Source organism: Nocardioides proteolyticus, from assembly GCF_051280635.3.
Taxonomy (GTDB): Bacteria; Actinomycetota; Actinomycetes; order Propionibacteriales; family Nocardioidaceae; genus Nocardioides.
In genome coordinates, this window is record NZ_JBNBPO030000003.1 from 110,859 (window position 1) to 166,975 (window position 56,117).

The window sequence follows — 56,117 nt, forward strand, 5'->3', positions numbered from 1 at the left end:
TGCGCGGCGGGGGAAGGCTCTATGCTGACGTCTGGACCGGCGAGGGCGAACCGGACCTCGGGCTGCGTCCCCTCGCGCTGGAGCGCGTCGTCGAGGTGGTCGAACGGCACGGAGGTGCCGTGGTCTCGACCGAGCGACTGGGTCCGGGGGCCGACCGGCCCCGTGGCATCGGACGACTGGTGGCGGAGTGGGGATGACGAGCAAGCGGGAGCAGCTGGCCGAGCTGGAGCAGCGGGTCGCCGGACTCGAGTCCGAGATCGCCGAGCTGCGGCGCCATCACCTGCGCCTGGCGGAGATCGCCGACGTGGTGCAGGAGCTGCTGGTGCCGATGGCAAGCCGCGACGAGACCCGGATCGCCGAGGCCATCGAGAAGTTCCAGCAGAGCCTGTGAACCGTGCGTGATGGCTGACCGGGTCCTTCTCCACATCGGTCTCCCGAAGACCGCGACGACCTACCTGCAGACGATCCTGTGGGGATCGCGCGACCAGCTGCGCGCGGACGGCGTGCTGCTTCCCGGAACGGAGCGGCGGGACCACCTCTGGGCCAGCCGCGTCGTCCGCGAGGATCCCAACGTCGGCAGGCGCACCGAGCGCGAGCGGACGTCGTGGGACCGGCTGCGCGACGAGATCGGGCGCTGGCGCGGGACGGCGCTGATCAGCCACGAGTTCTTCGCCGCCGCCGACGCCGACCAGGCCCGCCGCATGGTGGAGCAGCTGGCGCCGGCCCGCGTCGAGCTGGTGGTCACTGCGCGTGAGCCGCTGGGCCTGTTCACCGCGTCCTGGCAGGAGAGCCTGAAGAACAAGGCCACCACGCCGATGGCTCGGTACTCCCGCAAGGTCTCCGACCGTCCGATGGACATCTGGAACTGGCGCACCCTCGACCTGAGGCTGGTGCTCGAGCGCTGGTCGCAGGCCGTGCCCCACGACCGCATCCACGTGCTGCCGCTCGACACCTCGGCGCCCCGGGAGGACATCTGGCACCGGTTCTCCGGGCTGCTGGGACTCAGCGAGGGCGCCTACGACCTGTCGCAGTCGTTCCCGAACGAGTCGATGGGCGTCGTGGAGGCCGAGACGCTCCGACGGGTCAACCGGCACCTCACGACCTTCAAGAAGGCGTTCGACAAGGGCGTCTACATCCGCACCTTCCTCGCCGACGAGCGGCTGGTGCCCCGCGGCGGTGAGAAGTTCTGGCCGGCGGCGGACCGGATCGAGGAGTGTCGCCTCCGTGGCGAGGAGGCGATCGAGTACCTCCGCCAGCACCCGGTCGACGTGGTCGGCGACCTGGAGCACCTCCGCGTGCCGGACCACGTCCCGCCGCGTCGTACGCCGGACTCGGTCACCGACGCCGAGGTCGCGGCCGTCGCCACCGAGCTCGTGGCCGTGCTGCTCGGCGACGTCCGCGAGCTGCGGACGGCGCGGGGCCGCCCGAAGGGGCAGGGCCCGGTCAGTCCCCGGAGCCCTCGATGGTCGCGCTGGCTGAGACGAACGGGTGGTCGCTGACGCGCTGGTGCTCGGACGAGAAGTCGTCCCAGTAGCTGGTCAGGGTGACGTCGGGCGTGGCGACGACCCAGTCGACCGGCCGCATCCGCGGCGGGGAGCCGCAGGTGCCGCCCCCGCCCTGCGCCGCGACCAGGCCCGTGCGCGGGATCACCTTGCAGTAGAAGTTGGCCCGGTCGTTCATGTCCCCGGTCACGAAGATCGGGACCTTCTGCGCCTTGAGGTTGTTGACGTAGGCGACCAGGGTGTCGAACGCCGCGTTGCGGCTGCTCGCGTAGCGACCGCCGTGGCCGGCGGAGGTGTGCATGTTGATGACGTAGAACTCGCGCCGGCTCTGCTTGTGGCGCAGTCGCAGCACCGTCTGGGGGCGGTTGCGGCTCATGAAGAACACCTGGAAGGTGTCGCCGGAGACGAACTCGAACTTCGCCGGGTTGTAGATGATCGAGTTGTCGGGATCGCCGCCGCCCGGCCAGGACGCGTAGCCGAGACCGCCGGCGATCGCGCTCAGCTGGCTCGACTTGACCTCCTGGAGCCCGACGATGTCGGCACCGTGCTTGCGGACGAGCCCGACCGTCTGCGGGCTGCGCCAGCCGGCGCCGGGCCAGCTCGCGCGCTGCCCGCCCGGCTCGGTGTGCTGCACCGCGAGCACGTTGAAGGTGGCGATCTTGAAGCTCGCCCACTTCTGCCGCACCTTGGTCACGCCGGCTTCGGCCGCGCGGCGGACCTCCTGCACGTCCTCGCCGACCGCGACCTCCTCGACCGGCTCGATCAGCTCGCCGTCGACCACCCGCTCCTCGCGGTCGTGCCGCGGCCGGGTCTGGTCGCTGGCTCCGGCCGGGTCGCTCGCCACCGAGGGAGTGGTCTCGCGCCCGGCGGTGTCGATGGCGGTGTCGGGGACGCCGCCGTCCCAGAGCGTCGCGACGCCGATCAGGATCGCCGCCAGGAGGACCACTGCGAGGACGGGCAGGAACTCCGCCCGACCTGAGTGTCGATGCCTCCGGGACTGATCGGGCATGGCCGGTATCGTACCCGAGGACCCGGCGCCCCACGGCTTTCCGGAGACCCTGACAGACCGCCGACGAACCGCGCCCGCGCCGCGCCGAGGAGGAACCGCCCGTGAGTGACGCGCGGTCCTTCCGTCCCGACATCCAGGGCCTCCGGGCGCTGGCCGTGGGTCTGGTCATCCTGGCCCACGCCGGCCTCCGCACCGCCGCCGGCGGGTACGTCGGGGTGGACGTCTTCTTCGTGATCTCCGGCTTCCTGATCGTCGGTCTGCTCGTGCGCGAGGCGGGTCGGACCAGGCGGATCTCGATCGTCGACTTCTACGCCCGACGGGCCCGGCGGGTGATCCCCGCCGCGACCGCGGTGCTGGTGGTCACGGCCGTCGCGTCCGCGTACGTGCTGCCGTACGTGCGCAGCCTCGAGGTGCTCAAGGACTCGGTGTGGGCGGCGTTCTTCGGCGCGAACATCCGCTTCGCGCTCGTGGAGACCGACTACTTCGCCGAGGGCGAGCCGCCGTCGCCCGTGCAGCACTACTGGTCGCTGTCCGTGGAGGAGCAGTTCTACGTCGTCATCCCGGTGCTGCTGCTGGTCGTCGCGGTCGCGCTGCGGCGCTGGGGCAACGCACTGCCCGACCGGGTGAACCGGCAGCTGCGCCGCGCGGTGGTGGCCGTGCTCGGAGCGGTCAGCCTGGCGTCCCTGGCCTACTCGGTGTGGGTCACCGCGGCCAACCCGACGGCGGCCTACTTCTCCACGCCGGCGCGCGCCTGGGAGCTGGGCGTCGGCGGCCTGCTCGGCGCGCTGCTCTGGGGCAGGCGTCCTGAGCTGCGCCGCTGGCTCGCCGAGCTGGCCGGAGTCGCGGGGCTGGCGCTCGTGGCGGTGGCGACCCTCACCTACAGCGCGGCCACCCCGATGCCGGGTACGGCGGCCCTGGTGCCGGTGGCCGGCGCCGGGCTGCTGCTGTTCGCCGGCGCCACGACGACCGGGCCGGCGACGTACTGGTTCCGGCTCTTCTCCCTGCGGCCGATCCGGGTGCTCGGCGACTGGTCCTACTCGCTCTACCTCTGGCACTTCCCGGTGCTCCTGCTCGCCCAGGCCCACTGGGAGGAGCCGCGCCTGAGCCGGCCCCACCTCGCCGTCGCCCTGCTGCTGATCCTCGGCCTGAGCGCGGCGTCGTACCACCTGGTGGAGGAGCCGTTCCGCCGCGGGGTCCGGTGGCGGCCACGGGTCCGGGCCATCGGGCTCTACCCGGTCAGCCTGGCCCTGGTCATCGCGGCGGCGGCCGGGTCCCAGGCGTGGGTGGACCACCAGATCGCCGAGCTCGAGAGCAACCCCGCCATCGCCGCGGGCGACTACGACCGGAGCGACCTGAGCAAGGACCCGGCGGTCGCGCTGGTGCAGGCCTCGGTGCTGGCCGCTCGGGAGGACCGCCCGGTGCCCGGGGGTCTCGAGCCCGACCTCGGGCACCTGCGGGAGTCGGTGGCCCCGCTGGGGGAGTGCGACTACCGCACCGGCACCACGAGACTGTGCCCCTTCGGCGACGCCGACGCGGAGCGATCCATCGTGGTGGTCGGTGACTCGCACGCGCGCGCCTGGGGTCCGGCGGTCAGCGCGATCGGCGAGCGGCACGGCTACGCCGTCTATCAGCTCGTCTACAGCGGCTGCCCGGCCAACGCGGTCACGCGTCCCGACCCCGAGGGGGGCGGGCAGTGGACCGAGTGCGAGCGGTTCAAGGAGTGGGCGTTGGCACGGGTCGCCGAGCTGCGCCCGGAGCTGGTCCTGGTCGCGAACAACGCCTATCGCGGGCGGCACATGGCCGACGGCCGCCAGGAGCGGGGGCTCGCCGACCACCTCCGCCGCCTGGACGAGGCCGGGGGCCGGGTCGTCATGCTCGGGAACGTGCCGAAGCTCGAGCGGTCGCCCGGGGTCTGCCTCTCCACGCGGGACAAGGACCTCGGCGACTGCCTGTTCGAGCCCCTGCGCCGCCACGTCAAGGACCAGCGCAGGTTCGCGGCGGTCGCCGAGAGCGTCGGCGTCGACTTCGTCGACGCGCAGCGGTGGTTCTGCCACGACGGCGTGTGCCCTCCGGTCATCGGCCGGCTCGTCCCGCTGCGCGACCGCGACCACATCAGCGTCGAGTACGCCACCCGCCTCGCCGACCCCTTGGCGCGCGCCCTCGGCATCGACTGATCACCCGATCCGGAACTCCTCAGCCACGGGGTCGCGAGGCCGACTTCTGCTATCGGGCCTGGGTCCTGCCGGAATGCCCGAAAATCACACCGTTGTAATTCCGCGAATTACAACGACGTAGTTATTCGGATCGACTTGTGGCATTCGAAAGTGACTGATGAGATTCGTGTGACTTGTGGTGTTTACAGCGTGTGAAGGGGCAGACATGAACCAGCCGGCGGAGCGGATCCCTCGCGGCGTACGACGGACCCGCCGGCTGCGCGCGACCGTGGCTGCGGCGGTGGCCGCCGGGGTCGGACTCGTCGTGGCCCCGGTGCCGAGCCCCGCCACCTCCGCCCCGGCGCCCAGCGCGGTCGCGGCCCGGTCGGAGTGCCCGGCGCAGCGGACCATGCGGATGACCGAGGCGAACATCAAGTCCGGCATGAGCGCGGCGAAGACCAGGCGCGACATCGCGAAGGTCTACGCGGTCAAGCCGGACTTCGTCGCCTTCAACGAGGTGCCCTACCGCTCCGACGACGAGCTGACTCCGGACGCCTACGACATCTGGCGCAGCCCGGGCCGCTACATCGGTGCCAACGCCGTCGCCTGGCACGCCGACCGCTGGACCCCGATCGCGCGCGGCACCATCTATGTCAGCAACGTCCCCGGCAAGGTGGCGGGGCAGACCAGCGAGTGGGGCATCCGCTACGCGAACTGGGCGACGCTGCGGTCGACCGACGGCTGCCAGGTGGTCTCGGTCGTCTCCTACCACGTGGCGCCGCGCAACGAGATCACCAAGAACCTGCTGCTGCCGTCCGTGCGGCGCCTCGGCGCGCTCACGAAGTACCTGGCCACCTCGGGTCCGGTGATCCTCGCCGGCGACATGAACGTGCACTACAACGGGGCCCGGTACCCGCGCGCGGAGCTGACCGCGGGAGGGATGACGCCGACGTTCGACATCACGGGCAAGAAGATGCCGACCCACGACGGCGGCGGGATCATCGACTACATCTTCGTCAACCGCGGAGAGCAGTTCGCCGTCACCAAGCAGGTCACCCACGAGCTGTACTCCGACCACGACCTGCTGATCGCCGACCTCGTCCTCGACCGGACCGTCGACGTGCCGGCGGTCTCGCCGTCGGTGATGCGCGGCCACGTGCTCAACGTGCCGGAGTCGCCGATCCGGCGCGCCCGGATCGAGGTGGTCCGGCAGTACATGCTCGCCATCCGCAACACGCCGCCAGGGGAGAAGGTCCGCTTCGCCACCGACGCGCTCAACGACTCCCGGATCCGCAACGAGCTGGCCGCCGCCTACCGGCGCGGCGCGCACGTCAACTTCGTCACCACCAACCCGCGTCCGACCCGCTACGAGCAGTCGCTGATCGACCTGCTCGGCAGCAGCAAGTCACGGGACTCGTGGGCCGTGGTGCGGCCGCAGGCGAAGTCCGACGAGCTGCGGCTCCCGCCGGCGTTCTTCCTCGCGACGGTCTCGGCCGGGAAGCGCTACGTCCGCATCGACGCCGACGAGCCGGCGAGGCCGGCCCGGATGGGGCTGCGCACCACGCGGGCGCAGATGTACACCCAGCTCAAGGAGTACGACGCCATGCGGCTGAAGTTCCAGCGCCTGGCGCGCTGACCAGGGAGCGGGCCGGGGCCTCGCCGAGCTCGGGTCACCCGTGCTGGGCGAGGCCCTTGCCGCGTGCGGCGTACCCGGGCGTCGGCGTGCCGCGTGACATCGCTCACGCGCACCGTCCGCCCGCCCGAGCGCGGGCGACTGCGAAACCTACTCGCGGGTAGAGTTCTGGCGGTTACGGACCAGCGAAAGGGAACCGATGTCGCGCCTTTGCCAGACCGATGGCCTCACCGAGGACCAGACCGAGATCCTCAAGGCCGTGCGGACCTTCGTGGACGAGCAGATCATCCCGGTGGCCCAGGAGCTCGAGCATGCCGACGAGTACCCGACCGACATCGTCGAGGGGCTCAAGGAGCTCGGCGTCTTCGGGCTGATGATCCCCGAGGAGTACGGCGGTCTCGGCGAGTCGCTGCTGACGTACGCGCTCTGCGTGGAGGAGATCGCCCGCGGCTGGATGAGCGTCTCCGGCGTGATCAACACCCACTTCATCGTGGCGTACATGCTGATGAAGCACGGCACCGAGGAGCAGAAGCAGAAGTACCTGCCGCGGATGGCGACCGGCGAGGTGCGCGGCGCGTTCTCGATGTCCGAGCCGGGCCTCGGCTCCGACGTCTCCGCCGTCTCCACCAAGGCGGTCAGGCAGGACGATGGCTCCTACGCGATCACCGGCCAGAAGATGTGGCTGACCAACGGCGGCTCCTCGAACCTCGTCGCCGTGCTGTGCAAGACCGACGAGGGCGCCGACAGCGTCTACAAGAACATGACCACCTTCCTGGTGGAGAAGGAGGCCGGCTTCGGCGAGGTCGCCCAGGGGATCACCATCCCCGGCAAGATCGCCAAGATGGGCTACAAGGGCGTGGACACCACCGAGATGGTGCTCGACGGCCACCGCGTCTCCGCCGACCAGGTGCTCGGCGGTGAGCCCGGCAACGGGTTCTTCCACATGATGGACGGCGTCGAGGTCGGCCGGGTCAACGTCGCGGCCCGCGCCTGCGGCATCGCCTGGCGCGCCTTCGAGCTCGGCATCGGCTACGCCCAGCAGCGGCAGACCTTCGGCAAGCCGATCGCCGAGCACCAGGCGATCCTGTTCCGGATCGCGGAGATGGCCACCAAGGTCGAGACCGCCCACAACATGATGGTCCGCGCCGCCCGCCTGAAGGACACCGGCCAGCGGATGGACGTCGAGGCCGGCATGGCGAAGATGCTCGCGTCCGAGTACTGCAACGAGGTCGTCGAGGCGTCCTTCCGCATCCACGGCGGGTACGGCTACTCCAAGGAGTACGAGATCGAGCGGCTGTACCGCGAGTCGGCGTTCATGCTCATCGGCGAGGGCACCAGCGACATCCAGAAGATGATCATCGGCCGCGCCCTCCTCAAGGACTACCGCGTCTGATTGACCGAGCGCGTCTTCGGCTCGCTGGCGGGCAGCAAGCTGCCGAGCGGTGCCTCTCGCCGCGCTGCCGGCCTGGTCTACCTGGCCGAGCGCGTCTTCGGCTCGCTGGCGGGCAGCAAGCTGCCGGGCGGTGCCTCTCGCCGCGCTGCCGGCCTGGCTTGACTGCGGACGGCTCCCGCCGGTGACGTGTCAGTAGGGTGCTCGGGTGATCGCGACCGTCAGCACCGTCAAGGACACGCTCGCCAACGTCCAGCGGTTCGTCAGGGGCAATCTCGCCGGCGGGGTCGACCACATGGTGGTGTTTCTCGACGCGCCCGACCCGGAGGTCGAGGCGTGGCTCGGCGGGCAGGAGCACGTGACGCACGTGATGGCCGACGACGCCTGGTGGGGTGGCCGGCGACCCGCCGAGCTCAACAACCGCCAGCGGATGCACGCCAACATCGCGAAGGCGCTGTTCACGGTGGTTCCCGGCGTGGACTGGATCTTCCACGTCGACGCCGACGAGATCTGCCAGATCGACCGCGAGGCGATCGCCGCGGTGCCGCGCGGCCGCGACGCCGTACGGCTCAAGCCGCTGGAGGCCGTCAGCCGCAAGCACTGGGACCACAGCCCCACCTGGTTCAAGCAGCTGCTCGACGAGCAGGAGCTGGTCCTGCTCGAGGTGCTGGGCGTGATCGAGAAGCCCTCCAACGGCCACCTCTTCCACGGGCACGTCGAGGGCAAGGCGGGGGTCCGGCCCTCCCTGGACCGCTGGCTGACCATCCACCGGATCGTCGACGAGAAGCGCGAGCCGGTGGCCCACCACGAGGCCGACGGACTGTCCGTCCTGCACTACGAGTCCTACTCGGGCGAGGACTTCGTCCGGAAGTGGAGCTCCATCCTCTCGGCCGGCCCCGACGTGAGCCTGCGCCCGGTCCGCCAGCGCACCGCCCAGGCCGTGCGCGCGCTGATCGGCAAGCCGTTGACCGAGGAGCTGCGGGAGCGCTACCTGATGCGGATCTTCGAGGCGACGACCGAGGACCGGTTCGACACGCTCCGCGAGCTGGGCCTGCTCGTCGAGGCGCACCCCGACCAGGGCACGCACCGGCCGCGGGCGCTCGCGCCTGACGCGCGCGACCGGCTCGAGGAGCTGCTCGGCGGGCTGGCCGGCCAGCCGAAGGGCGCCTTCAAGGTGTGCGGTCCCGCGGCCGAGGTGCAGGACGTGCTCTCACGCCTCGGAGCCGGTGGCCGGTCCCGCCTCCCGTGGCGGCAGAATCGTCGTCCATGACGACTGCGCAGCAGCCTGGGAGCGAGACCGACGGCGGCACGGCCGCTTCGAAGACGTGGGCGGGCAACTTCTTCGAGGACTTCACCGTGGGTCAGGTGATCGAGCACGCGACGCCGCGCACGGTGACCGAGGGCGACCGCGCGGTGTACGGGTCGCTGTACCCGACCCGGTTCGCGATCCCGTCCTCGTCGCAGTTCGCCGCGGAGGTGGGGCTCACGCCGCACCCGGTCGAGGAGCTGGTCGCCTTCCACATCGCCTTCGGCAAGACCGTGCCCGACGTCTCGCTCAACGCCGTCGCCAACCTCGGGTACGCCGAGTGCCGCTTCCACCAGCCGGTGACGCCCGGTGACACGCTGACCACGCGGTCGGAGGTGATCGGCCTCAAGCAGAACTCCAACGGCAGGACCGGCGTCGTCTACGTCCGCTCCTCGGCCAGCAACCAGCGCGGCGAGGTCGCCGTCGACTGGGCGCGATGGGTGATGGTGCACAAGCGCGACACCGACGCGCCGGCCCCGGAGCCCGTCGTGCCCGACCTGGCGCCGTACGTCGCGCCGGGCGACCTGGTCGTGCCGGCCGGCCTCGACTTCACCCGCTACGAGGTCGGCGCCGCGGGCGAGCCGCACCGGTTCGACGACTACGAGGTCGGCGAGCGGATCGACCACGTCGACGGGGTGACGCTCACCGAGTCCGAGCACCAGCAGGCCACCCGGCTGTGGCAGAACACCGCGAAGGTGCACTTCAACGCCGAGGTCAGGCCCGACGGGCGCAACCTCGTCTACGGCGGCCACATCATCTCCATGGCCCGCGCGCTCTCCTTCAACGGACTGGCGAACGCGCAGCTCATCGCCGCCATCAACGGCGGCACGCATGCCGCCCCCGCCTTCGCCGGCGACACCGTCTATGCGTGGAGCGAGGTCCTCGACAAGGCCGAGACGTCCGTGCCGAGCGTCGGCGCGCTGCGGTTGCGGCTGGTGGCGACGAAGGGGCGGGACGAGTCGATGACCCTCCGGGGCGACGACGGCAAGTACGCCGACGGCGTGCTGCTCGACCTCGACCTGTGGGCGCTGATCCCGCGCTGAGCCCGGCGACGGGTCGTCCTATCAGCCGGTGACCCGGACCCTGCTGATCGTGTAGGTCACCTCGTCGTCCACCGCGTCGGCGAGGTGGTCGAGCTCGACGACCGACGGATGGTCCTGGCCCTCCGGCCAGGTGACGTCCACTCGGTCGACCTCGGGGTCGTTGGCCTGGGCGATGATCTCGTTGATCGTCAGCCGGGCGAACTCGGGCGCCTCGTCGCCCTTCTCGACGCCGCGACCGCCCAGGCTCCGGGCCGCGACCACATCGCCGTCGCGGACCCGGACCCGCACCGGGCCGGCCTGGGGGCAGTAGCAGAGCACCTCGAGGCGGTAGACGTAGTCGTCGGGCTCGAACTCCGGGTAGTCACCCGGCCCTGTGCTCCCAGTGCCGCTCCCCTCGGTCGGGCCGTCGCCGGGCGACTCGGCGACCCGGTCCCCGCCGTCGCGCGCCCGCTGGTCGTCCTCGCCGGCACAGCCGGCCAGGACGCCGACCGCGGCGCTCGCCAGGAGGCCGGCCGCGGCTCGGCGCAGTCGCGGCCGTGGGCGGTGGCCGCCGGGTGGTGTGCGCATGGGACCCATGATGCCTGGGACGCCTCAGGGTCCCTCGCGGTTCCCGCCCGGCCCGTCCGGACGGGGCGAGATTCGAGCCGGGGAAAAAATGGAACATGTTCCAGTTCCGGCCGTGACTCGGGTCACATCCGGTCGTTGCCTCCTCAGAGGCCCGGCGGCGGGTCTCCCTGTGCTCCCTGGAGAGGCCCGGATGAACGTGAAGCAGGCGCGCCGGACGATCGGCGTGGTGGCGGCGGTCCTGGCGCTGACCGCATGTGGGTCGCGGCTCGACCCGGAGACGGTCGCCGACGTCAACGGTGTCGCCGGCGGCGGTCAGGGGGGTGTCACCGGCGATCCCCTCGCTGCCGACGGCGCCGGAGCCGACGGCGGCGCCGGTGGCTCGGCCGACGGTGGTGGGGCGGCCGGCGGTGACAGCGCCGGCGGCGCCGGCAGTGGTGACAGTGCCGGCGGCAGCGGCGGTGGCGGAGGCGCCGGTGGTCCGACGTCGGGCAGCGGGTCGGCCACCGGCGGGGTCAAGGCGGGCTCGTGCGCCGGGTTCAAGAACCAGACCGGGATCACCGACAAGACGATCACCCTCGCCAACATCGCCGACATCTCCGGCCCGGTGCCCGGGATCTTCGAGGCGGCGCAGCAGGCCACCCGCGCCTACGTGGAGTACTTCAACTCCCAGGGCGACATCTGCGGTCGCAAGCTGTCCGTGGTCAACCTCGACAGTCGCGCCGATGCGGGCGCCGACCAGTCCGCGACGGTCAAGGCCTGCCAGCAGGCCTTCGCCGGCGTCGGGTCGATGGGCGCCTTCGACTCCGGCGGCGCCGGCCCCGCGGAGAGCTGCGGGCTCCCGGACATCCGCGCGGCGATGACCACCCCGGAGCGCGCCGACTGCGGCACCTGCTTCGGGGTCTACTCGGTGCGCCCCAACCTGATCGCCGACTCCGGGCCGAAGTGGCTGAAGTCCAAGTTCCCCAGCGCCACCAAGAACGTCGGCCTGCTCTACATCAACGGCGGGGCCGCCACCATCAACGCCAAGAGCCAGGCGGCCGCCTGGGCGAAGATGGGGTGGGGGATGAAGTACGTCCAGGGCATCGACGTGGCCGAGTTCAACTTCGCGCCGTACGTCCAGCAGCTCAAGGACAAGGGCATCAAGATGGTCGTCTACCTCGGGCCCTACCAGAACACGGTGAAGCTCCAGCAGGCGATGCAGCAGCAGGGGTACAAGCCGGAGGTCTTCATGCAGGACCCCACCATCTACGACCAGCGCTACGTGCAGCAGGCCGGAAGCCTCGCCGAGGGGTCCTACGTCTACTCGACGATCGATCTCTTCGAGAACAAGGCCAACAAGGAGATGCAGCTCTACCTGTCGTGGCTGCAGCAGGTGAAGCCGGGCGCCATCCCGAACTTCTACGGGCTGTTCGCCTGGTCGGCTGCCCGGCTGTTCGTCGAGAAGGCCGTCCAGCTCGGCGGCAAGCTCGACCGCAAGGCGCTCGTGGCCGAGCTGCGCAAGGTCAACAACTGGACCGGCAACGGCGTGCACGCGGCGATGCGCGTGGGCACGGCCGAGACTCCGCCGTGCCAGAAGATCATCCAGTACAAGGGCGGCAAGTGGCAGCAGGTGTCGCCGGGCAGCTGGATGTGCGGCGGCGTCGTCAACTCAGGTGTCGGCGGCTGAGGCGTGACCCCAGTCACATGCCGTCGTTCACTCTGATAGAGGTCTCGTTGAGACCTGCTCGTGACCTGCTTTCCTTGGAGAGGTGACATGTCGGTGCAACGTGTCCGTCGCGTGCTAGGCGCCTCCGTGGTCGTGCTCGCCCTCACCGCCTGCGGCTCGCAGCTGAGCCCCGAGGAGGTCGTCGGTGCCTCGGGCACGACCGGCGCCAACGGCGAGATCGGCGTGCCCGGCGACCCGGCCGCCGGTGACGTGGGCGGCGGCGACGCCGCCGCCGACGGAGGCTCCGGGGACGCCGCCGACGGGGGAGTGGCCGGGTCGGGTGACGGCGGTTCCGCGGGCGGCGGCTCGGCCGGCTCAGGCGGCGGGTCGTCGAGCGGCAAGGGCTCGGCCACGGGCGGTGTGAAGGCCGGGTCGTGCGCCGGGTTCAAGAACCAGAAGGGCATCACCGACAAGGCCATCACGATCGCCAACGTGTCGGACATCTCCGGTCCGGTGCCGGGAATCTTCGAGTCGGCCCAGCAGGCGACCCGGGCCTACGTGGAGTACTTCAACTCCCAGAGCGACGTCTGCGGGCGCAAGCTCGCGCTGGTCAACCTGGACAGCCGCGCGGACGCCGGCGCGGACCAGCAGGCCTACGTGAAGGCCTGCGACCAGGCGTTCGCCGCGGTGGGCTCCATGTCCGCCTTCGACTCCGGCGGCGCCGGCACCGCCGACGGCTGCGGGCTGCCCGACATCCGGTCGACGATCGTGAACCCCGAGCGGCAGGCCTGCAAGTCCTGCTTCGGCGCCTACGCCATCCAGACCAACCTGATCTCTGACCCCGCGGCGAAGTGGCTGGCGCAGAAGTTCCCGTCCGCGGTGAAGAATGCCGCCTTCCTCTACATCAACGCCGGTGCGGCGCCGGTGAACGCCAAGAGCCTGGCCGCCGGCTACGAGAAGGCCGCCGGCTGGAAGGCCAAGTACGTCCAGGGCATCGACGTCGCGGAGTTCAACTTCGCGCCCTACGTCCAGCAGATGAAGGAGAAGGGCATCCGGGGCGTCATCTACTACGGCCCCTACCAGAACACCGTGAAGCTGCAGCAGGCTATGCAGCAGCAGGGTTTCAAGCCCGACTTCTACATGCAGGACCCGACGATCTACGACAGGCGGTACGTCGACCAGGCCGGCGGGGTGGGCGAGGGCTCCTACGTCTTCTCGCCCAACGACCTGTTCGAGAACAAGGGGAACTCCGAGATCCAGCTCTACCTGTCGTGGCTGCAGCAGGTGAAGCCCGGTGCCATCCCCAACTACTACGGCCTGTTCGCCTGGTCGGCGGCTCGGCTCTTCGTCGAGAAGGCGATCGCGCTCGGCGGCAAGCTGACCAGGGGCACCATGGTCGACGCGCTGAACAAGACGACGAGCTGGAACGGCAACGGCGCGCACACCGCGATGAACATCGCCACCGGTGCGACCCCGCCTTGCCTGAAGATGCTCCAGCTCAAGAGCGGTCGGTGGCAGCAGGTGTCGCCCGGCAACTACATGTGCGGCCGCGTCGTCAACTCAGGTGTCGGAGGCTGATCCATGAGCTCGCTGTTCGCGTTCACGCTACTGGGGATCTTCACCGGAGCCGCCTACGCCATCATGGCCAGCGGCCTGGTGCTGACCTACACCACGACCCGGGTGTTCAACATCGCGCACGGCGCGTTCGGGATGGTGCTGGCCTTCACGTTCTGGGACTTCACCCAGCGGCAGGGGCTGCCGACCCTGCTCTCGCTGTTCCTGGTGCTCGGGGTGGTCGCCCCGGCGATCGGCTGGTTCATCCAGCGGTTCGTCACGCGCGGGCTCGGCGAGGGCCCGGTTTCGGTGGCGCTGGTCGTCACCGTGGGCCTCCTGGTCGGGCTGATCGGCCTGGCCCAGCAGATCTGGCCGCCGGAGCCGCGGATCCTGCTGCCGTTCCACGCTGAGACCGGCTGGCAGCTCGGCGACACCTACATCACCGCCCACCAGGTGATCACGATCCTCTGCTCGATCGTGGTCGCCGGCGGTCTCTACCTGCTGTTGAACCGGACCCGGATCGGCACGGCGATGCGCGCCTCCGTCGACAATCCGGAGCTCCTCAAGCTGTTCGGCGGCAGGCCCGACACGGTCGCCGCGCTCTCCTGGGCGGTCGGCATCTCGCTCGCCGCGCTCGGCGGCATCCTGCTGACCCCCGTCGTCGGGCTTGACTACTACGCCCTCACGCTGCTGGTCATCAACGCCTATGCGGCCGCGATGCTCGGCCGGCTCAAGAGCCTGCCGCTGACCTTCGCCGGCGCGATGGTGCTCGGGATCCTGGAGTCGTGGGCGGTCGGCTACCTGCCGACCGAGGGATTCTGGTCGACCGTCCGCCCGGCGATCCCCGCGCTGTTCCTGTTCGCGATCGTCGTGGCGATGCCGCAGGCGCAGCTGCGGATCGGGCAGGTCAAGGGCATCGTCGCCGCGCCGGTGCCCACGATCCGCAAGTCGCTGGGCTGGGGCGGTGGGCTGCTGCTGGTCGCGATGCTGGTGCTCAATCTCGTGGCGCCCAACCAGGTGCTGCTGATCGGCACCGCGGCGACGTACGCCATGGTGATGCTCTCGCTGGTGCTGCTGACCGGGTACGGCGGACACGTCTCGCTGGCCCAGTTCACCTTCGCCGGCGTCGGCGCGCTCGCCTACGCCAAGCTGGGCGAGCCCAACCTGGTCGGGCTGCTGATCGCCGCTCTGATCGCGGCCGGGGTGGGCGCGCTGGTCGCCCTGCCGGTGCTGCGGCTCACCGGGCTCTACCTGGCACTGTCGACGATGGCGTTCGCGGTGCTCATGGACAAGGTGATCTTCCAGGCCGACTTCGCCTTCAAGTTCAACGGCACGCTGCAGACCGAGCGGCTGTCCATCCTCGGCTTCCAGATCGCCAGCGACACCTCCTACGTCTGGTTCATGGTGCTGGCGTTCGTGCTGCTGGCGCTGTTCGTGCTGTTCCTGCGCCGCGGCGCCCTGGGGCGGATGCTGATCGCGATGCGCGACAGCCCGTCGGCCTGCGGGACCCTCGGCCTCGACATGCGGTGGTTCCGGGTCGGCCTGTTCGCGCTGTCGGCCGGGATCGCCGGGCTGGCGGGCGGGCTCTTCGCCGGCCTGCGCGGAACCGTCGGCGCCGCGGACTTCCTCTACTTCCAGTCGCTGCTGGTGCTGCTCCTGGCCGTGGTGTTCGGCGTCACCTCGGTGACCGGCGCACTGCTGGGCGGCACCGCCCTGATGCTGCTGCCGGAGTGGCAGGCGTCGCAGCCCGAGCTGGCAGGGCTGCTCTTCGCGATCCTCGGCTTCGGCGCCGTGCTGCTGGGCCGCGACCCCAACGGCATCGCCAACCACACCTTCCGCGTGGGCCGGTGGGGCTGGGCGGGCGTCGCTCCCCGGCTGGAGGAGCGGCTCCAGCCGCTGCTGCCGCGCGGCGGCAAGCACAAGGGGGAGCCCGAGGCGGGCGAGGAGTACGACGAGAGCCGGCTGGTGCCGGTCACCGCTGCGGCCCCTGGCGACCCCTCCGACATGGAGACCACGATGGTGATCCCGAAGGGAGTGGGCTGATGGCACTGCTCGAGGTCGACGAGGTGGTGGTGAGGTTCGGCGGGGTGACCGCGGTCAACGAGGCGAGCTTCACCGCCGACCGGGGCGTGATCACCGGGCTGATCGGGCCGAACGGAGCGGGCAAGACGACCTGCTTCAACGTGATAACCGGGCTGCAGAAGCCCACCCGCGGCAAGGTCCGCTTCCGGGACAAGAACATCAACCACTGGCCGGTGCACAAGCGTGCGAAGCACGGCATCGGGCGCACGTTCCAGCGGCTGGAGGCCTTCGGCTCGTTGTCGGTGCGCGACAACGTGCGCGTGGCACACGACATCCACGGTGGCGTGCTGTCGTGGCTGCGGCCCTCGGCGGCCAACGTCGACGCGCTGCTCGACCGGGTGGGGATCGCCGACTACGCGGCCGAGCGTGCCGACTCGATTCCGACCGGCACCGCCCGCCTGCTGGAGCTGGCGCGCTGTCTTGCCTCGGATCCCAAGCTGCTGCTGCTGGACGAGCCGTCGTCGGGCCTCGACGAGTCGGAGACCGACGCGTTCGGCGACCTGCTCAAGGAGCTCGCGGCCGAGGGCTGCGCGATCCTGATGGTCGAGCACGACATGGACCTGGTGATGAGTGTCTGCGACGAGATCCACGTGCTCGACTTCGGGCAGATCATCGCCTCGGGCACACCGGCCCGGATCCGTGCGGACGAGAGGGTCCAGCAGGCCTATCTCGGCTACTCCGACACCGACGACGCCGGCCCGGGGCCTGACGCCGACCTGGCCGACACGACGGTGATCCCGCCGGTCACCGAGAGGGTGCTGTCATGAGCGTGCCGATCCTGGAGGTCGTCGACCTGCACGCCGCCTACGGGCGGATCGAGGTGCTCCGCGGCGTCGACCTGTCCGTGCCGAAGGGCGCGGTGATGGCGCTGCTCGGCCCCAACGGGGCCGGCAAGTCCACCCTGGTCAAGGTGATCTCGGGCCAGAAGGAGCCGACGTCGGGGGACATCCATCTCGCCGGCGTCGCGGTGCGCAAGGCGCGGTCCGACGAGCTCGCCAGGGTGGGGCTGTGCACCGTGCCGGAGGGCCGCTCGGTCTTCCCGAACCTCACGGTGGAGGAGAACCTCACCCTGATGTCGTACGCCGGGGTGCCCACCGGTGCGATCCTCGACACCGCCTACGGCTACTTCCCGCGCCTGCACGAGCGGCGCCACCAGCTGGCGGGCACCATGTCCGGCGGCGAGCAGCAGATGCTCGCCATGTCGCGGGCGTTGTCGTCCGACCCGGCTCTGCTGCTGCTCGACGAGCTGTCGATGGGCCTGGCCCCGCTGATCGTCGACGAGCTCTACGACACCGTGGCCCGGATCGCGGAGTCCGGCGTCTCCATCCTCTGCATCGAGCAGTTCGCCCGCACCGCGCTGCGGGTGGCCGACTACGCCGCCGTCATGTCCGGCGGCCGGGTCGTGGCCACCGGCGAGCCCGGAGAGATCCTCGACACCATGGCCGACGTCATCCTCGGAGGTGCCGCATGAGCGACCGAACCAACCCGTTGCGCCGGGTGCGCCTGGCCTACCGCACCAAGGTCCTGCTGGCCGCCGGCGTCGTGGCCAGCATGGTGCCGGTCGCCGGTGGCCCGGCGGGCGCCGTACCCGCTGAGGGGGCGCCGGCGCGGGCCGCGGCGGCGTACGGCGGCTACACCGCCACCGCGTGGGCGACGCCGATCCGGGTGGAGGTCTACGAGCCGAGCCTGCCGATCCCGGCGACGCCGCAGGTGGAGTTCGAGATGGGCTACAGCAAGGTGAAGGCCGACTCCGGGTCCTCCACCGGCCGCGCGAGCTACTTCTGGCCCGGCGACCCGGTCGGGGAGGGGCTGCGCACCTTCGCCGAGCAGCTCGGCCTGCCGGCCGACAACCCGCTGACCGGCAACGGCTACCCGGTCCAGGTCAACTCGCAGTACCCCGGGGAGCCGCCGTCGCAGCGGGACGAGCCGTTCCCGGGCATGGTGATGCGCACCACCTCCGGGGACAAGACGGCCGTGGCCGAGAACGGCTTCTCGCCCGACGGCGTCGTGCTCGGGCCCGAGGCGAGCGAGCCGCCGAAGGGCGGTGACCCCAGCGGCAACCCCCTCGCAGGGCTGCAGGATCAGCTCGGCAACCTGCTGGGTGGGGGCCTTGCAGGCACCTCGACCAAGAAGACGGCCATGGTGCCGGGCGCGCCGTCGGTGCCGGGCCTGCCGCCCGAGCTCGGCCTCCTCGTCGACATGGACGGCTACGTCTCGGTGAGCCGGATGGACGCCACCAAGGACCCGATCGCGACCGCCTCCCGCGCCTCGCTGGGCGAGATCCGGCTGCTGGGCGGGCTGCTGACGCTGGGTGGCCTGGAGACGGTCGCGAGGGCGACCACCGACGGCGCCAAGGGCGCCGCCAGCGGCAAGGCGGCCTGGGGCAGGATGGCCATCGCCGGCCAGGAGTTCGAGATGGGTCCCGACGGCATCAAGGCCGCAGGCAAGACCACGCCCATCCCGTTCCTCAAGGATGCGCCGGCCGCCGCCCTGGAGCAGCTCGGCATCACGATCGAGGTGCCGAAGCCGACGCGCAAGGTCGAGGGTGACCTCGCGACCAGCGTGCACGAGGGCCTGCGGGTGACCCTGGACACCAAGGTCCTGGCGCCGGTGCTGAAGGCGATCCCCTCCTCGGCCCTCGGTGAGCTGATCCCCGCGGAGGCCGGCCCGCTCAAGGGCATCGTCTCCGGGCTGTCGGGGCTCGCGCCGAAGATCGTGCTGACCCTCGGCGTCGCCAGCGCGACCGTCGACACGGTTCCGCCGATCGAGGTCGGCGCGCCGCCCGCGCCGGGCGTCACCGACGCGGAGGCGCCGCCGCCCGCCTCCGGCGGCAACGCCGGCGGCGGTGGATCCGCCGGTGCACCGCCCGCTGCCGGTGACAGCGCGCCGACGGCCCCCGCCGGTGCCGCCGACGCCAAGAGCGGGGAGGTGGATGCCCTCGTGGACGCCGCCCCCGCCAGCGCCGGCCTGCCCGCGCTGTTCTCCATCCCCGGGATGCTCCTGATCGCCGCCTTCGCCGCAGCCGCCGTGGCCGGCAGCTGGTTCCGGCGCATCGGGGCCGCCGCGCTCGGCGGCGGCGGTGCCTGTCCGCACGGCCTCGACAGCGGCCTCCCCGACCTCCGAAAGGCATGACCATGACCGACAACGCCATTCCCGCGTCCGGGAGCCGACTCGGCATCGGCGCTCCCATGCCGCGCGCCGGCAGCTCCAGCGGCATCGCCCCCATCAAGGACAACCACTACGCACTGCTGCAGGTGATCCTCTTCTGGGCGGGCGCGATCATGCTGCCGCTCGGCCTCGTGGTGATCATCCTCGGCTGGTACGGCGCCGCGAACACGCCCTACCAGTACGACCAGCTCTCCTACCTGGTCTCCGGGGGTCTCCTCGGCCTCGGCCTGACCTTCATCGGCGGGTTCCTCTACTTCGGTGCCTGGCTCGCCCGGATCGCCGCGGACGGCCGGGAGTCCTCCAAGCGGCTCGCCGACACCCTCCTCGTCCTCGCCGACGTCACCAGCCGCGCCGCCGCGACCGACGACCACGGCGTCGACGTCGGCGCCATCCCGGTCACCGCCGGGACCGGCACCACGATGCACCGCCGCGACTGCTCGCTCATCGCCCACCGCGCGGACCTCACCCCCGTCGGGGAGAACAACGCGCACCTCACCATCTGCCGGGTCTGCCGTCCCGACGTGCGGGGATAGCGTATGACCGTGGTGTTGAGCGCGAAGGGGACCCGGCTCAACCGACGCGGCCTCGAGACGAGGCGCCAGCTGCTGCGCGAGGCGCTGTTCTGCCTCGCCGAGAACGGCCCCGAGGCGGCGAGCGCCAACGCCGTCGTCAAGCGGGCCGGCGTCACCTGGGGCACCATCCAGCACCAGTTCGGGGACGTCGACGGCCTCTGGGCCGCCGTGCTCGAGTACGTCGCCGAGCACCGCGGCCCGGTCTTCGCCGAGATCCCCGCGCAGCCGGGCCTCGGCGACCGGGTCGAGGCCGTCGTGGAGATGCTGTGGGCGGCGCTCGAGATGCCAGGGTCGGTGGCCATCTACAACCTGCGCGACTCGCTGCCCCGGCAGCGCGAGCACCTCGAGGCGTCGTTCCCGCGCACCGCCCAGGCGATCGCGCGCTGGGACGCCGAGTGGACGGCGATCTGCGAGCGCTCCTTCGGCGGGCTCGACGTCGACCACGACAAGCTCATGCGAGTGCGGAACCTGCTCCCCGGTGCGATCAGGGGCGTGTTCAACGAGCGCAACTTCAGCAGCTACGTCGACGCCGACGAGGCCCGGCGCGGGCTGACCGAGGCGATCACCGCCTATCTCCGGAGCTGACGTGGCCGACGCCCCGCCCGGTGGCCGTGATCGGCTCCCCACCGGCCGCGCCGCGGTCCTCGCGCGCCATGGCACCACGGAGTGGAGTGCTGCCGGCAGGCACACCTCGCGCACCGACCTGCCGCTGCTCCCCGACGGCGAGCGGGCCGCGCGGGAGCTCGCCGGAAGACTGGCGGGCACCACGTTCGCGGAGGTGCTGACGAGCCCGCTGCAGCGCGCGCGTCGTACGGCCGAGCTGGCGGGGTTCCCCGACGCCGAGGTGTGTGCCGACCTGACGGAGTGGGGCTACGGCGAGGTGGAGGGCCGGACCACGGCCGAGGTCCGCCGGGAGGTCCCGGGGTGGAGCGTGTGGACGCACGGTTGTCCGGGCGGCGAGAGCGCCGCCGAGGTCGCGGTCCGCTGCGACCGGGTCGTCGACCGCGTCCGGGCGGCCGCGGGCCCGGTGCTGCTCTTCGCGCACGGCCACCTGCTGCGAGCGCTCGCTGCGCGGTGGCTGGGCCTGTCCGTCGCCGAGGGGCGGCTGTTCCGGCTCGACACCGCGACCGTCTCCGAGCTCGGCTACGAGCGCGAGACCCCGGTCCTGCTCCGCTGGAACGCCTGATCGCACGCCGTCCTCGTGCCGTGGCCGCGGCGGTGCTTGACGTCGGGCGCGCCGCACAGCAACGTGACGGGCATGCCCTCGGACCCGTCGGACGTTCCCGGGCGCCCCTCGCTGCGTGTGGGGTGTCCGCGCTGCCCGGCGCCGGTCGCGGAGATCGACGGCCACTGGTCGTGCCCCGACCACGGCGTCGTCGTGCCGCTGTGGCATCCCGCCACCGCGTCGTACGACGACTTCGCGGGACACCTGCGCCGCGCGGGTGGGTTCCCCACCTACCTGCCGTGGCCGCTCGGACCGGGCTGGAGCGTCACCGACTTCGCTGCCGTCGCGCCTCGGCGCGGCCGGGCCCGGGCGACGATGACCTGCGTGTCGGGCACCAGCCAGCTCGACGGACCGGTCGACGTGATGGTGATCAGCGAGGAGCCGGGCACCGGCTTCGGGGCCCGGGTCGCCGGCCTCACCGGTGCCTACGGCGCCGAACGGCTCGACCCCGGTGCCGAGGTCGGCGACGGGCCGCCGACGGTGCGTGTCCGCGTCGGCAGCCACCCGGTCGGGCTGTGGCCGGTCTCGGTGAGCAGCGCGGCGGGGGAGTGGGACAGGTCCGTGGTCGCCGGTGAGGCGGAGGGGCGTTGGCTGTGGATCGTGCTCCGCCCCGCGTCGGCGATCCTGCTCCTGCGTGACGACTGGATCCTGCGCGACGTCTCGGCCACCGGTCCCCAGCTGGTGGCGCTGCCGTTCGGGGGCCCGGCGCCGTCCTGGTGACGGCGGCCGCGGGCTCGCGCGGGCTCGGTCTGACGCGCCGTGACGCGGCCCACCGCGTCGTCGGCTCGTTGTCAGACAATCCCCGCCACTAGCCTGCTCGGGTGCGGATCGACCTCCATACCCACTCCAGCGTCAGCGACGGCACCGAGCCGCCCGCCGACCTGGTGCGCGCCGCGGCCGCGGCCGGGCTCGACGTCGTCGCGCTGACCGACCACGACACCACCGCCGGCTGGGACGACGCCGCTGCGGCAGCGGCCCAGGTCGGTGTCGGGCTGGTGCGCGGCATCGAGATCAGCACGCGTCACCGCGGCTCGGGGGTGCACCTGCTGGCCTACCTGCCGGACGCCCGTGACCCGGTGCTGGGGGCCGAGCTCGAGCGGATCGTCGCCGGGCGCGAGCAGCGCGTGCCGGCGATGCTGGCACGGCTGCGCGCGCTCGGGATCCCGGTGTCCGAGGAGACGCTGGCCGAGGTGAGCGAGGGCAACCAGGTGACCGGCCGTCCGCATGTCGCCGACATGCTGGTGCGACTGGGTGCGGTGCGCGACCGCGACGAGGCCTTCGCCCGGCTGCTCTCCCAGGGACAGCCGGCCTACGTCGACCGCTACGCCCCGGAGCTGGTCGACATGATCGGGGTCGTCACCGCCGCGAGAGGGGTCGCCGTGGTGGCGCACCCGTGGGGACGCGGGTCGCACGACCTGCTCGACGAGCCCGAGCTCGCCGTACTGGCGGAGGCAGGGCTCGCCGGCATCGAGGTCGACCACCTCGACCACGACCAGTCGCAGCGAGCCCGGCTGCGGGACATCGCGGGTCGGCTCGGGCTCGTCGTCACCGGTGCCAGCGACCACCACGGCACGGGGAAGGTCGGTCACGCGCTGGGGTGCGAGACCACCGCGCCCGAGCAGCTCGACCGGATCCTGGCACGGGCCGCCGAGCTCGGCTCGCCCACCGCCCTGGTCGGGAGGGACCGCTGATGCTGGAGTACGTCCTGCTCGTCGAGGTCTTCGTGACCCTCTTCGTGATCATGGACCCGGTCGGCACGGTGCCGATCTTCCTGTCGCTGACGGCGGGGCGGAGCGCGGCGACCGCCCGGCGGCTGGCCTGGCAGGCCGTCGCCGTGTCGTTCCTGGTGATCACGTTGTTCGCGTTCTTCGGGCAGCAGATCCTGAACTACCTGCACATCTCGCTGCCGGCCCTGCAGTGCGCGGGCGGCCTCCTCCTGCTGCTGGTCGCGCTGGAGCTGCTGACCGGCAAGGAGGAGGAGCTGACCGCGAGCAACGACGCCAACGTGGCGCTCGTCCCCCTCGGCACCCCGCTGCTCGCCGGGCCGGGCGCGATCGTCGCGACCATGCTGTTCGTGCAGGGCATCGACAGCTGGGGCAGCGGCCTCGCCGTCGCGCTCGGCGTGGTCGGCGTCCACCTCACCCTGTGGCTGGCGATGCGCTACTCGCTGCCCATCCTCCGGGTCATCCGCGAGGGCGGGGTCCTCCTCGTCACCCGCATCGCCGGCCTCCTCCTCTCCGCCATCGCCGTCCAGCTCGTCGCCGACGCCGTCCGCGCCTTCATCGCCGGCGAGGGCTGACCACCTCCCCCCACCCTCACTCCCACGAGGTGGCGAGATACGGCGCGCGAGGTGGGAGGTTATGGCGCGCGAGGCGGGAGGTTGTGGCGCGCGAGGTGGGCGGTTATGGCGCGCGAGGTGGTGAGGTCTTGCCTGCCGAGGGGTCTGGCGGCTGGGGAAGCGGTCCGTCGCCGCAGGGAGTACGGCTCCGTGGCACGAGACGTGGCACGCCGTACGCCCGAAGCTGCCACTTCGCACGCCGGAGCCTGCCACCTCGTTGCGCAAGACGTGCCACTTCGTGCGCCGAAAGCTGCCACCTCGTGGTGCGGAACCTGCCACCTCGTGGTGCGGAACGTGCCACTTCGCGCGCCGAATCCTGCCACTTCGCGCGCCGAAACCTCCCACTTCGCGCGCCGAAACCTGCCTCCTCGTGCGCTACTTGCGGCCGAGGCCCTGGAGGCGGTGGAGGGCGCCGCGGGGGACCAGGCGGCTGGCGGTGACGATCGCCTTGTAGCGCTTGGACGGGATGGAGAGGGCGCGGCCGCGGTCGTAGTCGGCCAGGGCGTCGCGGACCAGCCGGTCGGGCTCCAGCCAGAGCACGCGCGGAGCGGAGGCGTCGCGGTCGACCCCGAGCCGCTCGTGGAACTCGGTGCGCACGAAGCCCGGGCACAGCGCCATCACGGTCACGCCGCTCGCGGCGTACTCGTCGTGCGCCCAGGCGCTGAACGAGTTCACCCACGCCTTCGCGGCGCTGTAGGTGCCGCGGGGGAGGAACGCCGCCACGCTGGAGACGTTGATGATCCCGCCCCGCCCGCGCGCCACCATCGGCCCGAGCGCGGCGTGGGAGAGGCGGAGCACGGCGCGGACCAGAACGTCCTGCTGGGCCTGCTCCACGTCCACCGGGTTGTCGAGGAACCGCTCCTTCAGGCCGAAGCCGGCGTTGTTGACGAGCAGGTCGACGGGCCGGTGCTTCTCGGCCAGCCGCGCCTCCACGGCGGCGAGCTGGTCGGGGACGGTGAGGTCGGCGGTCAGCACCTCCACGTCGACGGAGTACGACGACCGCAGCTCCTTCGCAACGCCCTCCAGTCGCGCGGTGTCGCGGGCGACGAGGACGAGGTCGTGGCCGCGTCCGGCGAGCTGGCGGGCGAACTCGAGACCGATCCCGGCGGTGGCGCCGGTGACCAGGGCGCGGGGCGATGTGGTGGACATGCGCCCAGTCAATCAGGGGATGCCGCCCGCGCCGGCGGTCATCCGGCATGATGTGCCGTGATGAACAGCGAGCAGGCGCAGCAGACGATCCTGGCGGTCGCCAACCAGAAGGGTGGCGTTGCCAAGACGACGAGCGTCGCCTCCGTCGGCGCCGCGCTGGCCGAGCGCGGCCAGTCCGTGCTGCTCGTGGACCTCGACCCGCAGGCCTGCCTGACCTTCTCGCTCGGCATCGACCCCGAGGACCTCGAGCTCTCGGTGCACCACGTGCTCACCAAGGGCGTCGACGTCGGCGAGGTGATCATGGAGACCCACGACGGCGTCGACCTGCTGCCCGCGACGATCGAGCTGGCCCGCGCCGAGGCCGACCTGTTGACCCGCACCGGTCGCGAGCACGTGCTCCGCGGCGTGGTGGAGGACCTGCGTGCCTCCGGCCGCCACTACGACTGGGTGCTCCTCGACTGCCCACCGTCGCTCGGCGTGCTCACCGTCGCCGCCCTGACCGCGGCCACCGGCGTGCTCATCCCGCTGCAGTGCGAGACGCTCTCCCACCGCGGCGTCGGTCAGCTGCTCGACACGGTCCACGACGTACGCCGGTTCACCAACCGCGACCTCGAAGTGTGGGGCGTGCTGCCGACGCTGTACGACGGCCGCACCAACCACGCGCGGGCCGTGCTCGACACCATCTCCGAGACCTACGAGCTCGACGTGGTGGAGCCGCCGATCCCCAAGACCATCAAGTTCGCCGAGGCGCCGGCCGCGGGCCGCTCGATCCTCGCGACCAGCCGGAGCAGCAAGGGCGCCCAGGCCTACCGCGAGGTGGCCGGCACCCTGATCGCACGGGCGGCACGCTGACCCGTGAAGCACGCACGCGAGCCCGCGGGGCGCCACCGGGCGGAGGTCCGGCCCCGGTACGGCCGCGTGAGCGCGCTCGGTGCCGCGCTCGCGGTCACCCTGGTCGCGGTGGCCGGTGGCTTCGGCCTGCTGCCGAGCGGCGGTGAGCCGACGGCCGCGTCGTCCGTCACGAGCGCCGACCGCAGCACCGCCGGGAGCACCACACGACCCGCCGACACGACCGACGAGCCTGCCGCCGACTCGGCCAGCTCGGCGCCGGCCGGCAGGCGGAGCAAGGCCGCCGCGGCGACCGGCCCCGAGGGCGCAGGCGACCCCGACGACACCTCGCTGCCGCCGCGGTCGGGCTCCGGACGCCGGGTCGTCTTCAGCGAGAGCCGCCAGCGGGTGTGGCTGGTCGATGCCGCCGGCAAGGTCCTCCGCAGCCACCTCGCCTCCGGCAGCGTCTACGACAACCTCGACCCCGGCAGCTACGAGGTCTTCTCGCGCAGCCGGCACGCGGTCGGCATCGACGACTCCGGCACCATGGAGTACTTCGTGCGGTTCACCCACGGCGACGCCGGTGCCGCGATCGGCTTCCACACCATTCCCGTGCACGAGGGCCGGCCGGTCCAGAGGGTCGCCCAGCTCGGCACGCCCCTGTCGCACGGGTGCATCCGCCAGAAGCGCGACGACGCGATCGCCCTGTGGGAGTTCGCGCCGGTCGGCACCACCGTCGTCGTCACCGCCTGACCGATCCGCGCAGCGGCTGTGAGACTCGCCACGGGAGGCGCCGTACTGGCGGAAATCGGTCGCGAGCACCCACCGGGGATGGGATCGTTGCCGCTCGTGATCATGCGATGAGCTGGCTGGACCGCTTCCGCGCCCTGCGCATGGACCTGACGCCGTGGCGCGCGTCGCGGGACTACCGCCTGCTGCTGGTCGCCGGCACGGTCTTCTACCTCGGCGCGATGGTCAGCTACGTCGCCATCCCCTTCCAGGTCTACACGCTGACCGGCTCGAACTTCGCCGTGGGCGCCATCGGCCTCGTGGAGCTGGTGCCGCTGCTCGTCTTCGGCCTGTACGGCGGCGCGCTGGCCGACCACGTCGACCGGCGTCGCCTGATGGTGGGCGCCGGTGTGGCCCAGGCCGTGCTGACCGCCGTGCTGGCGGTCAACGCCTTCCGCGACGAGCCGAGCCTCGTCGTCATCTTCGTGGTCGCGGCGCTCCTCGCGAGCGCCTCGTCGCTCCAGCGCCCGTCGCGCGAGGCCCTGCTGCCCCGCACGGTCACCCACGACCAGCTGCCGGCCGCCAACGCCCTGGCGAGCTTCGGCATCCAGCTCGGGGTGCTCGTCGGGCCGGCGATCGGCGGGCTCCTGGTCGCCTACGTCGGGATCGGCTGGTGCTTCGTCGTGGACGTGGTCGGCCTGTGCGTCGCGTCGGTGCTGTACCTGCTGATGCGGCCCTACCCGCACCGGGCCGAGACCACCCCGCCGAGCCTGGCCGGCATCGTGGAGGGCGTCCGCTACGCCGTCGGCAGGCGCGACCTGCTCGGCACCTACTTCGTCGACATCGCCGCGATGCTGCTGGCGCTGCCGGTCGTCCTGTTCCCGGCCCTGGTGGAGGAGGTGTTCGAGCGGCCCGAGCTGCTCGGCCTGCTCTACTCGGCCGAGACGGCCGGTGCGCTGGTCGCCACGCTGCTGTCGGGGTGGACCGGTCGGGTGCACCACCACGGCCGGGCGATCGTGCTCGCCGCGGCCGGGTACGGAGGGTTCGTCGCCCTGGCCGGCCTGATGCCCTCCATCTGGCTGGTCGCCGCCTTCCTCGCGCTCGCCGGTGCCTGCGACATGATCTCCGGCGTCTTCCGCGGCACGATCTGGGGCCAGACCATCCCCGAGTCGATGCGCGGCCGGCTCGCCGGCATCGAGATGCTGTCGTACTCGGTGGGACCGCTCGGCGGACAGGTCCGCGCCGGCATCACCGCCGACCTGTGGTCGGTGCGGGGCGCGATCACCAGTGGTGGCGTCGGGGCGGTCGTCGGCGTCGCGGCAGCGGCCGCCTGGCTGCGGGGCTTCTGGTCGTACGACGCCCGCACCGACGAGCACGCGATGGCCGAGCGGGCCGCGCGCGCGGCGGCCGGCGAGCAGTGACGGCGGAGCGCGGACCCCACCTCGTCGAAGCGCTCGGCAGGGCCTAGCTGCACCTGGACGCAGCTCGACCCCCGGACGGCGAGATCCGGGGGCCGAGGGAACGAAGAGGCCGGCGGCCTCAGACGGTCTGCGACTCCGTGGCGCCGTCGTTGGACCCGCCCGCGGAGGCCTGGGACTGGCCCGCGCCACTCTCGGCGCCGCCCCCACCGCCGGAGCGGCGGCGACGACGTCGGCGGTTGCGGCTGGCGCCGGCCGGGCGCTCGGAGCCCTCGGGCGTCGTACCCTCCGAGGCGTCGGCCACGGCCGACGGGGATGCGGACGCGCCCGAGGAGGACCCCTCCACGGGACGGCCGCCGCGGGTGCGGGTGCGGGTCCGCTCGCGGTTGCGGTCGCCGCCCTCGCGGCGCCCGCCCTCGCGACGTCCACCGTCGCGACGGTCGCGGCCGTCCCGGTCGGCGCGGGGCGCCGGGGGAGCGGGCGGGACGATCCGGCCCTTGGTGCCCGGCGGGATGCCCTGGTCGTGGAACAGGTGCTCGGAGGTGGAGTAGGTCTCGACCGGCTCGTCGAACGGCAGGTCGAGGGCCTTGTTGATCATCTTCCAGCGGTGCACGTCGGTGGCGTCGACCAGCGTGATCGCGATGCCCGTGGCACCGGCGCGGCCGGTGCGGCCGATGCGGTGCACGTAGGTCTTGTCGTCCTCGGGGCAGGTGTAGTTGATGACGTGGGAGACCCCGGCGACGTCGATGCCGCGGGCGGCGACGTCGGTGGCGACCAGCACCTGGATCTTGTCGTCGCGGAACTTGGTCAGCGCCTTCTCGCGCGCCACCTGGGCCATGTCGCCGTGGAGCGGGCTCGCCTTGAAGCCGCGCTCGACGAGGTCGTCGGCCACCCGCTGCGCCTGGCGCTTGGTGCGGGTGAACACGATGACCCGGCCCGCGTCCTCGGCCTGCAGGACGCGGCCGATGATCTCGGGCTTGTCGAGGTCGTGGGCCAGGTAGATGAACTGGGCGGTGGCGGGCACCGTGGCGTTCTCGTACGACGACTCGGCCCGGATGTTCATCGGGTGGCGCATGTGGGTGCGGGCGAGTGCCACGATCGCGGCCGGCATCGTGGCCGAGAACAGCATGGTCTGCCGGGTCTCGGGCGTGTAGCGCAGCAGCTTCTCGACGTCGGGCAGGAAGCCCAGGTCGAGCATCTCGTCGGCCTCGTCGAGCACGAGCGCGTGCACGTGGGAGAGGTCGAGGGCCTTGCGGTTGGCCAGGTCGATCAGCCGGCCGGGCGTGCCGACGACGATGTCGACGCCGGACTCGAGGGCCTCGAGCTGCGGCTCGTAGCCGACGCCGCCGTACACGGTGAGGACGCGGAGGCCGCGGTCGCGGCCGGCGAGCTCGAGGTCACCGGACACCTGGAGAGCCAGCTCGCGGGTCGGCGCGACGATCAGCGCCTGCGGCTTGCCCTCGGGGATCTCGGCGTAGTCGGGGTCCGACGGCGCGATGCTGCGCTGGAGCACCGGGATGCCGAACGCGAGCGTCTTGCCGGTGCCCGTCCGGGCCTGGCCGATCAGGTCGGTGCCCATCAGCGCCACGGAGAGGGTCATCTCCTGGATGGCGAAGGGGGTGGTGATGCCGGCCCGCTCCAGCGAGTCGCAGATCTGGGGGTGCACCCCGAGGTCGCGGAAGGTGGGCGCGGTCGTCTGGTCGTTCTGTTCGGAAGTCAGGATCGTGTCGCTTTCGTGAGTGGAGTCAGCCGGTTTGGCAGGCGCCAGATTCGATGCGGCTGATTCACACTCAGCCGCGCACATGCGGTGGGCCGGGGGCCCGGCGGGCCACCCTTCGGGCAGCGCTCGCTGGGCCTCATGCTACAGGCCGGGGCGCACCACGGCCCATCGCCGCGCCACCTCGCCCGGCGGCGACGCGGCCCCGGGCAGAACCGGACCAACTTGTACCCTGCCCGCATGGCTGAATCCGCCGACACCGCGCCGACCCCCGCGGGCCCGGTCCCCGACGCCGACCCGGCCTACCGCGAGGCGGTCGTCGACCTGCTCGGCGTGATCGCCTACGGCGAGATCTCGGCGTTCGAGCGGCTGGCCGAGGACGCCAAGCTGGCGCCGACCGTCGCCGACAAGCTCGACCTGGCCACGATGGCCAGCGAGGAGATCGCGAAGGTGCAGGCGCTGCACGACCGGATCCGCGCGCTCGGCGGGGACCCGTTCGAGGCGATGGCGCCGTTCCGCGAGCCGATCGACGAGTTCCACCGGCACACCGCGCCGTCGGACTGGCACGAGGGCCTGGTCAAGGCGTACGTCGGCGACGGGCTGGCCAACGACTTCTACCGCGAGATCGCGGCCTACCTCGACCCGGACACCCGCGACCTCGTCGTCTCCTCCATGCAGGAGGGGCAGCACGCCGCCTTCGTCGTCGACCGGGTCCGTTCCGGCATCGCGCACGACCCACGCCTCGGCGGCCGGCTCGCACTGTGGGGTCGGCGCCTGATGGGCGAGGCGCTCACCCAGGCGCAGCGCGTGGCCGCCGACCGCGACGCGCTGTCCGCGCTGCTCGCCGGCGGCGTCGACCGCCCGGGCCTCGATCTCGCCGCGCTCGGCCGGATGTTCACCCGGCTCACCGAGCGGCACAGCGTGCGCATGGGTGAGCTGGGCCTGGACCCGTGACCGGGCCGTGACCGACCCGGTCGCGACGCCGCAGCCCGCCCCGGCCGGACAGGAGGGCCACGCCGAGGCGTCCGGAGCGTCGAAGGCGGAGCGCACCCGCGCCCGGCTGCGCGAGATCGCGCTGCGGCACTTCGTCGAGCACGGCGTCGACGGTGCCAACGTGCCGCGGATCGCCGCGGAGGCGGGGGTCACGGAGCGCACGTTCTACCGGCACTTCGCGACCAAGGACGAGGTGCTCTTCGGGGACCTGGTCACCCGGCTCGACTGGTTCCACGACGCCGTCCGGGCACGACCCGACGACGAGGACGTCGTCCAGTCCGTGCTGGTCGCGCTCGGCTCGGCTCCGATCGACATGCGGCTGATGGTCGAGATCGCCCGGCTGCGCGCCGAGCTGCTGAGCCCGGACCGCATCGAGCGCACCTACCGGGACCGCCAGGCCGCGATGGCCCGCGAGCTGCGCGCGCTCTTCACAGACCGCGGAGTCGACGAGCTCGCTGCCGCCGTACACGCCGAGGTGGTGGCGGGTGCGGTCTTCGCCGCGCTGACCGTGTGGACCGAGGCCCCACCGCCGCACGACCTGCGGCGGCTCGGCGAGCTCACCGCCGCCGCGCTCGACCGGGTCCGCCCCGCCCTGGGCTGACCGGCGCCGAAACCTGCCACCTCGCGGTGCGAGACCTGCCACCTCGCGGTGCGAGACCTGCCACCTCGTGGTGCAAAACGTGCCACCTCGTGGTGCGAGACCTGCCACCTCGCGGTGCAAAACGTGCCACCTCGTGGGGCGGCAACCTGGCTAGTAGCCGACGTCGAGGGTGACGTGCTCCCACTCGTCGATGGAGGCGGCCAGCTGGGCGAGCTTCTCGCGGGTGGCCTGGAGGACGTCGGCGCCGAGCAGGAGGCGGAGCGGGGGCTCCTCGAGCCGGGTGAGCATGACGACGGCGGCGGCCAGCTTGCGCGGGTCGCCGGGGAGGTGGTCGGCGAAGGCCCGGATCAGGTCCTTGCGGGCGCCGACGTCGGCGGCGTAGTCGTCGATCGGTGTCGCCGCCTCCTTCATCGACCGCTTCGCCCAGTCGGTGCGGAACCCGCCCGGCTCGATCGCCGTCACCTTGATGCCGAGCGGCGCGACCTCCTTGGCCAGCGCCTCGGTCAGCGCCTCCAGGGCGAACTTGGTGGAGGAGTAGTAGGCGTTCGGCGGGTTGGCGACCAGGCCGGTCATCGAGGAGATGTTGACCACGTGGCCCGAGCCGCGCGCCCGCATGCCCGGGAGCACCGCCTTGATCATGTCCACGGCGCCGAAGTAGTTGGTGTCGAAGAGCCGGCGCACCTCCGCGTCGTCCCCCTCCTCGACGGCGGCGAGGTAGCCGTAGCCGGCGTTGTTGACCAGCACGTCGACGCCGCCCCAGGCCTGTTCGACCGCGTCGACGGCGGCCCACACCTGGCCCTCGTCCGTCACGTCCAGGGGTACGACGAGCGCCCGGTCGCCGTGCGCGGAGAAGTCCTGGACCGCCTCGACGGACCGGGCGGTGACGCAGACGCGGTCGCCGGCCTCCAGGGCGGCGCGGGCGATCTCGCGGCCGATGCCGGTCGAGCAGCCGGTGACCAGCCACCGGCGCGCGTCGCTCACCGGGCCACCCCCTCGGGCAGCCGGCGCAGGTAGCCGCGGCGCCGCTCGTCGAGCTGGGCGGCCCGCTCGGCCGCATCGACGCGGGAAGCGTCGGGCAGCACCCGGTCGAGCTCGTCGAGGTCGACGACCCGGCCGGTCGCGGCGAGGTCGGGCGTGGCGCCGCCCTCGGGGAACTCCGCCATCCGCAGGGTGAGGATGCCCTCGAGCAGCCCGTCGGTGTCGAGCCAGTTGTGGAGACCGGGGTCCTCTGCGGCGATCACGTAGGTGTAGCTGCCGTCGGGGTTGGGCCGCGACTGCGCTTTGTTGAGGCTGCCGGTGCGGTCGTAGACGTCGAGGGTGGTCCCCCAGACGTTGGAGAGCGGCACCGTGAAGTACTCCGCTCCGCCGTCGCGGACGTCGACCACGAACGCCTGCCCCGGCTCGAGCAGGAACCGCCCGGCGACGTACACCTGGCCCTTCATCGCGCCGTGCTGCTCGGCCGACCACGCCAGCGAGAAGTGGTTGGGCGGCAGCTTGTACATCCCGTGCGAGAGCTTGCCGGTGAAGTCGGCGAAGTGCGCCATCATCGCCGCGGTCCGCTCGGCCTGCTCGTCGCGCGTCAGCGGCGGCACCCCGGGGTCGCCGCCGAGCCGCACGACCTCCAACGCGTTGGGGTCGTCGACCGACCAGTCGAGGAGCACGTCGCGGATGTAGAGCTCGTGGGCGGTGGGTCCGCTGCGGATGTGGTTGGCCCGGCCGCTGGCGGGCGCGCTGTCCACCGTGATCACGAACGAGCCGTCGTCCTCGACGTGCATCCGGCGGCCGTCCACCACGTCGATGGTGCCCATCTGCCGGTCCCAGAGGGTGAAGTAGTTCTCCGTCATCCGGTGCGGGCCCACCCGGCCGCGGATCTCGTAGCGCTCGTCGCCGCTGATCGGCACCACCCGGTAGACCGTGTCGGGGTTGTCGATGCCCCAGCGCGACCCCGGCACCCGGTGCCCGCCGACCTCGTGGGCGAGCCGGGTGATGCAGATCGACCGCGGGCGCAGCGGGTCCTGGTTGGCCGACCACACCGCGGCGGAGAACATCACCTCCTCGTACGCCGCCTCGAACCGCTCCCGCATCGCGGCCGAGGCCTTGGCGCGCCCGAGCCAGGTCTCGGCGACGGAGGCGTACGCCGCCCGCACGGTGGGGTGCTGCACCAGGTCGAGCGCGGCCAGCTCGTGCTCGTGCTGCTCGGCGGTCGCCACGGGATGGGGATCGGTCATGGCGCGACGCTAGCGGGATCTCGGCGAAAATGTCAGGACTGACATCGATTCGCCGTAGGGTGGCGCCGTGGTCGACAGTGCGCGCCTGATCGAGAACCTGCTCTACACCTACGCCGAGCGGATCGACGCCGGCGACCTCGACGGGGTGGCCGACCTGTTCCGCCACGGCCGGATCCACGGGCAGGAGGGTGGCCCGCCGGGCACCGTCTTCGAGGGGCGCGACGGGGTGCGCGGGCTCTACGAGATGGCGACCCGTCTGCACGGCCCGACGCCGCTCACCCGCCACGTCACCACCAACGCGATCATCGAGGTCGACGAGGCGGCCGGCACGGCGAGCAGCCGGTCGTCGTACACGGTGCTGCAGGCGACGCCCGACCTCCCGCTCCAGGTGATCGTGGCCGGCCGCTACCGCGACACGTTCCACGTCGTCGACGGCGCCTGGTGGTTCGACACCCGCACGATGTACGTCGACCTGGCCGGCGACCTCAGCCACCACCTGAAGTTCTGAGAGGCGCGCGATGGACCTGGGGAACGACGACCAGCAGCCGGTGGGCTCGCCCTTCGGCGCCACGAGCACCGCGGCGGAGGTGCTCGCCGGCGTGGATCTCGCCGGCCGGCTGGCGGTGGTCACCGGCGGCTACTCCGGGATCGGTCTGGCCACCGTCGCCGCCCTCGCCGAGGCGGGCGCCGAGGTGCTGGTGCCGGCCCGGCGCCCGGCGGAGGCGCGGGAGGCGCTGGCAGGGGTGCCCGGCGCGTCGCGGGTCACCGTCGCCGCGATGGACCTCGCCGACCAGGCCAGCGTCGCGGCGTGGGCCGACGGCGTGCTGGCGGCCGGCCGCCCGGTGGACGTCGTGATCGGCAACGCCGGGGTGATGGCCACCCCCGAGACGCGGGTCGGACCGGGGTGGGAGCTGCAGCTGGCGACCAACCACCTGGGCCACTTCGCGCTCGTCGCGCGGCTGTGGCCGCTCCTGGTCGCCGCCCGGGACGCGCGCGTGGTGAGCGTGTCGTCGCTGGGGCACCACCACTCGCCGATCCGCTGGGACGACCCGGGGTTCGAGCGCGGCTACGACAAGTGGCAGGCCTACGGCCAGTCCAAGACGGCCAACATCCTCTTCGCCCGGCACCTGGCCAGGGTGGGAGCGCCGTACGGCGTGCGGGCGTACTCCCTGCACCCCGGGGCGATCCTCACCTCCCTCGGCAAGCACATGACCGAGCAGGACCTCGACGAGGTGCTGGTGAGGGACGCCTCCGGCAACCTCGCGCTGCCCGAGTTCAAGACGCCCGCGCAGGGCGCCGCGACGTCCGTCTTCGCCGCCACCTCGCCGTTGCTGGCCGACCGCAGCGGGTGCTACCTGGAGGACTGCGACGTCGCCGGGTACGCCGACGCGGAGGGCCTGCGCGACACGGGGGTCAAGCGCTACGCGGTCGATCCCGACGAGGCGGCGCGGCTGTGGGACTGGTCCGCGACGGCGACGGGCGTGGCTCCGGGCTGAGCGGCGGACGCGGGCCGCCAGCCGGGAGGTCCGAAGACGTAGCCCAGCTTGGCGCGCAGCGTCGGCGCGCGACGCACGTCGCGGACGATGGCGACGTACTCGTGGGTCTGGATGGTCAGCAGGTTCGTGCTCCCGACCGGCGTGGTCAGGCCGTAGGTGGGCCGGTGGAGCTCGGGCTGGAAGGAGCCGAAGAGGCGGTCCCAGACGATCAGGATGCCGCCGTAGTTGCGGTCGAGGTACTCCGGGTCGCTGCCGTGGTGCACCCGGTGGTGCGACGGGGTGTTGAAGACCAGCTCCACCGGCCACCAGAGCCGGCTGACCCGCTCGGTGTGCACGAAGAACTGGTAGACGAGGCTGATCGAGAAACCGAGGAAGACCAGGGCGGGCGGCACGCCCAGCGCGGGCAGGGGCGCCCAGAACACCAGCTCGTGGGAGTTGTTCCACTTCTGGCGCAGGGCGGTGGCGAAGTTGAAGTACTCGCTGGAGTGGTGGGCCTGGTGGGTGGCCCACACCAGGCGGACGCGGTGCGCGACCCGGTGTGCCCAGTAGAAGGTGAAGTCGACGCCGAGCACGGCGATCGCCCAGGTCCACCAGCGGTCGGCCGGCAGCTGCCACGGCGCGACGTAGGCGAAGAGCAGGGAGAAGGCGACCAGGCCGAGTGCCTTCCACGCGGTCATCGTGAACACCGACACCGCGCCGGCGCCGAGGCTGGCCAGGGCGTCGCTGCGGTCGTAGCCGCCGCGCCCCGGACGGGCGCGCGCCTCGGCGCCCGCGTCGGCGCCCGCGTCGGCGGGGGAGGCGGCGGCTGCCGGCTGCTCGTCCTCCAGGAGCCGGGCGGCGAGCGCCTCGATCGCGATGAACAGCAGGAAGAACGGCGCGGCGAGCGCGACGGGGTCGCGCACCGGCTCGGGGATCGAGTGCCACAGGTCGGCGAGCACGGGTCCTCCTTCGGGCCGGGATATGACTTCGCGGTAAGTTACCATGAGGTCAATTCGTGCGCTAGGTTGTGGCCATGACGTCCGCCGCCGCCGGCACCGCCCGCCGCACCGGCACCAAGGGCGTCGCCCGGGCCGCGCGCGAGGAGCAGATCGTCGAGGTCGCGGGCCGGATCTTCGGCGAGCGCGGCTTCGCGGCCACCTCGGTCGTCGACGTCGCCGAGCGCGCCGGCATCTCCAAGCCGCTGATCTACAACTACTTCGGCTCCAAGGAGGGCCTCTTCGAGCGGTGCCTGCGCGACGCCACCGACCTGCTGATCGCGGAGATCGAGCGCTCCGCGCAGCTCGGGCACGTCGGGTTGACCCGGGCCCTGGTCACGCTCGAGGGCGTCTTCGGCGTGCTGGAGGCCCGCCCGTGGGCGTGGCGGGTGACCCGGGACCCGACGGCGCCCGGCACGCCCGGAGTGGCGGCGGTGCGGGCGTCGTACCAGCGCCGGCTCGACGCGCTCGCCGAGGAGGGCGTCGGGGAGCTGATGACCCTCGCCGGCGACGACGACCCGCTCGACGTCTCGGCGATGATCGCCGTGTGGAGCAGCGTCTTCGACGCGCTGGTGACCTGGTGGTCCGAGCACCCCGACGTGAGCTCCGCCGCGATGGCCGAGCGGTGCGCACGGCTGTTCGCCGCCGTGCTGGGCCCCGCGGTCAGGTAGGGCAGCTCCACGCGAGGCCGGCTCGGAGGGCGCCCGGGGCCGGCTGCCGCCACCCCGTGGGTGCTGCCGGATGTGGGCCGCCCGTCGGTCTAGGCTGACCGGACGACAAGCCGTCCGCCCCAGCACCCCCAGGAGCAGCACACGTGGCAGCGATCGAAGCCGTCGGCGCCCGCGAGATCCTCGACTCGCGCGGCAACCCCACCGTCGAGGTCGAGGTCCTCCTCGACGACGGGTCCTTCGCCCGGGCGGCCGTGCCCAGCGGCGCCTCGACCGGCGCCTTCGAGGCGGTCGAGCTCCGCGACGGCGGTGAGCGCTACGCCGGCAAGGGCGTGCAGCAGGCCGTGGAGGCCGTGATCCAGACCCTCGGACCGGCGATCGAGGGTCTCGACGCCGCCGACCAGCGGCTGATCGACCAGACCATGCTCGAGGTCGACGGCACGCCCAACAAGGCCAAGGCCGGCGCCAACGCGATCCTCGGCGTCTCCCTGGCCGTCGCCCGCGCCGCCGCCGACTCCGCCGACCTGCCGCTCTACCGCTACGTCGGCGGGCCCAACGCCTACCTGCTGCCGGTGCCGATGATGAACATCCTCAACGGCGGCGCCCACGCCGACACCAACGTCGACATCCAGGAGTTCATGATCGCGCCGATCGGTGCGCCGAGCTTCCGCGAGGCGCTGCGGATGGGCGCGGAGGTCTACCACGCCCTGAAGTCGGTGCTCAAGGGACGCGGCCTGGCGACCGGCGTCGGCGACGAGGGCGGCTTCGCGCCCGACCTGGAGTCCAACCGCGCGGCGCTCGACCTGATCGCCGAGGCGATCGGCGCGGCCGGCTACGAGCTGGGCAAGGACATCGTCCTCGCGCTCGACGTCGCGGCGTCGGAGTTCTGCGAGGACGGCAGCTACACCTTCGAGGGGGCGGCGAAGACCGCCGACGAGATGATCGCCTACTACGGCGAGCTCGTGGCGTCGTACCCCATCGTCTCGATCGAGGACCCGCTCGACGAGGACGACTGGGAGGGCTGGAAGGCCATCACCGACGCCCTCGGCGCGAAGACCCAGCTGGTCGGCGACGACCTGTTCGTCACCAACGTCGAGCGGCTGCAGCGGGGGATCTCCGGCGGCCAGGCCAACGCGCTGCTGGTGAAGGTCAACCAGATCGGCTCGCTGACCGAGACCCTGGACTCCGTCGACCTCGCGCACCGCAACGGCTTCCGCTGCATGATGAGCCACCGCTCGGGCGAGACCGAGGACACCACGATCGCCGACCTCGCGGTGGCGACCAACTGCGGCCAGATCAAGACCGGCGCCCCGGCCCGGTCCGAGCGGGTCGCGAAGTACAACCAGCTGCTGCGCATCGAGGACGAGCTGGGCGACGCCGCGCGGTACGCCGGCGCGGCCGCCTTCCCGCGCTTCCAGGGCTGACCGGAGGAGCCAGTGGCCGGGTCATCGGGCGAGCGTCGTACCTCGCGCAAGCCGGGCCGCCCCGTGCGGGGGCGGTCCGGCCCGCGGTACGCCGAGCGACTGAAGGCCGAGCGCAAGAAGGCCGCCCGTGAGCGGCAGGCGGCGCTGGTGCGCGCCCGCGCCGAGCACAAGCAGCGGTCCCGCCTGACCGGTCGCGCCGCCATCCTGGTGCTGGTCCTCGCCGTGCTGGCGGTCTCCTACGCCTCGTCGTTGCGGGCCTACCTGCAGCAGCGCAGCCACATCGAGCAGCTGGAGTCGCAGATCGCCGAGCGCAAGGCCGACATCGCCGAGCTGCGGCTCGAGAAGGCGCGGTGGGAGGACCCCTGGTACGTCGCCGGCCAGGCCCGGGCGCTCGGCTACGTGGCGAAGGGCGAGACGCCGTACGTCGTGGTCGACGAGGACGGGGAGCCGCTCGACGCGAGCGCCGAGCTCGGCGATCCCGCCTCGGTCGACGACCCCGACGACCGGGTCTGGTACGAGGACGCCTGGGACTCGATGAAGATCGCCGGCAACCCGCCGACGAAGGTGCGCGACCCGCGCGACCGGATCGAGGCACCGGCCGACGACGTGCGCCCGGAGGACGGCGACTAGTGCCTGCCGAGGCCCGTCCCACCGACGAGGCGGTGATCGCCGCCCAGCTCGGCCGGCCCCCGCGTGGTGTGCACGCGGTCGGCCACCGCTGCCCGTGCGGCAACCCCGACGTGGTCACCACGGAGCCGCGGCTGCCCAACGGCACGCCGTTCCCGACGACGTACTACCTGACGTGCCCGCGGGTGAACTCCCGGATCGGCACCCTCGAGGCCTCCGGGCTGATGCGCGAGATGCAGGACCGGCTCGGCGCGGACCCCGAGCTCGCGGCGGCCTATCGCGCCGCCCACGAGGCCTACCTCGCCGACCGTGCGGCGGTCGGGCAGGCGTGCGGGATCGGCGACGTCCCGGAGATCGAGGGCATCTCGGCCGGCGGGATGCCCGACAGGGTGAAGTGCCTGCACGTGCTGGCCGCCCACGCGCTCGCCGCGGGGCCCGGCGTGAACCCGCTCGGTGACGAGGTGCTGGCGCTGCTCGGCGACTTCTGGGCGACCGGGCCGTGCGTCGACGTGGCCGAGGCCGCGGACCGTGGCTGAGCCTCGCACGGTTGCGGCGATCGACTGCGGCACCAACACCATCAAGCTGCTGCTCGGCGACCCTGCGGGCGACCCGGCGGGCGTCGTACGCGAGAGCCGGATGGTGCGGCTGGGCCAGGGCGTCGACGCGACCGGCCGGCTCGCGCCCGAGGCGCTGGGTCGAGCCTTCGCCGCGATCGACGAGTACGCCGCCCTGGTCCGGGACGCCGGCGCGACCCGGATCCGGTTCTGCGCGACGTCCGCGACCCGCGACGCCGACAACGCCGCGGAGTTCACGAGGGGGGTCCGGGAGCGGCTCGGCGTCGAGCCGGAGGTCCTCTCGGGCGAGGAGGAGGCGCGGCTGGCCTTCGACGGCGCCGTGCGGGGGCTCGGTGCGGTGCCGCTCGCGGCGCCGACGCTCGTCTACGACATCGGCGGCGGCTCCACCGAGCTGATCCTCGGCGACCCGGCGAGCGGGCCCACGGGCGCGCACTCGATGGACATCGGCTCCGTCCGGCTGCACGAGCGCCACGTGCGCACCGACCCTCCGACGGCCGACGAGCTGGCCGCGGTCGTCGCCGACATCGACGCCGCGCTCGACGGCTCCCCGGTCGATCCCGGCTCGGCGGCCTCGGTCGTCGGGATCGCCGGCACCAACACCACCCTCGCCGCCGGCGCCCTGGGCCTGGAGGTCTACGACCGGGACCGGATCCACGGCCAGGAGGTGCCGGTCGCCGACTTCCTGGCGCAGGTCGAGCGGCTGCTGCCGATGGCCGTGGCCGAGCGCCGCAGCCTCGGCTGGATGCACCCCGGCCGCGCCGACGTCATCGACGCCGGCGCCCTCGTCGCCGCCCGGATCCTGCGCCGCGTCTCCGTCCCCTCCCTCCTCCTCGCCGAGACGGACATCCTCGACGGCATCGCCTGGTCCCTCCTCCCCACTCCCTGACCTCGCCCCCCACCCTCCCCTCCCACGAGGTGGGAGGTTCTGGCACGCGAGGTGGGAGGTTTTGGCGCGCGAGGTGGGAGGTTTCGGTGCACGAGGTGGCGGGTTGTGGTCCGCGAGGTGGCGGGTTCCGGCGCGCGAAGTGGCGGGTTGTGGTCCGGCACGTGGCAGCTTCCGGTCCGCGAAGCGATGGCTTCCGGCGTACGACGTGGAAGGTCGTCCCGCGCCCGGCGCGCAGGGCGTCTCGGTGCCCGCACGGTTCGGCCACCTTGCGGTGGGGAGCCTGCCGCTTCGCGGACCGAAACGTGCCACTTCGTGCGCCACAACGTCCCACCTCGTGCGCCACAACGTCCCACCTCGCGCGCCAGAACCTCCCACCTCGTGCGCCGAAACCTCCCACCTCGTGGGATCTTCGGGGGTCGGGCAGGATCGAGGGGTGAGTACGACGGCGGGCGGGGCGGGCGCGGAGGGGGCGGAGGCGCTCGGCCGACTGGACGAGCGGATCACCCGGTGCCGCCGTTGCCCGCGGCTGGTGCGGTGGCGGGAGCAGGTGGCCCGGGAGAAGCGGGCGGCGTTCGCCGACGAGGAGTACTGGGGTCGTCCGGTGCCCGGCTTCGGGCCGGCCGACGCGCGGATCCTCGTGGTCGGACTCGCACCGGCGGCGCACGGGGCCAACCGGACCGGCCGGCTCTTCACCGGCGACCGCTCGGGCGACTGGCTGTTCGCCTCGATGCACCGCGTCGGGCTGGCCAGCCAGCCGACCAGCACCCACGTGGGCGACGGCCTGGAGCTGTACGACGCCCGGGTCGTCTCCGCGGTGCGCTGCGCACCGCCGGCCAACAAGCCCACGCCCGAGGAGCGCGACCGCTGCGCGCCGTGGCTCGACAAGGAGCTGCGCATCCTGGCGCCGGGGGTGCGGGTCGTGGTCGCGCTGGGGTCGTTCGGCTGGGACGCCTCGCTGCGGGCGACCGCCGACGCCGGGTGGACGGTGCCCCGGCCGCGGCCGCGGTTCGGGCATGCGGCCGAGGTGGTGCTGCACCGGCCGGTGGGCCCCCGCCGGGCGGGTCGCACCGAGGAGGTCGTGCTGCTCGGCTGCTTCCACCCGAGCCAACACAACACCTTCACCGGTCGGCTGACCGAGCCGATGACCGACGCGGTGTTCGCCCGGGCGGCTGAGCTCGCGGGCGGCGGGCTGGGATGATGGCCGGGTGAGCGCCGACCTCCACGCCGTCACCGTCCTCGGCCACGACCGCCCGGGCATCATCGCCGCCGCGACGGCCGGTCTGGCCGAGCTGGGGCTCAACGTCGAGGACTCGACGATGACCCTCCTCCGGGGCCACTTCGCGATGATGCTGCTCTGCCGCGGGAGCGCGACCCGTCCGCAGATCGAGGACGCGCTGGCGCCCCTCGTCGCGGGCGGTGACCTCGACGTGGCGGTCCGTCCGGTCACCGACGAGCCGACGCCCGCGGCGGCGGGCTCCCACTGGGTGCTCACCGTGCACGGCGGCGACCGGCCCGGCATCGCGTCCGCGGTGCTCGCCGAGATCGCCGCCGCCGGCGGCAACATCACCGACCTCACGACGCGGCTGTCCGGCGAGCTCTACCTCCTCGTCGCCGAGCTGGAGCTGCCGGCCGACGCCGACGCCGCGGGAGTGGAGACCGCGACCAAGGCGGCCGCGGAGCGGCTCGGCGTGTCCGCGACGCTGCGCGCCGTCGAGGCCGACGAGCTGTGAGCGACCCTGCCGCCGGCAGCGCTCGCCTCGCGGCATGGACCGAGTCCGAGCTCGGGACGGAAGGTCGCCTGCGTGAGGTCGTCGTGGCCCCGAGCGACGGGCTGGCCCGGCGCGGCGACGACGTCGACCCTGCCGACCCCGCGGTGGTCCAGCTCGCGGCCGACCTGGTCGCCACGATGCGGGTGAGCCCCGGCTGCGTCGGACTGGCCGCCAACCAGGTCGGCGTCGGGTCGCGGGTCTTCTGCGTCGACGTCAGCGCCCACCCGAAGGCCCGCACCGCCCACGGCACCTTCGTCCTCTGCAACGCCGAGGTGGTCGCCTCGTCCCGCAACGAGAAGGCGCGCGAGGGCTGCATGAGCGTGCCCGACCTGACCGGCGACGTGAAGCGCGCGACCCGGCTCACCGTGCGAGGCCGCCTGCCCGGCACGGGGGAGGAGGTCGTCTTCGACACCGACGCCTTCGAGGCCCGCGCCGTGCAGCACGAGATCGACCACACCGACGGCCTCCTGTTCGTCGACCGCGTGGCTGGCGCCCACGCGATCTATCCTCGCCAGACGTACCTGTGACGCCCCCGTATCCCAACCGGCAGAGGAAGTCGCCTTAAAAGCGACGCAGTGTGGGTTCGACCCCCACCGGGGGCACCCGCTTGACTTCAAGCCCACCTGAAGCAGCACGCTGAGGCCATGCACGATCACCACCTCGAGGAGAAGTCGCTCGCCGAGCTGCGCGAGGCGCTCACGGCAGAGTTCTGGGACGAGCGGTACGCCGGCAGCGACCGCGTCTGGAGCGGGCGACCCAACGCCCGGCTCGTCGAGCAGACCGCCGACCTGACGCCGGGCACCGCGCTCGACGTCGCCTGCGGCGAAGGAGCCGACGCCGTGTGGCTGGCGCAGCAGGGCTGGAAGGTGACGGCCCTCGACGTCTCCGAGGTGGCCCTCGAACGCGTCGCCGCGCACGCCGAGGACGCCGGTGTCGAGTCGCGGCTGCGGATCGGCTTCTACGACGCCCTCGAGGACCCGCGCCCCGCCGGCCGGCGCACCTTCGACCTGGTCACGGTGAGCTTCCTCCACGTCCCGGTGCCCGACTTCGACCGGATCTACCGAGGGATCGCCGACGCGGTGGCGCCCGGTGGCCGGCTGCTCGTCACGGCCCACCACCCGCACGACGTGGAGAGCGGGGCCCGCCACGACCACGGCCCGGGGCTGCTGTTCGGTCCCGAGCGCGTGCTGGCCACGCTGGGGGTGCACGAGCCGGGCTCGCCCTGGGAGGTCGAGGTCGCGGAGACGCCGACCCGGCAGCAGCCGGGGCCGGACGGCCCGATGACGGTGCGTGACACGGTGGTGCGCCTGCGCCGCAGGTGACGGGCGGCGCTGTGCGCGGTACGTTGCCGCGGTGAGACCTAGAACACGTTCTATTGGTCGGCGGGTCGCGGTCGCCGCTCTGGCGACGGCGCTGGTCGCCGGCATGGCGTCCGTGGCCGCCGCCACGCCGAGCCATCGGAACGCCCCGAGCACCCCCAACGCACAGGCCGCAGCACCGCACCCCGCCGGCGTCGTACACGCCGAGGGCGACCAGGGCCCGCCGCAGCTGCGCCGGCAGGGCCGGTGGCTGGTCGACCAGCACGGCCGGGTGGTGATCCTGCACGGCTTCAACCTGGTGTGGAAGCTGGATCCCTACGTGCCGCCGGACTCGGCGGAGGGTTTCACCGTCTCCGACGCCGAGTGGCTCGAACGGCACGGCTTCAACGGCGTGCGACTCGGCACCCTGTGGGCGGGGATCACGCCGGAGGCGCCCGGCAAGGGCGACCCGACCTACCGCGACCGGTGGCAGCGCGTCATCGACATGCTGGCCGAGCGCGGCATCTGGATGCAGCTCGACATGCACCAGGACCAGTGGCACGAGACGTACGGCGGCGAGGGTGTCCCCGACTGGGCCGTGCACCGGCCCGCCGTCCTCAACCTCCTCCCGCCGTTGAACGCGCCGTTCCCGATCGGCTACTGGACCCCGGAGAACTCCCTGGTCTTCGACCAGTTCTGGGCCGACAAGCACGGCGGGATCGGCCACTGGGCACAGGCCTGGCAGGTCGCGGCGGGCTGGTGGCGCGACCAGCCCTACCTGGCCGGCTACGACCTGATGAACGAGCCCTGGATGGGACTCGAGTGGCTCTCCTGCCTCACCAACGGCTGCCCCGGGTCCTACCGCAAGGAGCTGCAGCCGGCGTACGAGCGCGTCACCCGGGCCATCCGCGAGGTCGACCCGCGCAACATCGTCTGGTGGGAGCCGCAGCAGCTTGCCGGCGGCCAGAAGGTGCCCACCTTCCTCGAGCCGATGGCGGGGGAGACGCAGCTGGGCTACTCCTGGCACAACTACTGCCCCGACGTCTTCCTCGAGTCCCAGGGACTGCCCCTCGGCGACGTGGAGAACTGCTGGGCCTACAGCGCCGAGCGCAACCGCAGCGCGATCGCGCAGGCCGAGCGAATGGACGCGGCGCCGATGATGAGCGAGTGGGGTGCCACCGACAACGTGCGCGCGATCGAGGTCGACGCCGCGGTCGCCGACGACCACCTGATCGGCTGGACCCACTGGGCCTACAAGCAGTGGCAGGACCCGACGACGGCCGACGAGGCGCAGGGGATGTTCCGCGACGACACCGACTTCTCGTCCGTCAAGCAGGACAAGCTCGCCGTCCTCGTGCGCACGTACGCGCAGTCGACGGCAGGTGAGCCGCTCGCCATGAGGTTCGACCCGGGCACCGGGGCGTTCCGCTACCGCTACCGTCCCGACGCCCGGATCGCCCAGCCGACGGAGATCTTCGTCAGCCCGCTGCACTACCCCGACGGCTACGACGTCCGGGTCAGCAACGGCGTGTGGGAGGCCGGACCCGGCGACCGCCTGCTGGTGAGGCCGCAGACGCCCACCGAGGAGGTGCTCGTCGAGGTGGTGGCGCGATGAGACCGGGAACGTTCCGGGAGTGCCGGACGTTCCCATGTCAACGAGCCACCTAGACTTGAGGCGGCGGGCCTGCCACCGTGGCAGCGTCCCTACTCGGAAGCCTGCGGAGGAGACCATGCAGAGCAACAACCCGGTGTTCCGGCGGTCGGAGGAGTTCAACCGCTCGAACGCCTACGGCAACCCGACCTATCAGGGCAACGGCGCGCCCTACCAAGGCTACGGCGCTCCGCAGGGCAACTACCAGGGCTACGCACCGCCCGCCCAGGGGTACGACGAGCAGGGCCGCCTCGTCGCGCCGCCGGCTCAGACCGGTGGCGGACGGATGACCATCGACACGGTCGTCCAGAGCACGGCGATCACGCTCGGCGTGGTGCTGCTGGTCGCGACCGCGACCTGGTTCCTCACCCCGCCGATCGAGGACGAGGCGGCCGTCGGCACGCTCGGCCTCGCCGTGATGCTGGGTGCCGGTGCCGCGTTCATCCTGTCGCTGGTCAACTCGTTCAAGCGGATCGTCAGCCCGGGCCTGGTCATCGCGTTCGCGGTCGCCGAGGGAGTGGCGCTCGGTGCGCTGAGCAAGCTCTACGACGCGATCTTCTACAACAGCGACACGCCGGGCGGCATCGTGCTGCAGGCCGTCGTCGGTACCTTCGCCGCCTTCGCGGGCACCCTGGCTGCCTACAAGTTCTTCGACATCAAGGTCGGCAACAAGTTCCGCACCTTCGTCATCGCGGCGATGTTCGGCATGGTGGCGCTGGGCCTGATGGAGCTCGTGCTGAGCATGTTCAGCAGCCAGCTCGGCCTGTTCGGGTTCTCGACGCTGGGACTGGTGTTCTCGGTCGCCGGCCTGGTCCTCGGCGTGCTGATGCTGATCCTCGACTTCGACTTCATCGAGCAGGGCATCCGCAACGGCCTGCCGGCGCGTGAGTCGTGGCGGGCGTCGTTCGGCCTGCTCGTGAGCCTGGTCTGGATCTACACCAACCTGCTGCGGATCCTCGCCATCCTCCAGCAGGACTGAGTTCGACGGCGCGAGCGCGGCTCCGGCGCTGAGGAGGGCAGCAAGCTGCCCGTCGGCGCCTCTCGCCGCGCTGCCGCGCTGAGTTTGTTGGCGCGAGCGCGGCTCCGGCGCTGAGGAGGGCAGCAAGCTGCCCGTCGGCGCCTCTCGCCGCGCTGCCGCGCTGAGTTTGTTGGCGCGAGCGCGGCTCCGGCGCTGAGGAGGGCAGCAAGCTGCCCGTCGGCGCCTCTCGCCGCGCTGCCGCGCTGGGCTCGACTGGCGCGAGCGCGGCTCCGGCGCGGAGGAGGGCAGCAAGCTGCCCGTCGGCGCTACCCGCCGCGTCGCATGACGAAGGCCGCCCGGTGCCTCAGCACCGGGCGGCCTTCGTGCGTCCGGACGCCCGACCTCCGCAAGGGAGGCCCAAGCCCCGACTCGCGGGGCGCAAACCCCGACTCGCGGGGCGCAAACCCCGACTCGCGGGGCGGAAACCCCAACTCGGCGGACGGGCAGGGTCAGGCGCTGGCCGGGTCCGAGTCCTGGTCGCGGTCCGCCGCGGCGTCGCCGGTGCTCGGCTGGTCGTGCACCTCGTGCTCCTCGGGCGCCTCGCCCGCGACCGGGCGGCGGCGCCGGCGGTGGCGCAGTTCCACCCAGAGCCCACGGACCCCGGCGCGGCGGCCGGCGACCTCGGTGCCGCCCAGCTCGGTGCCGGGCTCGTTGACCGCCTGCACGGCCGCGCGGCCGATGGGCAGCACGCCCTCGCCGCGGAAGGCCGCCAGCGTGCCCTCCTCCTCGGGCACCTGGCCGAGGGCGGCGAGCACCGACGGGACGAGCACGTTGGCCAGGGCGCGGTAGCCCTCGGCGGACGGGTGGAACTGGTCGGGGCCGAAGAGCAGCGCCGGGGCGGCTGCGAACTCCGGGCCGAGGACGTCGCCGAGCGAGACGGTCCGGCCGCCCTCCTCGACCACCGCGATCGTCTGGGCGGCCGCGAGCCGCCGCGACCAGGCCCGCGCGACCTGGCGGAGCGGGGGAGCGATGGGCTGCACGGTGCCGAGGTCGGGGCAGGTGCCGACGACCGGCGCGGACCCCGCGGCGATCAGCCGTCGCACGCCTTCCGAGAGGTTGCGCACCGAGTGCGAGGGACGGACGGTGTGCGTGACGTCGTTGGCGCCGATCAGGATGATCGCCACGTCGGGCTCGATGAGCAGCGCGCGGTCGACCTGCGCTGCGAGGTCCGACGACTTCGCGCCCACGACGCAGAACTCGCGGAGGTAGACCCGGCGGTCGGCGTACTCCGCGACCGCGCTGGCCACCAGTGCGCCGGGTGTCTCCTCGACCCGGTCCACGCCGTAGCCGGCGGCGCTGGAGTCACCCAGCAGCGCGATCCTGATCGCCGGCCCGGGCCGGCCCCGGCCGTACCAGCCGGTCGCGTCCGGCGGCGGGTCCTCGCGGACCGGCCCGATCGTCTTGCGAGCGAGCCTGGCCTCGGCGGTGAGGACGCCGTAGAGGCCGGCTCCGAGGGCCGAGAGCCCGCCCCCGCCGTACAGGGCGGCGGCAGCCAGCTTGCGAGCGGCGGCGGCTTTCGTCACGGCCCCACTGTACGGATCGCCCGCGTGTGTCCAGCGCCGCCCGCGGACTACGGTGGTGCCATGGAGTACGTCGAGTCGCTGCTGGACCTGATCGGCAACACCCCGCTCGTCCGCCTGAACCGGTCGCTCGACCTGGACGGTGACGGCCCGCTCGTGCTGGCGAAGGTGGAGTACCTCAACCCGGGCGGCTCGGTGAAGGACCGGATCGCCTCGCGGATGATCGAGGCCGCCGAGGAGTCCGGCGCCCTGCAGCCCGGCGGGACCATCGTCGAGCCGACGTCGGGCAACACCGGGGTGGGGCTGGCGATGGTGGCGCAGAAGAAGGGCTACAAGTGCGTCTTCGTCTGCCCCGACAAGGTCAGCGAGGACAAGCGCAACGTGCTCCGCGCCTACGGCGCCGAGGTCGTCGTCTGCCCGACGGCGGTGCCCCCCGAGCACCCCGACTCCTACTACAACGTCAGCGACCGGCTCGCGTCCGAGCCCGGTGCGTGGAAGCCCGACCAGTACTCCAACCCGCACAACCCTCGCTCCCACTACGAGGAGACCGGTCCGGAGATCTGGAAGCAGACCGACGGCCGGATCACGCACTTCGTCACCGGCATGGGCACCGGCGGCACGATCAGCGGCGTCGGGCGCTACCTCAAGGAGCAGAACCCCGAGGTGCAGGTGGTCGGCGCGGACCCGTCGGGCTCGGTCTACTCCGGCGGCACGGGGCGGCCCTACCTGGTCGAGGGCGTCGGTGAGGACTTCTGGCCGGAGACCTACGACCGGGGCGTCGCCGACCGGGTGATCGAGGTCTCCGACGCCGACTCGTTCGCGTTCACCCGGCGCCTGGCGCGGGAGGAGGCGCTGCTCGTCGGGGGCTCGGCCGGCATGGCGGCGTTCGCCGCTCGCCAGCTCGCCGCCGAGCTCGCGCAGGAGGGCCGCACCGACGCGGTGATCGTCGTGCTGCTGCCCGACTCCGGCCGCGGCTACCTCAGCAAGGTGTTCAACGACGACTGGCTCGCCCAGTACGGCTTCAGCACCGGCCAGCCGGCGCCCGCGCGGACGGTGGGGGAGGTGCTCCACACCAAGACCGGCGGCGGCCTGCCCGCCCTGGTGCACACCCACCCCAACGAGACCATCGCCGAGGCGATCGGCATCCTCCAGGAGTACGGCGTCTCGCAGATGCCCGTCGTGCGCGCGGAGCCGCCGATCGTGGCCGCGGAGGTCGCGGGGTCGGTCTCGGAGCGGCTGCTGCTCGACGCGCTCTTCACCGGCACCGCCCGGCTCACCGACTCCGTCGGGAGCCACATGTCCGACCCGCTGCCGACCATCGGCTCGACCGAGGACGCGACGGCGGCGGTGCCGCTGCTGGAGTCGGCCGACGCGGTGCTCGTGCACGAGGACGGCAAGCCGGTGGGCGTGCTGACCCGCCACGACCTCCTGATGTTCCTGGCGCGGGGCTGAGCCGGTGTCGCTGCCCGTGGAGCTGCCGCCCGGGATCCGGCCGGCGACCGTCGCCGACGTGCCCGACGTGCTGCGCCTGATCCGCGAGCTCGCCGTCTACGAGCGCGAGCCCGACGTGGTGCGGACGACCGAGGAGGACCTGCGCACCTGGCTGTTCGGCGACGACGCCGTCGCGGAGGTGCTGGTCGCCGAGGAGGGCGCCCGTGCGGTGGGGATGGCCCTGTGGTTCCGCACCTACTCGACGTGGACCGGGGTGCCGGGCATCCACCTCGAGGACCTCTTCGTCGAGCCGGGCCACCGTGGCTCCGGCCTCGGGAAGGCGCTGCTGGCCGCGCTCGCGCGGATCGCCGTCGCGCGGGGCTACGCGCGCGTGGAGTGGGTGGTGCTCGACTGGAACGAGCCCTCGATCGCCTTCTACGAGGCCCTCGGTGCGCGGCCGATGAAGGAGTGGGAGACCTACCGGCTGAGCGGGGAGGCGCTCGAGGCGCTGGCCGGCGCGTAGTACCGGCAGGTGTGGTGGGGCTCGAAGCCGAGGCTCGCCCAGAACCCCAGGCCCGTCACGTTGTCGGTCTCCACGTGCAGCCACGCCGTGGTGGCGCCCTGCTCGGCGCCCCACTCCAGGAGCACGGCGACGACGGCCCGGCCCAGCCCCTCCCGCCGGCGGGAATCGGCGACCCGGAGCCCGTGCAGGCCCAGCCAGTCGCCGTCGAGCCCCGCCTGTCCCTCGGCCACGTCGCCGACCGTGACGCGGACCCGAGGGCCGCTCTCGTGCACCACCGTTCCGGGCGGCTCGGGGGCCGCGCCGAGGCGGCGTCGTACTCGCGCCAGGGCGGCCAGCCGGTGCTCCGCCTCGCCGCCGTCGAGCGGCCGCCAGCCGGCGTCCCCGAACGCCTGCTCCACCGTCGACCCTGCCTCGACCTGCACCAGGGGGTCGCGCCCGCGCTGCGCGTAGAAGTCCTCGACGGCCGTGACGGCGTCGGGGAAGGGGCGACCGGGGTCGCCGACCGCGAGGCAGGAGTTCGCGCGCTTCAGCAGCCGGCCGACCGGCGCGGTCTCCCAGCGCAGCTCCCAGTCGCCCAGCGCGACCCGCTCCACGCCGGGCCACAGCGCGGCGGTGTGCGCCTCGGCCTCCCTGGTGCCGACCCGGTGGCGGACCGACGGGCGTGGGGGGACGGGCTTGCCGGAGACGATGTCGCGCAGCGGGATCCGCACCGGTTCGCCGGAGTCCGGCTGGACGACGCAGGTGTCGTCGGTCCACGCCACGCACACGCCGAGGAGGTCGGTGAGCGCCGGCCCGCCGGTGGGCCCGGTCTCGCCACGGATCACGCGCCGCACGACGACCCGCTGGCCGATCACGTGCGGCCCGAGGAGATGGCGTCCCACTTCGGGGGGTCTGCGCGCGTCGGGCACGCCGGGGATACTAGGGTGCTGTCCGACACGAAACACTTTCGTGCGCCATCCGCAGCAGCCCGTAGTTGGTCCAGGAGGAACCGATGACCTACGTCATCTCGCAGCCGTGCGTCGACGTCAAGGACCGTGCGTGCGTCGACGAGTGTCCGGTGGACTGCATCTACGAAGGCAAGCGGATGCTCTACATCCACCCCGACGAGTGCGTCGACTGCGGCGCCTGCGAGCCGGTCTGCCCGGTCGAGGCGATCTTCTACGAGGACGACGTGCCGGAGGAGTGGAAGGACTACTACGACGCCAACGTCAAGTTCTTCGACGACCTCGGCTCGCCCGGTGGCGCCGCCAAGATGGGCGAGATCGACAAGGACGCCGAGTACGTCGCGGCCCTGCCGCCGCAGAACCAGGACCACTGAGCACCCTTGGTCGAGGCGCGAGCGCGGCGAGCCTCCGAGCCGGTCTCCGGCCGCCTGCCGGACTTCCCCTGGGACAAGCTCACCCGGTACGCCGAGCGGGCGCGCGCCCACGCTGACGGCATCGTCGACCTCTCGATCGGCACACCCGTCGACCCGACGCCCGCGGTCGCCGTCGAGGCGCTGACCGCGGCCGCCGACTCGCCGGGCTACCCGATGACCATCGGGGTGCCCGAGGTCCGGCAGGCCGTCGTCGACTGGCTCGCGCGTGTCCACGGCGTCACCGGCCTCGGCCTCGACCAGGTGCTGCCGCTGATCGGCTCCAAGGAGTTCATCGCCACCCTGCCGACGTATCTGGGCCTCGGGCCCGGCGACCTGGTGGGCTATCCGCGGCTCGCCTACCCGACCTACGAGGTCGGCGCGGCCCTGGCCGGCGCCAGCGCTGTGGCCACCGACTCACTCACCGCGTTCGGCCCGGAGACGCCCGGGCTGCTGTGGATCAACTCGCCCTCGAACCCCACCGGCCGGGTGCTGCCGAAGGACCACCTGAGGAAGGTCGTCGACTGGTGCCGCGAGCGCGGAGTGCTGCTGGTCTCCGACGAGTGCTACCTGGACTGCGTGTGGGAGGGCGAGGCCTACTCCGCGCTGCACCCCGACGTGTGCGGTGGGTCCGCGGACGGGATCCTGGTCGTCCACTCGCTCTCCAAGCGGTCCAACCTCGCCGGCTACCGCTGTGCCTTCGTCGCCGGCGACCGCTCGGTGATCGCCGAGCTGCTGGCCGTGCGCAAGAACCTCGGGCTGATGATGCCCGGCCCCCAGCAGCGCGCCATGGCAGCCGTGCTGTCCGACGAGGCGCACGTCGAGCAGCAGCGCGCCCGCTACGCCGGTCGCCGCCGCAGGCTGCGCGACGCGCTCGTGGCGGCCGGCTACACCATCGAGCACAGCGAGGCGGCGCTCTACCTCTGGACGACGCGCGGCCCGGAGGGGCCGGACTGCTGGGAGATCGTGGCCGAGCTCGCCGAGCAGGGCATCCTGGTGGCCCCCGGCGCCTTCTACGGGGCGGCCGGCGGCAAGCACGTCCGGGTCGCGCTCACCGCCACCGACGAGCGGATCGACGCGGCCGTGGCGCGCCTCCGCGCGATGGCCTGATCGCCGGCCCGCCGCGCTCCCGGGTCAGCGGAAGACGTCCACGTGCACGTGGTCGCGGTGCTCGAGGATCGCTGGGTCGCCCGACCGCTTCGGCGGGTCGTAGTCGCGCCAGCCCTCGCGCCCCGCGGTCCAGATCCGGTCGTCGAAGATCACGGTGCGGATGTCGAGCCGGGCGGCGTTGGCGACGAGGTAGTGCGCGACCGCCCATCCCTTGGTCCGGTTGGCGCGGTTGACCGGCCGGAAGAACACGTCGACGGCACGGCCGTCGTAGTGGGCCGAGCCCTCCATGTGGCCGGTGCTCACGCCGTCGGGGGCGAAGCCGCCGAGCGCCAGCCCGCCGAAGCGGGCCAGGAGGTCCTTGCGCACCGCCTCGGCGCGAGGCGTCAGCCCGGTGGGGGTGAGCTCGGTGTCCGCGGAGGGGGCGCCGCCGTCGAGGTCGCAGCTGAAGGTGGCGGGGGAGTGGCCGGTGAGCGCCGAGGCGAGGGCTCGCCCGTCCGCCTCGTGATCGGCGTACGCGTCGGGGAACGCCGATCGCTGCACGCGCTGCGCGGCGACGGTGATCTCCATGTTCTCGTAGCCGTCGACCTCGACGAGGGCGTCGTAGAACGCATTGGTGGCGTAGACGGGGTCGAGGAGCTGCTCACGGCTGCCCCAGCCCTGGGACGGCCGCTGCTGGAACAGCCCGACGGAGTCCCGGTCGCCGTAGTCGATGTTGCTGAGCTTCGACTCCTGGTAGGCGGTCGCCAGCGCGATCGACGCCGCGCGGGCCGGCAGCCCGCGGCGCACGGCGATGGCCGAGATCAGCGAGGCGTTCTCGGCCTGCTCGCCGCTCACCTCGACGGTATGCTCCCCGACCGTGACGGTGCAGTCACCGTCGGGCCCACCGACGATCTGGTCGGTCACCTTGAGCACCGCGATGCCGACTCCCGCGATCGTCGCCAGCACGGCGACGCCGAGGGCGATGGCCGCTGCTCGCTGCTTCACGGCTCCAAGTGTGCGGGGACGCTGGTGAGCGGCACGATCGCCTCCGGGACGGCTCAGTTGGCGTGCAGGTCGGCGTTCAACGCGATGCCCTCGCCCTGCCACGGCACCGCCTCGACGGCGCCGGTCACCGAGTTGCGCCGGTAGAGCACGTTGCTGGCGCCGGAGAGCTCGCGCGCCTTCACGACCCGGGCGTCCTTCCCGGGCTCGAGGACCGTCACCTTGGTGCCGGCGGTGACGTAGCAGCCGGCCTCCACCACGCAGTCGTCACCGAGGGAGATGCCGATGCCGGCGTTGGCGCCGAGCAGGCAGCGCTCCCCGACCGAGACGATCTCCTTGCCGCCGCCGGACAGCGTGCCCATGATCGACGCCCCGCCACCGACGTCGGAGCCGTCGCCGACCACGACACCGGCGGAGATCCGGCCCTCGACCATCGACGCGCCGAGCGTGCCGGCGTTGAAGTTCACGAAGCCCTCGTGCATCACGGTGGTGCCCTCGGCGAGGTGGGCGCCCAGGCGCACGCGGTCGGCGTCGGCGATCCGCACCCCCGACGGCACGACGTAGTCGACCAGCCGGGGGAACTTGTCGACGCCGTAGACGGTGACGTGGTGGCCGGCGGCCCGCAGCCGCGCGCGGGTGACCTCGAAGCCCTCGACCGCGCAGGGGCCCGCGGACGTCCAGACCACGTTGGTCAGCAGCCCGAAGATCCCGTCGAGGCTCTGCCCGTGGGGGGCGACGAGCCGGTGGGAGAGCAGGTGCAGCCGCAGCCACACCTCGACGGTGTCGGCGGGCGCGGCAGCGAGGTCCGCGATCTCGACGAGATCCACCCTGCGGGTGACCGCGCGCGCCGCGTCCTCTCCCTCGAGCGCCACCAGGTCGGCCGGGGGCCGGGCGTCGGCGGGGCGCTCGCCGAGGGCCGGCGAGGGGAACCACGCGTCGAGCACGGTGTGGTTGGCGTCGTACGTCGTCAGGCCGTAGCCCCATGCGGCAGTCACGTGGAGCGATTCTATGGGTGCGGTCGGCTCAGCCGTCGGCGAGGATCGCGAGCTGGCGGCTCTGGGCGACCAGCCTGCCCTGCTCGTCCCACAGCTCGACGTCCTCGTCGTGGTAGCCGGCGATCACGTGCCGGGTCACGACGTGGCCCAGCGCCCACACCGTCTCAGGCCGCCGCCGGAAGTGCACCGTCAGCTGGATCGTGGCGGACGCCAGGTGGCCGATCTCGGCGGTGACGGGCGGGAAGGCGTCGACCATCGCGCCCGCCAGCAGCGCGTCGACCGGGCGCTCGTCGGCGGCCCGGATCCAGCACAACGACTCGGTCGTGCCCGACGGCCGCCCGCTCAGCCAGCCGGGGACCTCGGGCGCCCGGTAGTCGTAGCGGTCGAGGATCGGCACCATGCCCGTCGGGATCAGCGCCCCGACGTCCTCGCAGTCGTCGGGTCCGGCGACCCGCGGTGCGGCGTGGGGGGTGTGCGCGACGGCGCCCGCCGCGTCCCAGTCGTGGGTGCTCACCACGGCGTGCGCCACCTCGCGGTCACCCTGGACCAGCACCGCGTCGTACGTCGACACCCGGCGGCCAAGCCGCACCTCGCGCACCGCGATCTCGGCGTCGCCGGGCTGCGCGGGCCGGAAGTAGGTGATCGACGCGCTGAGCGCGTCAGGATGCTTCGACTCCTGCATCACGGCGTTCAGCACCAGCGCGAGGACATAGCCGCCGTTGGGGGTGTTGTTGGCGGTGTCCCAGTCGGCGGTGACCGCGACCCGGTGCCGCCCGTCGCCGGCCGGCACCGAGGCGACCGCGTCGTCGAGGAGAGATCCCATGGCCGCCATCCTGCACTCCGGCACCGCGGCCGGCGCGACCGGCTCCACGCAGGTCCGGGCGGCTCCGGGCAGTCCCGTCGACAGGTGTTCACCCTGCCTTCCCGCGGGTGTGGCCCGCGACCCGACCGGGCTCAGCAGGCTGGCGGCATGCGAATCCCCGTCCTCGTGCGGCTCCTGCCCGCCCTGCTCTGCGCGGCCCTGGCCGCCGTCGCCCTGCCCACCGGCCCGGTCGAGGCCGACAACCCGCACCGCTCGAGCGTGCAGCCGCTCGAGCGGGCGCACGCGCACAACGACTACGAGCACGACCGTCCGCTGCTCGACGCGCTCGACCACGGCTTCACCTCCGTCGAGGCGGACGTGTGGCTCGTCGACGGCGAGCTCTACCTCGGACACGACGCGCCCGACCTCGACCGCACGCTGACCGACGAGTACCTCCGGCCGCTCGCCCGGCGGGTGCGCGCCAACGGCGGGTCCGTCTACCCGCACTGGCGCGGGAGCCTGCGCCTGCTGATCGACGTCAAGTCCGAGGGCACGGCGGCATGGCCGGTGATCGAGCGGGAGCTGGCCCGGTTCCCGCAGCTGTTCACCACCTACGTCGCCGGCCGGGTGGTGGAGAAGCCGGTCACGGCGGTGATCTCCGGCAACCGGGACCTTGCCGCCATGCGCGCCGATCGCTTCCGCCGCTCGTCGTTCGACGGCAGGCTCGGCGACCTGCGCTCCGGCATGCCGTCCTCCCTGGTCGCCATGATCAGCGACAACTGGGGCCGGCACTTCACCTGGCGCGGCGTCGGGCCGATGCCGGCGGCCGAGCGCGCCAAGCTGCACGACATCGTCGACACCGCGCACGGGCACGGCTATGACGTCCGGTTCTGGGCGACCCCGGACCTGCCGGGCCCGGCCCGGGCGGCGCTGTGGCGGGAGCTCGTCGCGGCCGGTGTCGACGTGCTCAACACCGACGACCTTCCGGGTTTGCAGGACTTCCTGCTGGCCGAGGACCCGGCCGAGCCTGCCTGATCGGACCCTCCGACCGGCGTCGGGTCGAACTCGTTTCGCACGGGTCGGCCCGACGCCGTACTCTTGGGCCACAGGCGTTCGAGCCGTCATCAGCGGCGAGCCCCGGGAAGAACGTCCGGAGGCCGGAGGGGTTGCCAGCAGCCCGCCCGGCCGAAGGGCCAGTAGAACCCGGCGGGTAGGCCCGTCACAGCCCGCAACGAAGCGGTCGACGTACGTCGGCAAGCAGGGTGGTACCGCGGCAGAGATGTCGTCCCTGCGGACCGACGAGACCGACCGCAGGAGCCAAGCCCGATGACCTATCCGAAGGTCACCACCGACCCGTCCGCCACGTCCGGCGTCCCCAGCTCGCCGAGGTTCCCGGAGATCGAGGAGCGGGTCCTCGCCTACTGGGCCGAGGACGACACGTTCCGCGCATCGGTCCAGCAGCGCGACCCCGGCGAGCGCGGCGAGAACGAGTTCGTCTTCTACGACGGCCCGCCGTTCGCCAACGGTCTCCCGCACTACGGCCACCTGCTGACCGGCTACGTCAAGGACATCGTGCCGCGCTACCAGACCATGCGCGGCAGGCGCGTGGAGCGGCGGTTCGGCTGGGACACCCACGGCCTTCCCGCGGAGCTCGAGGCGATGCGCCAGAACGGGATCAAGACGACCGACGAGATCGTCGAGATGGGCATCGACAAGTTCAACGACGCCTGCCGCGCGTCGGTTCTCGAGTACACCGGCGAGTGGCGCGACTACGTCACCCGGCAGGCGCGCTGGGTCGACTTCGACAACGACTACAAGACCATGAACCCGGAGTTCATGGAGTCGGTGCTCTGGGCGTTCAAGAGCCTCTACGACAAGGGCCTGGTCTACGAGGGCTTCCGGGTCCTGCCCTACTGCTGGAACGACGAGACGCCGCTGTCCAACCACGAGCTGCGGATGGACGACGACGTCTACCAGGACCGGCAGGACCCCGCCGTCACGGTGGGCTTCCCGCTCGACGACCTCCGCACCGACCCCGTCCTCGACGGCGCCCACATCCTGATCTGGACCACCACGCCGTGGACCCTCCCGTCGAACCTCGCGGTGATGGTCGGCTCCGACATCGACTACGTCGTCGTCGAGGCGCCCGTCCCCGGCACCGACAC

General features: G+C 72.6%; 57 protein-coding genes and 1 tRNA gene (2 of these 58 cut by a window edge). 46 read left to right on the plus strand and 12 right to left on the minus strand.

The features are described 5' to 3' along the window. The 3 genes in view from ACPOLA_RS02885 to ACPOLA_RS02895 are tightly spaced (at most 10 nt apart) and all read left to right on the plus strand, a layout consistent with a single transcriptional unit that may run on beyond the window. Window positions 1–197 carry the 3' end of a LicD family protein gene (locus tag ACPOLA_RS02885; RefSeq protein ID WP_435768880.1) on the plus strand. Its footprint begins 1,318 nt before the window's first position, so the window shows 197 of its 1,515 coding nt (coding positions 1,319–1,515); the start codon falls outside the window, past its left edge; the stop codon is at window positions 195–197. Further along, the gene (locus ACPOLA_RS02890) at window positions 194–391 is read left to right on the plus strand and encodes a DUF6752 domain-containing protein (RefSeq protein ID WP_435768881.1); all 198 of its coding nucleotides are present in this window, start codon (window positions 194–196) and stop codon (window positions 389–391) included. Before ACPOLA_RS02885 ends, ACPOLA_RS02890 begins: the two co-directional genes overlap by 4 nt. 10 nt (window positions 392–401) lie before the next feature. Then, window positions 402–1,499, plus strand: coding sequence for a hypothetical protein (locus ACPOLA_RS02895; RefSeq protein WP_435768882.1), 1,098 nt, complete (start codon window positions 402–404; stop codon window positions 1,497–1,499). On the opposite strand, the gene ACPOLA_RS02900 is transcribed toward ACPOLA_RS02895, so the two are convergent. Next, complete coding sequence (locus ACPOLA_RS02900; RefSeq protein ID WP_435768883.1) at window positions 1,444–2,511, minus strand: endonuclease/exonuclease/phosphatase family protein; 1,068 nt, start codon at window positions 2,509–2,511, stop codon at window positions 1,444–1,446. The two genes, ACPOLA_RS02895 and ACPOLA_RS02900, sit on opposite strands and share 56 nt — an antisense overlap. Before the next feature lie 101 nt (window positions 2,512–2,612). Here ACPOLA_RS02900 and ACPOLA_RS02905 point away from each other — a divergent pair, with 101 nt between their 5' ends. The 6 genes from ACPOLA_RS02905 (at window position 2,613) to ACPOLA_RS02930 (ending at window position 10,036) form a co-directional block, all read left to right on the plus strand. After that, complete coding sequence (locus tag ACPOLA_RS02905) at window positions 2,613–4,685, plus strand: acyltransferase family protein (RefSeq protein WP_435768884.1); 2,073 nt, start codon at window positions 2,613–2,615, stop codon at window positions 4,683–4,685. A 205-nt stretch (window positions 4,686–4,890) separates the two neighbouring features. Then, entirely contained in the window at window positions 4,891–6,300 is a 1,410-nt protein-coding gene (locus ACPOLA_RS02910) for an endonuclease/exonuclease/phosphatase family protein (RefSeq protein WP_435768885.1), read from the plus strand. Window positions 6,301–6,496: 196 nt separating this feature from the next. Beyond that, complete coding sequence (locus ACPOLA_RS02915) at window positions 6,497–7,690, plus strand: acyl-CoA dehydrogenase family protein (RefSeq protein ID WP_435768886.1); 1,194 nt, start codon at window positions 6,497–6,499, stop codon at window positions 7,688–7,690. Further along, window positions 7,691–7,852 (plus strand): hypothetical protein, encoded by a 162-nt coding sequence (locus ACPOLA_RS02920; protein WP_435768887.1) that lies wholly within the window; start codon window positions 7,691–7,693, stop codon window positions 7,850–7,852. It abuts the gene before it with no gap. 43 nt (window positions 7,853–7,895) lie between these two features. After that, on the plus strand, window positions 7,896–8,957 hold the full coding sequence (locus tag ACPOLA_RS02925) for a glycosyltransferase family 2 protein (protein ID WP_435768888.1): 1,062 nt from the start codon (window positions 7,896–7,898) through the stop codon (window positions 8,955–8,957). Continuing rightward, window positions 8,954–10,036 (plus strand): MaoC family dehydratase, encoded by a 1,083-nt coding sequence (locus ACPOLA_RS02930; RefSeq protein ID WP_435768889.1) that lies wholly within the window; start codon window positions 8,954–8,956, stop codon window positions 10,034–10,036. The genes ACPOLA_RS02925 and ACPOLA_RS02930 overlap by 4 nt, the downstream gene beginning before the upstream one ends. A gap of 21 nt (window positions 10,037–10,057) precedes the next feature. On the opposite strand, the gene ACPOLA_RS02935 is transcribed toward ACPOLA_RS02930, so the two are convergent. Next, window positions 10,058–10,603, minus strand: a complete 546-nt coding sequence (locus tag ACPOLA_RS02935) for a DUF6174 domain-containing protein (protein WP_435768890.1) — start codon at window positions 10,601–10,603, stop codon at window positions 10,058–10,060. A 190-nt stretch (window positions 10,604–10,793) separates the two neighbouring features. Here ACPOLA_RS02935 and ACPOLA_RS02940 point away from each other — a divergent pair, with 190 nt between their 5' ends. The 12 genes from ACPOLA_RS02940 (at window position 10,794) to ACPOLA_RS02995 (ending at window position 23,148) form a co-directional block, all read left to right on the plus strand. Further along, window positions 10,794–12,269 carry an ABC transporter substrate-binding protein gene (locus ACPOLA_RS02940; protein ID WP_435768891.1) on the plus strand — a complete coding sequence of 492 codons (1,476 nt, stop codon included), beginning with the start codon at window positions 10,794–10,796 and terminating at the stop codon, window positions 12,267–12,269. An 87-nt stretch (window positions 12,270–12,356) separates the two neighbouring features. Then, a complete protein-coding gene (locus ACPOLA_RS02945) occupies window positions 12,357–13,826 on the plus strand; it encodes an ABC transporter substrate-binding protein (protein ID WP_435768892.1) in 1,470 nt (489 codons plus the stop codon). 3 nt (window positions 13,827–13,829) lie between these two features. Beyond that, entirely contained in the window at window positions 13,830–15,845 is a 2,016-nt protein-coding gene (locus tag ACPOLA_RS02950) for an ABC transporter permease (RefSeq protein ID WP_435768893.1), read from the plus strand. After that, window positions 15,845–16,651: an ABC transporter ATP-binding protein gene (locus tag ACPOLA_RS02955; RefSeq protein ID WP_435768894.1), complete on the plus strand. Its 807-nt coding sequence runs from the start codon at window positions 15,845–15,847 to the stop codon at window positions 16,649–16,651. The genes ACPOLA_RS02950 and ACPOLA_RS02955 overlap by 1 nt, the downstream gene beginning before the upstream one ends. Continuing rightward, window positions 16,648–17,355 carry an ABC transporter ATP-binding protein gene (locus ACPOLA_RS02960; RefSeq protein WP_435768895.1) on the plus strand — a complete coding sequence of 236 codons (708 nt, stop codon included), beginning with the start codon at window positions 16,648–16,650 and terminating at the stop codon, window positions 17,353–17,355. The genes ACPOLA_RS02955 and ACPOLA_RS02960 overlap by 4 nt, the downstream gene beginning before the upstream one ends. Further along, complete coding sequence (locus ACPOLA_RS02965) at window positions 17,352–19,016, plus strand: hypothetical protein (protein WP_435768896.1); 1,665 nt, start codon at window positions 17,352–17,354, stop codon at window positions 19,014–19,016. The genes ACPOLA_RS02960 and ACPOLA_RS02965 overlap by 4 nt, the downstream gene beginning before the upstream one ends. Before the next feature lie 2 nt (window positions 19,017–19,018). Further along, window positions 19,019–19,585, plus strand: coding sequence for a hypothetical protein (locus ACPOLA_RS02970; RefSeq protein ID WP_435768897.1), 567 nt, complete (start codon window positions 19,019–19,021; stop codon window positions 19,583–19,585). 9 nt (window positions 19,586–19,594) lie between these two features. After that, window positions 19,595–20,209 carry a TetR/AcrR family transcriptional regulator gene (locus ACPOLA_RS02975; RefSeq protein ID WP_435768898.1) on the plus strand — a complete coding sequence of 205 codons (615 nt, stop codon included), beginning with the start codon at window positions 19,595–19,597 and terminating at the stop codon, window positions 20,207–20,209. A 1-nt stretch (window position 20,210) separates the two neighbouring features. After that, complete coding sequence (locus ACPOLA_RS02980) at window positions 20,211–20,810, plus strand: histidine phosphatase family protein (RefSeq protein WP_435768899.1); 600 nt, start codon at window positions 20,211–20,213, stop codon at window positions 20,808–20,810. Between the two features lie 72 nt (window positions 20,811–20,882). Next, on the plus strand, window positions 20,883–21,569 hold the full coding sequence (locus ACPOLA_RS02985) for a DUF6758 family protein (RefSeq protein ID WP_435768900.1): 687 nt from the start codon (window positions 20,883–20,885) through the stop codon (window positions 21,567–21,569). 101 nt (window positions 21,570–21,670) lie between these two features. Continuing rightward, complete coding sequence (locus ACPOLA_RS02990; RefSeq protein WP_435768901.1) at window positions 21,671–22,540, plus strand: PHP domain-containing protein; 870 nt, start codon at window positions 21,671–21,673, stop codon at window positions 22,538–22,540. Further along, window positions 22,540–23,148, plus strand: a complete 609-nt coding sequence (locus ACPOLA_RS02995) for a MarC family protein (protein ID WP_435768902.1) — start codon at window positions 22,540–22,542, stop codon at window positions 23,146–23,148. The genes ACPOLA_RS02990 and ACPOLA_RS02995 overlap by 1 nt, the downstream gene beginning before the upstream one ends. 414 nt (window positions 23,149–23,562) lie before the next feature. On the opposite strand, the gene ACPOLA_RS03000 is transcribed toward ACPOLA_RS02995, so the two are convergent. After that, window positions 23,563–24,336 (minus strand): SDR family NAD(P)-dependent oxidoreductase, encoded by a 774-nt coding sequence (locus ACPOLA_RS03000; protein ID WP_435768903.1) that lies wholly within the window; start codon window positions 24,334–24,336, stop codon window positions 23,563–23,565. A gap of 60 nt (window positions 24,337–24,396) precedes the next feature. Here ACPOLA_RS03000 and ACPOLA_RS03005 point away from each other — a divergent pair, with 60 nt between their 5' ends. The 3 genes from ACPOLA_RS03005 to ACPOLA_RS03015 all read left to right on the plus strand — a co-directional run bounded on the left by ACPOLA_RS03005 (window position 24,397) and on the right by ACPOLA_RS03015 (window position 27,314). Further along, window positions 24,397–25,188 carry a ParA family protein gene (locus tag ACPOLA_RS03005; RefSeq protein WP_435768904.1) on the plus strand — a complete coding sequence of 264 codons (792 nt, stop codon included), beginning with the start codon at window positions 24,397–24,399 and terminating at the stop codon, window positions 25,186–25,188. A gap of 3 nt (window positions 25,189–25,191) precedes the next feature. Continuing rightward, complete coding sequence (locus tag ACPOLA_RS03010; protein ID WP_435768905.1) at window positions 25,192–25,917, plus strand: L,D-transpeptidase; 726 nt, start codon at window positions 25,192–25,194, stop codon at window positions 25,915–25,917. Between the two features lie 107 nt (window positions 25,918–26,024). After that, window positions 26,025–27,314, plus strand: a complete 1,290-nt coding sequence (locus ACPOLA_RS03015; protein ID WP_435768906.1) for an MFS transporter — start codon at window positions 26,025–26,027, stop codon at window positions 27,312–27,314. 118 nt (window positions 27,315–27,432) lie between these two features. Here the strand turns inward: ACPOLA_RS03015 and ACPOLA_RS03020 are convergent, their stop codons facing one another. Next, window positions 27,433–28,977 carry a DEAD/DEAH box helicase gene (locus ACPOLA_RS03020; RefSeq protein WP_435768907.1) on the minus strand — a complete coding sequence of 515 codons (1,545 nt, stop codon included), beginning with the start codon at window positions 28,975–28,977 and terminating at the stop codon, window positions 27,433–27,435. Window positions 28,978–29,268: 291 nt separating this feature from the next. On the opposite strand from ACPOLA_RS03020, the gene ACPOLA_RS03025 reads away from it, so the two are divergent. Both ACPOLA_RS03025 and ACPOLA_RS03030 read left to right on the plus strand, forming a co-directional pair. Then, on the plus strand, window positions 29,269–29,982 hold the full coding sequence (locus tag ACPOLA_RS03025; RefSeq protein ID WP_435768908.1) for a ferritin-like fold-containing protein: 714 nt from the start codon (window positions 29,269–29,271) through the stop codon (window positions 29,980–29,982). Next, a complete protein-coding gene (locus tag ACPOLA_RS03030; protein WP_435768909.1) occupies window positions 29,960–30,622 on the plus strand; it encodes a TetR/AcrR family transcriptional regulator in 663 nt (220 codons plus the stop codon). Before ACPOLA_RS03025 ends, ACPOLA_RS03030 begins: the two co-directional genes overlap by 23 nt. 150 nt (window positions 30,623–30,772) lie before the next feature. Here the strand turns inward: ACPOLA_RS03030 and ACPOLA_RS03035 are convergent, their stop codons facing one another. Both ACPOLA_RS03035 and ACPOLA_RS03040 read right to left on the minus strand, forming a co-directional pair. Beyond that, a complete protein-coding gene (locus ACPOLA_RS03035) occupies window positions 30,773–31,603 on the minus strand; it encodes an oxidoreductase (protein WP_435768910.1) in 831 nt (276 codons plus the stop codon). Next, entirely contained in the window at window positions 31,600–32,850 is a 1,251-nt protein-coding gene (locus ACPOLA_RS03040) for a hypothetical protein (RefSeq protein ID WP_435768911.1), read from the minus strand. Before ACPOLA_RS03040 ends, ACPOLA_RS03035 begins: the two co-directional genes overlap by 4 nt. Before the next feature lie 67 nt (window positions 32,851–32,917). Here ACPOLA_RS03040 and ACPOLA_RS03045 point away from each other — a divergent pair, with 67 nt between their 5' ends. Further along, window positions 32,918–33,358 (plus strand): nuclear transport factor 2 family protein, encoded by a 441-nt coding sequence (locus ACPOLA_RS03045; RefSeq protein ID WP_435768912.1) that lies wholly within the window; start codon window positions 32,918–32,920, stop codon window positions 33,356–33,358. A 10-nt stretch (window positions 33,359–33,368) separates the two neighbouring features. After that, window positions 33,369–34,346: an oxidoreductase gene (locus tag ACPOLA_RS03050; RefSeq protein ID WP_435768913.1), complete on the plus strand. Its 978-nt coding sequence runs from the start codon at window positions 33,369–33,371 to the stop codon at window positions 34,344–34,346. Here ACPOLA_RS03050 and ACPOLA_RS03055 read toward each other — a convergent pair. Beyond that, window positions 34,271–35,284 (minus strand): sterol desaturase family protein, encoded by a 1,014-nt coding sequence (locus tag ACPOLA_RS03055; protein ID WP_435768914.1) that lies wholly within the window; start codon window positions 35,282–35,284, stop codon window positions 34,271–34,273. The two genes, ACPOLA_RS03050 and ACPOLA_RS03055, sit on opposite strands and share 76 nt — an antisense overlap. A 74-nt stretch (window positions 35,285–35,358) precedes the next feature. On the opposite strand from ACPOLA_RS03055, the gene ACPOLA_RS03060 reads away from it, so the two are divergent. The 12 genes from ACPOLA_RS03060 (at window position 35,359) to ACPOLA_RS03115 (ending at window position 45,197) form a co-directional block, all read left to right on the plus strand. Further along, window positions 35,359–35,991, plus strand: coding sequence for a TetR/AcrR family transcriptional regulator (locus ACPOLA_RS03060; RefSeq protein WP_435768915.1), 633 nt, complete (start codon window positions 35,359–35,361; stop codon window positions 35,989–35,991). Between the two features lie 143 nt (window positions 35,992–36,134). Then, window positions 36,135–37,412 carry a phosphopyruvate hydratase gene (gene eno, locus ACPOLA_RS03065; RefSeq protein WP_435768916.1) on the plus strand — a complete coding sequence of 426 codons (1,278 nt, stop codon included), beginning with the start codon at window positions 36,135–36,137 and terminating at the stop codon, window positions 37,410–37,412. Window positions 37,413–37,424: 12 nt separating this feature from the next. Continuing rightward, the gene (locus ACPOLA_RS03070) at window positions 37,425–38,042 is read left to right on the plus strand and encodes an FtsB family cell division protein (protein ID WP_435768917.1); all 618 of its coding nucleotides are present in this window, start codon (window positions 37,425–37,427) and stop codon (window positions 38,040–38,042) included. Further along, complete coding sequence (locus tag ACPOLA_RS03075) at window positions 38,042–38,575, plus strand: DUF501 domain-containing protein (protein WP_435768918.1); 534 nt, start codon at window positions 38,042–38,044, stop codon at window positions 38,573–38,575. The genes ACPOLA_RS03070 and ACPOLA_RS03075 overlap by 1 nt, the downstream gene beginning before the upstream one ends. Continuing rightward, a complete protein-coding gene (locus ACPOLA_RS03080) occupies window positions 38,568–39,500 on the plus strand; it encodes a Ppx/GppA phosphatase family protein (RefSeq protein WP_435768919.1) in 933 nt (310 codons plus the stop codon). The genes ACPOLA_RS03075 and ACPOLA_RS03080 overlap by 8 nt, the downstream gene beginning before the upstream one ends. Before the next feature lie 433 nt (window positions 39,501–39,933). Continuing rightward, window positions 39,934–40,698, plus strand: coding sequence for a uracil-DNA glycosylase (locus ACPOLA_RS03085; RefSeq protein WP_435768920.1), 765 nt, complete (start codon window positions 39,934–39,936; stop codon window positions 40,696–40,698). Window positions 40,699–40,705: 7 nt separating this feature from the next. After that, complete coding sequence (locus ACPOLA_RS03090) at window positions 40,706–41,230, plus strand: glycine cleavage system transcriptional repressor (RefSeq protein WP_435768921.1); 525 nt, start codon at window positions 40,706–40,708, stop codon at window positions 41,228–41,230. Further along, window positions 41,227–41,796 carry a peptide deformylase gene (locus tag ACPOLA_RS03095; protein ID WP_435768922.1) on the plus strand — a complete coding sequence of 190 codons (570 nt, stop codon included), beginning with the start codon at window positions 41,227–41,229 and terminating at the stop codon, window positions 41,794–41,796. Before ACPOLA_RS03090 ends, ACPOLA_RS03095 begins: the two co-directional genes overlap by 4 nt. Before the next feature lies 1 nt (window position 41,797). Then, window positions 41,798–41,871, plus strand: a tRNA-Leu gene (locus ACPOLA_RS03100). Window positions 41,872–41,913: 42 nt separating this feature from the next. Beyond that, window positions 41,914–42,591, plus strand: coding sequence for a class I SAM-dependent methyltransferase (locus ACPOLA_RS03105; protein ID WP_435768923.1), 678 nt, complete (start codon window positions 41,914–41,916; stop codon window positions 42,589–42,591). Window positions 42,592–42,622: 31 nt separating this feature from the next. Further along, on the plus strand, window positions 42,623–44,182 hold the full coding sequence (locus tag ACPOLA_RS03110; RefSeq protein ID WP_435768924.1) for a cellulase family glycosylhydrolase: 1,560 nt from the start codon (window positions 42,623–42,625) through the stop codon (window positions 44,180–44,182). Between the two features lie 115 nt (window positions 44,183–44,297). Next, entirely contained in the window at window positions 44,298–45,197 is a 900-nt protein-coding gene (locus ACPOLA_RS03115; RefSeq protein ID WP_435768925.1) for a Bax inhibitor-1/YccA family protein, read from the plus strand. 488 nt (window positions 45,198–45,685) lie between these two features. On the opposite strand, the gene ACPOLA_RS03120 is transcribed toward ACPOLA_RS03115, so the two are convergent. Then, window positions 45,686–46,759, minus strand: coding sequence for an SGNH/GDSL hydrolase family protein (locus ACPOLA_RS03120; protein ID WP_435768926.1), 1,074 nt, complete (start codon window positions 46,757–46,759; stop codon window positions 45,686–45,688). A 60-nt stretch (window positions 46,760–46,819) separates the two neighbouring features. Between ACPOLA_RS03120 and ACPOLA_RS03125 the strand changes: the two genes are divergently transcribed. Both ACPOLA_RS03125 and ACPOLA_RS03130 read left to right on the plus strand, forming a co-directional pair. Further along, window positions 46,820–48,208 (plus strand): cystathionine beta-synthase, encoded by a 1,389-nt coding sequence (locus tag ACPOLA_RS03125; protein WP_435768927.1) that lies wholly within the window; start codon window positions 46,820–46,822, stop codon window positions 48,206–48,208. 4 nt (window positions 48,209–48,212) lie between these two features. Then, window positions 48,213–48,710, plus strand: a complete 498-nt coding sequence (locus tag ACPOLA_RS03130; protein ID WP_435768928.1) for a GNAT family N-acetyltransferase — start codon at window positions 48,213–48,215, stop codon at window positions 48,708–48,710. On the opposite strand, the gene ACPOLA_RS03135 is transcribed toward ACPOLA_RS03130, so the two are convergent. Then, complete coding sequence (locus tag ACPOLA_RS03135; protein WP_435768929.1) at window positions 48,665–49,591, minus strand: GNAT family N-acetyltransferase; 927 nt, start codon at window positions 49,589–49,591, stop codon at window positions 48,665–48,667. The genes ACPOLA_RS03130 and ACPOLA_RS03135 overlap by 46 nt on opposite strands. 110 nt (window positions 49,592–49,701) lie before the next feature. On the opposite strand from ACPOLA_RS03135, the gene fdxA reads away from it, so the two are divergent. After that, entirely contained in the window at window positions 49,702–50,028 is a 327-nt protein-coding gene (fdxA, locus tag ACPOLA_RS03140; RefSeq protein WP_435768930.1) for a ferredoxin, read from the plus strand. A gap of 6 nt (window positions 50,029–50,034) precedes the next feature. Next, window positions 50,035–51,174 (plus strand): succinyldiaminopimelate transaminase, encoded by a 1,140-nt coding sequence (gene dapC / locus ACPOLA_RS03145; RefSeq protein ID WP_435768931.1) that lies wholly within the window; start codon window positions 50,035–50,037, stop codon window positions 51,172–51,174. 24 nt (window positions 51,175–51,198) lie between these two features. On the opposite strand, the gene ACPOLA_RS03150 is transcribed toward dapC, so the two are convergent. Genes ACPOLA_RS03150 through ACPOLA_RS03160 form a run of 3 tightly spaced genes read right to left on the minus strand, consistent with a single transcriptional unit; the run spans window position 51,199 to window position 53,973 of the window. Continuing rightward, entirely contained in the window at window positions 51,199–52,158 is a 960-nt protein-coding gene (locus tag ACPOLA_RS03150; protein WP_435768932.1) for a VldE C-terminal domain-containing protein, read from the minus strand. 53 nt (window positions 52,159–52,211) lie between these two features. Continuing rightward, on the minus strand, window positions 52,212–53,150 hold the full coding sequence (gene dapD / locus ACPOLA_RS03155; RefSeq protein WP_435768933.1) for a 2,3,4,5-tetrahydropyridine-2,6-dicarboxylate N-succinyltransferase: 939 nt from the start codon (window positions 53,148–53,150) through the stop codon (window positions 52,212–52,214). A 28-nt stretch (window positions 53,151–53,178) separates the two neighbouring features. After that, entirely contained in the window at window positions 53,179–53,973 is a 795-nt protein-coding gene (locus tag ACPOLA_RS03160) for an acyl-CoA thioesterase (protein ID WP_435768934.1), read from the minus strand. Between the two features lie 147 nt (window positions 53,974–54,120). Between ACPOLA_RS03160 and ACPOLA_RS03165 the strand changes: the two genes are divergently transcribed. After that, on the plus strand, window positions 54,121–54,987 hold the full coding sequence (locus ACPOLA_RS03165; protein ID WP_435768935.1) for a phosphatidylinositol-specific phospholipase C/glycerophosphodiester phosphodiesterase family protein: 867 nt from the start codon (window positions 54,121–54,123) through the stop codon (window positions 54,985–54,987). A gap of 291 nt (window positions 54,988–55,278) precedes the next feature. Beyond that, window positions 55,279–56,117: the start of an isoleucine--tRNA ligase gene (gene ileS / locus ACPOLA_RS03170; protein WP_435768936.1), read on the plus strand. 2,479 nt of this gene lie beyond the right edge of the window; 839 of the gene's 3,318 nt are visible here — the first part of the coding sequence; the start codon lies at window positions 55,279–55,281; its stop codon lies beyond the right edge, outside the window.

Coding starts and splice junctions, on each gene's coding strand:
- ACPOLA_RS02890 (WP_435768881.1), top strand. CDS start 194: ATGACGAGCAAGCGGGAGCAGCTGGCCGAGCTGGAGCAGCGGGTCGCC.
- ACPOLA_RS03105 (WP_435768923.1), top strand. CDS start 41,914: ATGCACGATCACCACCTCGAGGAGAAGTCGCTCGCCGAGCTGCGCGAG.
- ACPOLA_RS03005 (WP_435768904.1), top strand. CDS start 24,397: ATGAACAGCGAGCAGGCGCAGCAGACGATCCTGGCGGTCGCCAACCAG.
- ACPOLA_RS03060 (WP_435768915.1), top strand. CDS start 35,359: ATGACGTCCGCCGCCGCCGGCACCGCCCGCCGCACCGGCACCAAGGGC.
- ACPOLA_RS02970 (WP_435768897.1), top strand. CDS start 19,019: ATGACCGACAACGCCATTCCCGCGTCCGGGAGCCGACTCGGCATCGGC.
- ACPOLA_RS02995 (WP_435768902.1), top strand. CDS start 22,540: ATGCTGGAGTACGTCCTGCTCGTCGAGGTCTTCGTGACCCTCTTCGTG.
- ACPOLA_RS03160 (WP_435768934.1), bottom strand. CDS start 53,973: ATGGGATCTCTCCTCGACGACGCGGTCGCCTCGGTGCCGGCCGGCGAC.
- ACPOLA_RS03040 (WP_435768911.1), bottom strand. CDS start 32,850: ATGACCGATCCCCATCCCGTGGCGACCGCCGAGCAGCACGAGCACGAG.
- ACPOLA_RS03125 (WP_435768927.1), top strand. CDS start 46,820: ATGGAGTACGTCGAGTCGCTGCTGGACCTGATCGGCAACACCCCGCTC.
- ACPOLA_RS02955 (WP_435768894.1), top strand. CDS start 15,845: ATGGCACTGCTCGAGGTCGACGAGGTGGTGGTGAGGTTCGGCGGGGTG.
- ACPOLA_RS03165 (WP_435768935.1), top strand. CDS start 54,121: ATGCGAATCCCCGTCCTCGTGCGGCTCCTGCCCGCCCTGCTCTGCGCG.
- ACPOLA_RS02895 (WP_435768882.1), top strand. CDS start 402: ATGGCTGACCGGGTCCTTCTCCACATCGGTCTCCCGAAGACCGCGACG.
- ACPOLA_RS03000 (WP_435768903.1), bottom strand. CDS start 24,336: ATGTCCACCACATCGCCCCGCGCCCTGGTCACCGGCGCCACCGCCGGG.
- ACPOLA_RS03015 (WP_435768906.1), top strand. CDS start 26,025: ATGAGCTGGCTGGACCGCTTCCGCGCCCTGCGCATGGACCTGACGCCG.
- ACPOLA_RS02930 (WP_435768889.1), top strand. CDS start 8,954: ATGACGACTGCGCAGCAGCCTGGGAGCGAGACCGACGGCGGCACGGCC.
- ACPOLA_RS02985 (WP_435768900.1), top strand. CDS start 20,883: ATGCCCTCGGACCCGTCGGACGTTCCCGGGCGCCCCTCGCTGCGTGTG.
- ACPOLA_RS03115 (WP_435768925.1), top strand. CDS start 44,298: ATGCAGAGCAACAACCCGGTGTTCCGGCGGTCGGAGGAGTTCAACCGC.
- ACPOLA_RS02935 (WP_435768890.1), bottom strand. CDS start 10,603: ATGCGCACACCACCCGGCGGCCACCGCCCACGGCCGCGACTGCGCCGA.
- ACPOLA_RS02960 (WP_435768895.1), top strand. CDS start 16,648: ATGAGCGTGCCGATCCTGGAGGTCGTCGACCTGCACGCCGCCTACGGG.
- ACPOLA_RS02940 (WP_435768891.1), top strand. CDS start 10,794: ATGAACGTGAAGCAGGCGCGCCGGACGATCGGCGTGGTGGCGGCGGTC.
- ACPOLA_RS02965 (WP_435768896.1), top strand. CDS start 17,352: ATGAGCGACCGAACCAACCCGTTGCGCCGGGTGCGCCTGGCCTACCGC.
- ACPOLA_RS03050 (WP_435768913.1), top strand. CDS start 33,369: ATGGACCTGGGGAACGACGACCAGCAGCCGGTGGGCTCGCCCTTCGGC.
- ACPOLA_RS02915 (WP_435768886.1), top strand. CDS start 6,497: ATGTCGCGCCTTTGCCAGACCGATGGCCTCACCGAGGACCAGACCGAG.
- fdxA (WP_435768930.1), top strand. CDS start 49,702: ATGACCTACGTCATCTCGCAGCCGTGCGTCGACGTCAAGGACCGTGCG.
- ACPOLA_RS02945 (WP_435768892.1), top strand. CDS start 12,357: ATGTCGGTGCAACGTGTCCGTCGCGTGCTAGGCGCCTCCGTGGTCGTG.
- ACPOLA_RS02950 (WP_435768893.1), top strand. CDS start 13,830: ATGAGCTCGCTGTTCGCGTTCACGCTACTGGGGATCTTCACCGGAGCC.
- ACPOLA_RS03025 (WP_435768908.1), top strand. CDS start 29,269: ATGGCTGAATCCGCCGACACCGCGCCGACCCCCGCGGGCCCGGTCCCC.
- ACPOLA_RS02910 (WP_435768885.1), top strand. CDS start 4,891: ATGAACCAGCCGGCGGAGCGGATCCCTCGCGGCGTACGACGGACCCGC.
- ACPOLA_RS02900 (WP_435768883.1), bottom strand. CDS start 2,511: ATGCCCGATCAGTCCCGGAGGCATCGACACTCAGGTCGGGCGGAGTTC.